56 protein-coding genes, 1 tRNA gene and 1 pseudogene (1 of these 58 cut by a window edge) are annotated in these 57,671 nt (G+C 36.7%); 39 read left to right on the top strand and 19 right to left on the bottom strand.

Annotated features, from left to right (window positions below):
* Window positions 1-615 carry the 5' portion of a 23S rRNA (guanosine(2251)-2'-O)-methyltransferase RlmB gene (gene rlmB, locus HDE68_RS24395; RefSeq protein WP_183884979.1) on the bottom strand. Its footprint begins 156 nt before the window's first position, so only the first 615 of its 771 coding nucleotides appear in the window; the start codon lies at window positions 613-615; its stop codon lies off the left edge, out of view.
* A 206-nt stretch (window positions 616-821) separates the two neighbouring features.
* On the opposite strand from rlmB, the gene dnaB reads away from it, so the two are divergent.
* Complete coding sequence (gene dnaB, locus HDE68_RS24390; protein WP_183884977.1) at window positions 822-2,396, top strand: replicative DNA helicase; 1,575 nt, start codon at window positions 822-824, stop codon at window positions 2,394-2,396.
* A 24-nt stretch (window positions 2,397-2,420) separates the two neighbouring features.
* Here dnaB and chrA read toward each other — a convergent pair whose 3' ends face one another.
* Entirely contained in the window at window positions 2,421-3,620 is a 1,200-nt protein-coding gene (chrA, locus tag HDE68_RS24385) for a chromate efflux transporter (protein ID WP_183884975.1), read from the bottom strand.
* Between the two features lie 8 nt (window positions 3,621-3,628).
* Complete coding sequence (locus HDE68_RS24380; RefSeq protein ID WP_183884973.1) at window positions 3,629-3,964, bottom strand: tetratricopeptide repeat protein; 336 nt, start codon at window positions 3,962-3,964, stop codon at window positions 3,629-3,631.
* Window positions 3,965-4,090: 126 nt separating this feature from the next.
* Here HDE68_RS24380 and HDE68_RS24375 point away from each other — a divergent pair, with 126 nt between their 5' ends.
* The 6 genes and pseudogenes from HDE68_RS24375 to HDE68_RS24350 all read left to right on the top strand — a co-directional run bounded on the left by HDE68_RS24375 (window position 4,091) and on the right by HDE68_RS24350 (window position 9,372).
* Window positions 4,091-4,828 carry an electron transfer flavoprotein subunit beta/FixA family protein gene (locus tag HDE68_RS24375; RefSeq protein ID WP_183884971.1) on the top strand — a complete coding sequence of 246 codons (738 nt, stop codon included), beginning with the start codon at window positions 4,091-4,093 and terminating at the stop codon, window positions 4,826-4,828.
* A gap of 44 nt (window positions 4,829-4,872) precedes the next feature.
* Window positions 4,873-5,844, top strand: a complete 972-nt coding sequence (locus tag HDE68_RS24370; protein ID WP_183884970.1) for an electron transfer flavoprotein subunit alpha/FixB family protein — start codon at window positions 4,873-4,875, stop codon at window positions 5,842-5,844.
* Window positions 5,845-5,891: 47 nt separating this feature from the next.
* On the top strand, window positions 5,892-6,509 hold the full coding sequence (locus HDE68_RS24365) for a bifunctional nuclease family protein (protein WP_183884969.1): 618 nt from the start codon (window positions 5,892-5,894) through the stop codon (window positions 6,507-6,509).
* 67 nt (window positions 6,510-6,576) lie between these two features.
* On the top strand, window positions 6,577-7,842 hold the full coding sequence (locus tag HDE68_RS24360) for a NupC/NupG family nucleoside CNT transporter (protein WP_183884968.1): 1,266 nt from the start codon (window positions 6,577-6,579) through the stop codon (window positions 7,840-7,842).
* A 177-nt stretch (window positions 7,843-8,019) separates the two neighbouring features.
* Window positions 8,020-8,235: pseudogene (locus tag HDE68_RS26740) on the top strand (DUF3667 domain-containing protein); the annotation flags it as partial.
* Window positions 8,236-8,427: 192 nt separating this feature from the next.
* On the top strand, window positions 8,428-9,372 hold the full coding sequence (locus HDE68_RS24350) for a ketopantoate reductase family protein (RefSeq protein WP_183884966.1): 945 nt from the start codon (window positions 8,428-8,430) through the stop codon (window positions 9,370-9,372).
* A gap of 253 nt (window positions 9,373-9,625) precedes the next feature.
* Here the strand turns inward: HDE68_RS24350 and HDE68_RS24345 are convergent, their stop codons facing one another.
* Entirely contained in the window at window positions 9,626-10,015 is a 390-nt protein-coding gene (locus HDE68_RS24345; protein ID WP_183884964.1) for a hypothetical protein, read from the bottom strand.
* 112 nt (window positions 10,016-10,127) lie between these two features.
* Between HDE68_RS24345 and HDE68_RS24340 the strand changes: the two genes are divergently transcribed.
* Both HDE68_RS24340 and HDE68_RS24335 read left to right on the top strand, forming a co-directional pair.
* A complete protein-coding gene (locus HDE68_RS24340; RefSeq protein WP_183884962.1) occupies window positions 10,128-10,721 on the top strand; it encodes a 2OG-Fe(II) oxygenase in 594 nt (197 codons plus the stop codon).
* Window positions 10,722-10,849: 128 nt separating this feature from the next.
* Window positions 10,850-12,025: a retropepsin-like aspartic protease gene (locus tag HDE68_RS24335; protein ID WP_183884960.1), complete on the top strand. Its 1,176-nt coding sequence runs from the start codon at window positions 10,850-10,852 to the stop codon at window positions 12,023-12,025.
* A gap of 140 nt (window positions 12,026-12,165) precedes the next feature.
* Here the strand turns inward: HDE68_RS24335 and HDE68_RS24330 are convergent, their stop codons facing one another.
* On the bottom strand, window positions 12,166-13,452 hold the full coding sequence (locus tag HDE68_RS24330) for a citrate synthase (protein WP_183884958.1): 1,287 nt from the start codon (window positions 13,450-13,452) through the stop codon (window positions 12,166-12,168).
* Window positions 13,453-13,570: 118 nt separating this feature from the next.
* Window positions 13,571-14,107, bottom strand: a complete 537-nt coding sequence (locus tag HDE68_RS24325; protein ID WP_183884956.1) for a DUF3347 domain-containing protein — start codon at window positions 14,105-14,107, stop codon at window positions 13,571-13,573.
* 342 nt (window positions 14,108-14,449) lie between these two features.
* Here HDE68_RS24325 and HDE68_RS24320 point away from each other — a divergent pair, with 342 nt between their 5' ends.
* Both HDE68_RS24320 and HDE68_RS24315 read left to right on the top strand, forming a co-directional pair.
* Window positions 14,450-14,845: a hypothetical protein gene (locus tag HDE68_RS24320; protein ID WP_183884954.1), complete on the top strand. Its 396-nt coding sequence runs from the start codon at window positions 14,450-14,452 to the stop codon at window positions 14,843-14,845.
* A gap of 351 nt (window positions 14,846-15,196) precedes the next feature.
* Window positions 15,197-15,658, top strand: coding sequence for a hypothetical protein (locus HDE68_RS24315; protein WP_183884952.1), 462 nt, complete (start codon window positions 15,197-15,199; stop codon window positions 15,656-15,658).
* 1 nt (window position 15,659) lies between these two features.
* Here the strand turns inward: HDE68_RS24315 and HDE68_RS24310 are convergent, their stop codons facing one another.
* Both HDE68_RS24310 and HDE68_RS24305 read right to left on the bottom strand, forming a co-directional pair.
* The gene (locus HDE68_RS24310; protein WP_183884950.1) at window positions 15,660-16,574 is read right to left on the bottom strand and encodes a BRO family protein; all 915 of its coding nucleotides are present in this window, start codon (window positions 16,572-16,574) and stop codon (window positions 15,660-15,662) included.
* On the bottom strand, window positions 16,571-17,572 hold the full coding sequence (locus HDE68_RS24305; protein WP_183884948.1) for an IS1595 family transposase: 1,002 nt from the start codon (window positions 17,570-17,572) through the stop codon (window positions 16,571-16,573). Before HDE68_RS24305 ends, HDE68_RS24310 begins: the two co-directional genes overlap by 4 nt.
* A gap of 270 nt (window positions 17,573-17,842) precedes the next feature.
* Between HDE68_RS24305 and HDE68_RS24300 the strand changes: the two genes are divergently transcribed.
* From HDE68_RS24300 to HDE68_RS24290, 3 genes are read left to right on the top strand one after another with little or no spacing between them, the layout of a single operon-like run.
* Window positions 17,843-20,200, top strand: a complete 2,358-nt coding sequence (locus HDE68_RS24300) for a TonB-dependent receptor (protein WP_183884946.1) — start codon at window positions 17,843-17,845, stop codon at window positions 20,198-20,200.
* A gap of 10 nt (window positions 20,201-20,210) precedes the next feature.
* A complete protein-coding gene (locus tag HDE68_RS24295; protein ID WP_183884944.1) occupies window positions 20,211-21,077 on the top strand; it encodes a DUF4249 domain-containing protein in 867 nt (288 codons plus the stop codon).
* Between the two features lie 60 nt (window positions 21,078-21,137).
* A complete protein-coding gene (locus HDE68_RS24290; protein ID WP_183884942.1) occupies window positions 21,138-21,707 on the top strand; it encodes an adenylate kinase in 570 nt (189 codons plus the stop codon).
* 1 nt (window position 21,708) lies between these two features.
* Here the strand turns inward: HDE68_RS24290 and HDE68_RS24285 are convergent, their stop codons facing one another.
* Window positions 21,709-22,350 (bottom strand): phosphatase PAP2 family protein, encoded by a 642-nt coding sequence (locus HDE68_RS24285; RefSeq protein ID WP_183884940.1) that lies wholly within the window; start codon window positions 22,348-22,350, stop codon window positions 21,709-21,711.
* 203 nt (window positions 22,351-22,553) lie between these two features.
* On the opposite strand from HDE68_RS24285, the gene HDE68_RS24280 reads away from it, so the two are divergent.
* From HDE68_RS24280 to HDE68_RS24270, 3 genes are all read left to right on the top strand, one after another.
* A complete protein-coding gene (locus HDE68_RS24280) occupies window positions 22,554-23,123 on the top strand; it encodes a Crp/Fnr family transcriptional regulator (protein WP_183884938.1) in 570 nt (189 codons plus the stop codon).
* A 104-nt stretch (window positions 23,124-23,227) separates the two neighbouring features.
* A complete protein-coding gene (locus HDE68_RS24275) occupies window positions 23,228-23,662 on the top strand; it encodes a MauE/DoxX family redox-associated membrane protein (protein WP_183884936.1) in 435 nt (144 codons plus the stop codon).
* Between the two features lie 80 nt (window positions 23,663-23,742).
* On the top strand, window positions 23,743-24,033 hold the full coding sequence (locus tag HDE68_RS24270) for a DUF6520 family protein (protein ID WP_183884934.1): 291 nt from the start codon (window positions 23,743-23,745) through the stop codon (window positions 24,031-24,033).
* A gap of 46 nt (window positions 24,034-24,079) precedes the next feature.
* Here HDE68_RS24270 and HDE68_RS24265 read toward each other — a convergent pair whose 3' ends face one another.
* The 3 genes from HDE68_RS24265 to HDE68_RS24255 are packed head-to-tail and all read right to left on the bottom strand — an operon-like array spanning window position 24,080 to window position 30,074.
* On the bottom strand, window positions 24,080-25,471 hold the full coding sequence (locus HDE68_RS24265; RefSeq protein WP_183884932.1) for a RagB/SusD family nutrient uptake outer membrane protein: 1,392 nt from the start codon (window positions 25,469-25,471) through the stop codon (window positions 24,080-24,082).
* Between the two features lie 10 nt (window positions 25,472-25,481).
* Window positions 25,482-28,664 carry a SusC/RagA family TonB-linked outer membrane protein gene (locus tag HDE68_RS24260; protein WP_183884930.1) on the bottom strand — a complete coding sequence of 1,061 codons (3,183 nt, stop codon included), beginning with the start codon at window positions 28,662-28,664 and terminating at the stop codon, window positions 25,482-25,484.
* Between the two features lie 24 nt (window positions 28,665-28,688).
* A complete protein-coding gene (locus tag HDE68_RS24255; RefSeq protein WP_183884928.1) occupies window positions 28,689-30,074 on the bottom strand; it encodes a TlpA family protein disulfide reductase in 1,386 nt (461 codons plus the stop codon).
* Between the two features lie 268 nt (window positions 30,075-30,342).
* On the opposite strand from HDE68_RS24255, the gene HDE68_RS24250 reads away from it, so the two are divergent.
* Together HDE68_RS24250 and HDE68_RS24245 are read left to right on the top strand one after the other, a co-directional pair.
* Window positions 30,343-30,501 (top strand): hypothetical protein, encoded by a 159-nt coding sequence (locus HDE68_RS24250; RefSeq protein ID WP_183884926.1) that lies wholly within the window; start codon window positions 30,343-30,345, stop codon window positions 30,499-30,501.
* A gap of 227 nt (window positions 30,502-30,728) precedes the next feature.
* Complete coding sequence (locus HDE68_RS24245) at window positions 30,729-31,322, top strand: hypothetical protein (protein ID WP_183884924.1); 594 nt, start codon at window positions 30,729-30,731, stop codon at window positions 31,320-31,322.
* 56 nt (window positions 31,323-31,378) lie between these two features.
* Here the strand turns inward: HDE68_RS24245 and HDE68_RS24240 are convergent, their stop codons facing one another.
* Window positions 31,379-32,521 (bottom strand): histidine decarboxylase, encoded by a 1,143-nt coding sequence (locus tag HDE68_RS24240; protein ID WP_183884922.1) that lies wholly within the window; start codon window positions 32,519-32,521, stop codon window positions 31,379-31,381.
* A 162-nt stretch (window positions 32,522-32,683) separates the two neighbouring features.
* Here HDE68_RS24240 and HDE68_RS24235 point away from each other — a divergent pair, with 162 nt between their 5' ends.
* The 5 genes from HDE68_RS24235 (at window position 32,684) to arsB (ending at window position 35,706) form a co-directional block, all read left to right on the top strand.
* Window positions 32,684-33,154, top strand: a complete 471-nt coding sequence (locus HDE68_RS24235; protein ID WP_183884920.1) for an Lrp/AsnC family transcriptional regulator — start codon at window positions 32,684-32,686, stop codon at window positions 33,152-33,154.
* Between the two features lie 76 nt (window positions 33,155-33,230).
* The gene (locus HDE68_RS24230; protein WP_183884918.1) at window positions 33,231-33,560 is read left to right on the top strand and encodes an ArsR/SmtB family transcription factor; all 330 of its coding nucleotides are present in this window, start codon (window positions 33,231-33,233) and stop codon (window positions 33,558-33,560) included.
* Window positions 33,561-33,598: 38 nt separating this feature from the next.
* Window positions 33,599-34,180 (top strand): DUF6428 family protein, encoded by a 582-nt coding sequence (locus HDE68_RS24225; RefSeq protein ID WP_183884916.1) that lies wholly within the window; start codon window positions 33,599-33,601, stop codon window positions 34,178-34,180.
* A gap of 10 nt (window positions 34,181-34,190) precedes the next feature.
* Window positions 34,191-34,610 carry an arsenate reductase ArsC gene (locus HDE68_RS24220; RefSeq protein ID WP_183884914.1) on the top strand — a complete coding sequence of 140 codons (420 nt, stop codon included), beginning with the start codon at window positions 34,191-34,193 and terminating at the stop codon, window positions 34,608-34,610.
* A 13-nt stretch (window positions 34,611-34,623) separates the two neighbouring features.
* Entirely contained in the window at window positions 34,624-35,706 is a 1,083-nt protein-coding gene (gene arsB, locus HDE68_RS24215) for an ACR3 family arsenite efflux transporter (protein WP_183884912.1), read from the top strand.
* A gap of 20 nt (window positions 35,707-35,726) precedes the next feature.
* Here arsB and HDE68_RS24210 read toward each other — a convergent pair whose 3' ends face one another.
* Window positions 35,727-36,149: an acyl-CoA thioesterase gene (locus HDE68_RS24210; RefSeq protein WP_183884910.1), complete on the bottom strand. Its 423-nt coding sequence runs from the start codon at window positions 36,147-36,149 to the stop codon at window positions 35,727-35,729.
* A 24-nt stretch (window positions 36,150-36,173) separates the two neighbouring features.
* Window positions 36,174-37,211 carry a cupin domain-containing protein gene (locus HDE68_RS24205; RefSeq protein ID WP_183884908.1) on the bottom strand — a complete coding sequence of 346 codons (1,038 nt, stop codon included), beginning with the start codon at window positions 37,209-37,211 and terminating at the stop codon, window positions 36,174-36,176.
* A 157-nt stretch (window positions 37,212-37,368) separates the two neighbouring features.
* On the opposite strand from HDE68_RS24205, the gene HDE68_RS24200 reads away from it, so the two are divergent.
* The 5 genes from HDE68_RS24200 to HDE68_RS24180 all read left to right on the top strand — a co-directional run bounded on the left by HDE68_RS24200 (window position 37,369) and on the right by HDE68_RS24180 (window position 43,431).
* Window positions 37,369-39,477, top strand: coding sequence for a carboxypeptidase-like regulatory domain-containing protein (locus HDE68_RS24200; RefSeq protein WP_183884906.1), 2,109 nt, complete (start codon window positions 37,369-37,371; stop codon window positions 39,475-39,477).
* Window positions 39,478-39,518: 41 nt separating this feature from the next.
* A complete protein-coding gene (locus tag HDE68_RS24195) occupies window positions 39,519-40,166 on the top strand; it encodes a tetratricopeptide repeat protein (protein WP_183884904.1) in 648 nt (215 codons plus the stop codon).
* Window position 40,167: 1 nt separating this feature from the next.
* Window positions 40,168-41,268 carry a sensor histidine kinase gene (locus HDE68_RS24190; protein WP_183884902.1) on the top strand — a complete coding sequence of 367 codons (1,101 nt, stop codon included), beginning with the start codon at window positions 40,168-40,170 and terminating at the stop codon, window positions 41,266-41,268.
* A complete protein-coding gene (locus tag HDE68_RS24185) occupies window positions 41,261-42,016 on the top strand; it encodes a LytR/AlgR family response regulator transcription factor (protein ID WP_183884900.1) in 756 nt (251 codons plus the stop codon). Before HDE68_RS24190 ends, HDE68_RS24185 begins: the two co-directional genes overlap by 8 nt.
* A gap of 77 nt (window positions 42,017-42,093) precedes the next feature.
* Entirely contained in the window at window positions 42,094-43,431 is a 1,338-nt protein-coding gene (locus HDE68_RS24180) for a DUF6138 family protein (protein ID WP_183884898.1), read from the top strand.
* Window positions 43,432-43,462: 31 nt separating this feature from the next.
* Here HDE68_RS24180 and HDE68_RS24175 read toward each other — a convergent pair whose 3' ends face one another.
* Complete coding sequence (locus HDE68_RS24175; protein ID WP_183884896.1) at window positions 43,463-45,514, bottom strand: ATP-binding protein; 2,052 nt, start codon at window positions 45,512-45,514, stop codon at window positions 43,463-43,465.
* 127 nt (window positions 45,515-45,641) lie between these two features.
* Between HDE68_RS24175 and HDE68_RS24170 the strand changes: the two genes are divergently transcribed.
* Both HDE68_RS24170 and HDE68_RS24165 read left to right on the top strand, forming a co-directional pair.
* Complete coding sequence (locus HDE68_RS24170) at window positions 45,642-46,829, top strand: NAD(P)/FAD-dependent oxidoreductase (RefSeq protein WP_183884894.1); 1,188 nt, start codon at window positions 45,642-45,644, stop codon at window positions 46,827-46,829.
* 186 nt (window positions 46,830-47,015) lie between these two features.
* Entirely contained in the window at window positions 47,016-48,479 is a 1,464-nt protein-coding gene (locus HDE68_RS24165) for an amino acid permease (RefSeq protein WP_183884892.1), read from the top strand.
* Window positions 48,480-48,522: 43 nt separating this feature from the next.
* Here the strand turns inward: HDE68_RS24165 and HDE68_RS24160 are convergent, their stop codons facing one another.
* Both HDE68_RS24160 and HDE68_RS24155 read right to left on the bottom strand, forming a co-directional pair.
* Window positions 48,523-49,956, bottom strand: coding sequence for a hypothetical protein (locus HDE68_RS24160; protein ID WP_183884890.1), 1,434 nt, complete (start codon window positions 49,954-49,956; stop codon window positions 48,523-48,525).
* A gap of 40 nt (window positions 49,957-49,996) precedes the next feature.
* Entirely contained in the window at window positions 49,997-50,854 is an 858-nt protein-coding gene (locus HDE68_RS24155; RefSeq protein ID WP_183884888.1) for an SH3 domain-containing protein, read from the bottom strand.
* Between HDE68_RS24155 and HDE68_RS24150 the strand changes: the two genes are divergently transcribed.
* The 8 genes from HDE68_RS24150 (at window position 50,853) to HDE68_RS24115 (ending at window position 56,454) form a co-directional block, all read left to right on the top strand.
* Entirely contained in the window at window positions 50,853-53,033 is a 2,181-nt protein-coding gene (locus tag HDE68_RS24150) for an OPT family oligopeptide transporter (protein ID WP_260171856.1), read from the top strand. The two genes, HDE68_RS24155 and HDE68_RS24150, sit on opposite strands and share 2 nt — an antisense overlap.
* Before the next feature lie 205 nt (window positions 53,034-53,238).
* A tRNA-Lys gene (locus tag HDE68_RS24145) sits at window positions 53,239-53,311 on the top strand.
* Between the two features lie 245 nt (window positions 53,312-53,556).
* Window positions 53,557-53,700, top strand: a complete 144-nt coding sequence (locus HDE68_RS24140) for an Arm DNA-binding domain-containing protein (protein WP_183884886.1) — start codon at window positions 53,557-53,559, stop codon at window positions 53,698-53,700.
* Window positions 53,701-53,718: 18 nt separating this feature from the next.
* The gene (locus HDE68_RS24135) at window positions 53,719-54,207 is read left to right on the top strand and encodes a phage integrase SAM-like domain-containing protein (protein WP_183884884.1); all 489 of its coding nucleotides are present in this window, start codon (window positions 53,719-53,721) and stop codon (window positions 54,205-54,207) included.
* Window positions 54,208-54,429: 222 nt separating this feature from the next.
* Window positions 54,430-54,663: a hypothetical protein gene (locus HDE68_RS24130; protein WP_183884882.1), complete on the top strand. Its 234-nt coding sequence runs from the start codon at window positions 54,430-54,432 to the stop codon at window positions 54,661-54,663.
* Between the two features lie 438 nt (window positions 54,664-55,101).
* Complete coding sequence (locus tag HDE68_RS24125; protein WP_183884880.1) at window positions 55,102-55,311, top strand: hypothetical protein; 210 nt, start codon at window positions 55,102-55,104, stop codon at window positions 55,309-55,311.
* Between the two features lie 47 nt (window positions 55,312-55,358).
* Window positions 55,359-55,649: a hypothetical protein gene (locus tag HDE68_RS24120; RefSeq protein ID WP_183884878.1), complete on the top strand. Its 291-nt coding sequence runs from the start codon at window positions 55,359-55,361 to the stop codon at window positions 55,647-55,649.
* Window positions 55,650-55,659: 10 nt separating this feature from the next.
* Window positions 55,660-56,454 carry a hypothetical protein gene (locus HDE68_RS24115; protein ID WP_183884876.1) on the top strand — a complete coding sequence of 265 codons (795 nt, stop codon included), beginning with the start codon at window positions 55,660-55,662 and terminating at the stop codon, window positions 56,452-56,454.
* A gap of 120 nt (window positions 56,455-56,574) precedes the next feature.
* Here HDE68_RS24115 and HDE68_RS24110 read toward each other — a convergent pair whose 3' ends face one another.
* Window positions 56,575-57,174 carry a helix-turn-helix domain-containing protein gene (locus tag HDE68_RS24110; protein ID WP_183884874.1) on the bottom strand — a complete coding sequence of 200 codons (600 nt, stop codon included), beginning with the start codon at window positions 57,172-57,174 and terminating at the stop codon, window positions 56,575-56,577.
* Window positions 57,175-57,671: the final 497 nt, after the last annotated feature.

Raw genomic sequence — 57,671 nt, 5'->3', positions numbered from 1 at the left:
GACAATAGCAGTAGGTGCAGTATAATCTGGTGCATAGATCAAATCATTGGTCTTTTCAGTACAGGCTACTATTTGTAAACCACATTCCTGAAGAAAGAGCGCTGTTTTATGTAAATTCTGCTGACGGCACACCGGAATAGTAAATAATGCCCCTGCAGATGTCTTAATTGCATCAGCATTGATCTGAGCAGAGTTTTTAGCAGGAACAACAATTGCATGCACACCAGTACAGGCAGCAGTCCTGGCGATTGCCCCCATATTTCTGACATCTGTTATTCCATCCAGAATAAGAATCAGAGGAACTTCTCCTTTTTCATAGATTAAAGGAATGATATCTTCAATCTTCTGAAAAGTAATTGCAGAAATTACAGCAACCACACCCTGGTGATTTTTCTGAGTCATTCTATTCAATTTTTCTACAGGGACGTTATGTACAGGAATATCAGTATCTCTGAGCAACCCTTTAAGTTCAGGAATGATTTCTCCGGTAAGGCCGCGCTGCATATATATGCTTTCTATATCTTTTCCGGCTTTAATTGCTTCAATTACAGCACGTATACCAAATACAAATTCATTATTTTCTTTAGGTCTTGGTGACCTTCTAAAGTTTTCCATTTATTTTATTTTACCTGCAAAAATAGTTGAAATAATGAGAATTGAGGAATCGTTTTTTTCAGACTGATACACAGGACCTTATCAACAAGACTTTGTTAGTAAATAACAAATTTTTTCTCTCAGACACAAAATTCTATAATCATGTACTGTTAGAATGTTCATAAAGAAATCTTTAGAGGAGTAAATTTTTCTCTATTTTTGGGGCTATGAATACGGATAACGGAACACAAGGTCAGGACAGGCAGAACTTTACCTCTTCCAGAAAAAACAGAGTCGGTGCCCCAGTCAGCAATATGGGCAAAATACCACCGCAAGCTATAGATTTAGAAGAAGCAGTGCTTGGTGCGCTGATGCTTGAAAAAGATGCGCTTTCGACCGTTATTGATATTCTGAAACCAGAAGTCTTTTATGCAGAGGCTCACAAAAAGATATTTGAAGCCATAGCTATTCTGTTTCAGAAATCTAAACCAGTAGATATTTTAACCGTCACCTCCGAACTCAGGACACTGGGCACACTTGAAATGGTGGGTGGTGCGTATTATATTACTAATCTGACTAACCGTGTTGCCTCGGCAGCAAATATTGAATATCATGCCCGTATAATTTCACAGAAATATATACAGCGCGAATTAATCAGAATATCATCTGATATTATTCAAAATGCCTACGAAGATACAACTGATATATTCGACCTGCTTGATCATGCAGAGAAAGGTCTTTTTGATATTGCCCAGAACAACCTGCGCAGAGATACCCAGAAAATGGATGAGATTATTAAGCAATCTCTTGCTACACTGGAAGAACTCAGAACAAAATCAGATGGATTAACAGGTGTTCCTTCAGGCTTTACAGCTTTAGACCGGATTACCGGCGGATGGCAGCCATCAGATTTAGTAATTATTGCAGCACGTCCGGCAATGGGAAAAACAGCCTTCGTACTTACCTGTGCAAGAAATGCTTCGGTTGAATTTAAGCGCCCTGTAGTTGTATTCTCTCTGGAGATGTCCTCAGTACAGTTAGTGAATCGTTTAATATCCGGAGAAACTGAGATCGAACAGGAGAAAATCCGTAAAGGGAACCTGGCAGAATGGGAATGGCAGCAGCTTCACAGCAAAATAGGCACACTGACAGAAGCGCCTCTTTTGATTGATGATACCCCTGCCCTGAATATCTTTGAGTTCAGAGCAAAATGCAGAAGATTAAAATCGCAATACGATATACAGATGATCATCATCGATTATTTACAATTGATGCATGGTAAAGGAGAAGGACAAAGTGGCGGTGGTAACCGTGAGCAGGAAATTGGTAGTATTTCCAGGGCACTGAAATCAGTAGCTAAAGAATTAAACGTTCCGGTCCTTGCACTTTCACAGTTAAGCCGTGCCGTGGAGACCAGACCAGGAGTAAATGGTAAACGTCCATTGCTATCCGATTTGAGGGAATCCGGATCTATTGAGCAGGATGCGGATATGGTACTTTTCCTTTACCGCCCGGAATACTATGGAATCACAGAAGATGAAAGCGGAAGATCACAGGCAGGTGTTGGTGAGGTTATTATCGCAAAACACAGAAATGGTGAAACGGGTATTGTACCGTTAAGATTTATCGGTAAGTATGTGAAGTTCACTGACCTTGAAGAGGACTTTATGCCACCTAACTCTTTCTCTATGGATAGTCCGGGTGCAGGTATGGCACCTTCAGCAGATTTTGACAGACCAGCAGGTAATGTAATCATTAAACCATCCCGTATGGATGATTTTGATGACGACGCCCCATTTTAGAATTAAACAATTTATATTACCGGGCTACATAAAGTAGCCCAGTAATATTCCTGCAAGAACGATCAGCGGAGGGCTGATTCTTGTAAAGTTCAGGATCAGAAAGGTAACAACGATCAGCGCTATCGACATCATATCAAAACCAACCGGTTTAACCAGCAATACAAATGCAGCGATAATAAATCCTACACTAACTGCATTAATTCCTGATAAAGAATGCTTTATTCTTGTAATTTTCTTTAAATCTTCCCAGAAAGGGACAATAAACAGCACTAAAATGAGGCCCGGAAGATTAATTCCCAATACACCGACTACTCCTCCCAGAACCTGTCCATAAGTTCCATACCCAAAGTTTTTCATGCTTAAGGCCCCAAGATAACTTGTAAAAGAAAATGTAGGTCCGGGTAAAGCCTGCTGCAGTGCAAAACCAGACAGAAATTCTGAAGAGCCCAGATAATGCTTCATTTGCACAAACTCAGTGAACATCAATGGAACAAGTACCTGTCCGCCACCAAAAATAAAGATCCCGTTACGGTAAAAATTTTCAAAAAGCCTGATTGGCAAACTAAATGGAGAAGTTCTGTTAATGATAGCCCCCAAAGCAGCTAAAAACAAAAGTACGCCGAAAAAATAAGCCAGCTTTTTAGGATTTATATTTGCAAAAAGCTTAACTCTGATTTCACTTTCTTCGCGCGGAGTTTCCAAAGCTGAAGAAATCATCCCTCCAACAAGGATTGCTAATGGAAAAACATAAGCATTTCTTAATACTAATGTCAAAATTACTGCTGAGATAGCTAAAAAAACAGCCGTTTGCGTGACCAGTACTTTTCTTGAAAGTGTATATGCTCCAAAAGCAACAATACCCAGCGCTATAGGCTGAATATATTTCAGGACCAGAACAAATTGCACTTTATGATCAAGCTGGGCAAAACTGAGTGCAGCAAAAGTCATGATTGCTGCCGAAGGAATAATCCAGATCAGAAAAGTAATCAATGCGAGTTTAAGCCCTCCTACCTTATGTGCTATCCCCACCAGTGTTTGTGTAGATGCCGGCCCTGGCAGAATTTGGGCCAATGCATTCAGTTCCAGTAAATCTTCTTCTGAGATATAATGGGTCTGCTTAACAAAATACTTTAACAGAAGTGATATATGTGCCTGAGCACCACCGAATGCCGTGAAAGTAAAAAGAAAAACATCTTTAATAAATAATAGTTGCCGTTTTTCCATTCTCCAGCCTAATCGTCTTCGTAATCCAGACCGGCCGCCATATTATAAGCACCCTGCAACTCAGAAAAAGCATGGCGATCGCCTTTTTCTGTGGCTCTTTTCATTCCCAGCTGATAGATCTCAACAGCCCGTTCAGTTTGTTCCTGTTTTTGATATAGTTTTCCTAAATGATAATAAGTCCCTACATAAGAAGGATGATCTTCTACTAATTTGTGATAATAATAAAAGGCCTGTTCAGTATCATTTAATGAGTTATACTCTGTTGCCAGCGCATATAAGATAAATGGATCATTGGGTTCTGTTGCCAAAAAAGATAATAACTTGGTTAATCGGGTACTTTGCATTTTAAATCCCTGCTTTTTTAATTAGATTTGCAAAAAGACATTTTTTTGAAACCATTATATTTTAAGAAGACAAAAACACAATACATTATATAAAGGCTTCATCAAATTAAAAAACAACTTATTCATATGAAAATATTAGTTTGTATCAGTAACGTGCCCGACACAACCACAAAAATAACTTTTACTAATGATAATACCCAATTCAATACTGCGGGAGTCACCTATATAGTGAACCCATATGATGAAATTGCATTATCAAGAGCAATTGAACTTTGTGCTGGCGGAAAAGGAACAGTAACGGTGGTTAATGTTGGAGAAAGCAGTACAGAGCCTACAATCAGAAAGGCACTGGCAATTGGAGCAGATGATGCTGTCAGAATTGACGCAGCTCCTCGTGATGCTTATTTTACAGCATTTCAAATAGCTGAATACGCTAAGACTGGTGAATTTGATATGATCCTTACCGGACGTGAATCAATTGATTACAACGGTGCGCAGGTAGCTGCAATGGTAGGTGAGTTTTTAGAGATCCCATCTATCTCAATTATTAAAAAATTAGACTACGATGGTACTATTGCAACTCTTGAAAGAGAAATTGAAGGTGGTAAAGAAGTAGTTACCGTTACAGGAAAATTTGTAGCCAGCTGTGCTGAAGGTGTTGCTGTACCAACAATTCCTACTATGAGAGGTATTATGTCAGCAAGATCTAAACCTCTTGTTGCTGTAGCTGCCCAGCCAATTGAAGAAGTAATTAAAGTAGTCCAGTTTGAAACTCCTCCAGCCCGTGGAACCGTTAAGTTGATCCCGGCCGAAGAAGCTGCAAGCCTGATCAGTCTGCTGCATACCGAAGCGAAAGTAATCTAAGGTCTGTTTTAAAAAATTAATTATAAAAATCTAAGCGAAAAAATATGTCAGTTTTAGTATATGTAGAACAAGTCGACGGTAAGTTTAAGAAATCCGTATTTGAAGCGGTTTCTTATGCAAAAGCCATTGCAGATAAAACAGGGACTAACCTTACCGCAGTATCTATTGGTAATGTTGCAGATAGTGAATTACAGGAACTAGGAAAATATGGTGCTGCCAAAGTATTAAATGTTGCCAGCGCAGAATTAAAGAATTTTGTAAACCAGGCATATGCTGCTGTAATCGCAGAAGCTGCAGCAAAAGAAGGTGCTGATGTAATAGTACTTTCAAACTCTTTCAGTGGAAAAGGTCTTGCACCACGTGTGGCGGTTAAATTAAAAGCAGGTTTAGTTGATGGTGCTGTAGAACTTCCACAATTGGATGGCGGTAAATTTTTGGTTAAAAAAGGAGCGTTTTCAGGAAAAGCATTTGCCATTACTGAACTGACTTCTGCAACCAAAGTAATTGCGTTGAACCCTAATGCTTTTGGCGTAAAAGAATCAGCAGTTACAGCTACTATCGAATCATTTTCTCCTGCCGTTCAGTCTGCTGACCTGGCGGCTATTGTAAAAGAAATCGTTAGAGCTACAGATAAAGTTTCCTTACCAGATGCTGAATTAGTTGTTTCAGCAGGAAGAGGCCTTAAAGGTCCTGAAAACTGGGGAATGATAGAAGAACTGGCTAATTTATTAGGCGCAGCAACAGCTTGCTCTAAGCCAGTTTCGGATGCAGACTGGAGACCACATTCAGAACACGTTGGTCAGACAGGTATTGCAATCAGCCCTAACTTATATATTGCAATAGGTATATCAGGAGCTATTCAGCACTTAGCTGGAGTAAGTTCTTCTAAAGTAATTGTAGTCATCAATAAAGATCCGGAAGCTCCATTCTTTAAAGTTGCTGATTACGGAATCGTTGGAGATGCCTTTGAGGTTGTTCCTAAATTAATTGAAGCTCTAAAAGCACACCAGGCTTAATATTAATATTTGGCGGAGATGAAAGTTTCCGCCAGATATTCATAAATATGAAAAAAGTAAAACTAGATATTGTTGGCTTATCCTATAGCCAAACCCAATCCGGAGCCTACGCACTGGTACTTGGAGAAGTAAACGGCAGAAGACGTTTGCCTATCATCATAGGTGCATTCGAAGCTCAGGCTATTGCAATAGAGATTGAAAAAATGACCCCAAGCAGGCCATTGACTCATGATCTGTTCAAAACATTTGCGCAGACCTATAAAATTGAAATTAAAGAAATTCTAATCTACAACCTCGTAGACGGTGTTTTCTTCGCAAAACTGATCTGTACAGACGGTGAAAGAACTGAAGAAATCGACGCAAGAACATCAGACGCAATTGCACTGGCCGTTCGTTTCAACTCCTCAATTTACACTTACGAATTTATTTTATCCTCTGCGGGTATTGTTATCGAAGGTAACGATTTTGTTTTTCTCGAAAACATGGACAACCTGAATAAGGAACATGGCCAGGACGATATTGACACTTCAATTCCCGGAACTGGTTTTGGAAGCCTTAGTATTGAGGAACTTAATCAGAAACTGCAGGAAGCTATTGCAGAAGAGGCCTATGAGAAAGCGGCCCGTATCAGAGATGAACTAAACAAAAGAAATTCATCACAATAGTTATTATTTGCAAGTTTATACACATCTTTATTTTTTCTACCCAATTTTTTTTATTTGAATATTTTTTATGGAGCGTTTTCACGGAGTAATTGGCGTCATTTTTATACTGGGCCTTGCTTATCTTTGTTCTAACAACAAGAAGAAGATTAATTTCAGACTAGTAGCAAGTGGGCTTACGCTCCAGATAGTTATAGCCGTTCTCGTTTTAAGAGTTGCCCCCGTACAACACTTCTTTGAGTTCCTTGGGAAAGGAATGCAAAAAATTGAGCAATTTGCTAAAATAGGCGTTAATTTTGTCTATGGTGGTGTTGCAGTAATTGGTTTTGATGGTCAAACACATGCCTATGCCGCCCCTGAAAGTTTTATTTTTGCTTTTAATGTAACCGCAACAATCATCCTGGTATGTGTACTTGTGGCTGTATTTTATCATTTTGGTATTATGCAGCGGATTGTTTCTGTCATTGCAAAAGGCATGAACTTTATTATGCGTGTGAGTGGTGCTGAAGCGTTAAGTAACGTTGCCAGCGCATTTGTCGGCCAGGTTGAGGCGCAGGTAATGATCAAACCTTATCTTAAAGGGATGACCAAAAGTGAACTGCTTGCTTCCATGAGTGGAAGTTTAGCTTGTATCGCTGGTGGTATCCTGATCGTTTATGCCAATATGGGTGCGCAGGCAGGTATGAACCTTGCACCAAAATTGATTATGGCCAGTTTGATGGCAGCTCCCGGGGCATTGATCATTTCCAAGATAGTTTTTCCTGAAACAGAAGTTTCACAAACTATGGGTAAAGTAAAACTTGAAGTGAAAAGTGAATATACGAACCTGATTGATGCCATTTCACATGGTGCAGGAGAAGGTTTTAAGATCGCTATGAATGTAATTGCCATGTTAATCGGGTTTATAGCCTTAATCGCTTTAGTTGATTATACACTGGTTCATATTGGTCATCTTTTTAATCCGGACTTTAATTTATCCCTAGACTGGATTTTTGGCAGGTTGTTTTATCCATTTGCATGGTCAATGGGTATTCCTGACGTTGATGTAAGTAATGCAGCTACCCTTCTTGGTCAGAAACTGACCGTGAATGAGTTTTTAGCTTTTAAAAACCTGACCACTAAAGCAGTTCCGATTGTGACTGAAAAAGGTGTATTAGTTATTAGTATTGCTATTTGTGGTTTTGCTAACTTCAGCAGTGTCGGAATGCAAATTGGCGGTATTGGCGAGCTGGCACCAGAACGTCGCGCAGATCTTGCTAAACTAGGCTTAAAAGCATTAATGTGCGGAACATTAGCTTCTTATCTTTCGGCTTCTATCGCAGGTATATTAATGTAAAATATTCTAATATATGTCTGGAACTTATCGTCACGAAAAAAAATTGCCTGAATTGTAGTTACACTGTTGAAAAAATTATTGTACGCAATGCGGGCAACCTAACCTGGAATTAAAAGAGCCCTTCTGGGGCTTTATTTCACATAGTATAGGCATTATTTTCATTTCGATTCTAAGTTCTTTCACACGCTTATCCCCTTGTTAACTAAACCGGGGCAACTTACACTGGACTATCTCGCTGGTAAAAGAGCGAGATATATCCATCCTTTCAGTCTCTATATTTTTGTCTCCATAGTTTATTTTCTGATTGCTCCCCATGCACTTGATTATAGGCATCATCAAAAAAACACAGCTGCTGAAAAAGTAGTTACACTAAAAGACAGCACATTGTGTTAGTATGACAATTACAGTGTTTTTTTTGTATTATATCACGTTTGCCTTGTCTGAATGGGCCATCAGTGGAGTTATTAAATATTTCATAGCTTAAACCCGGTTTCAAATTTATTGTTTAGGATTTTCACCTGATAACCTGTAATTTGCCAACCTTGCGAATTATAATATTATATCAGTTAAAATTTCAACAGAAAAATGAAAACAACAGAATTTGCTATAATCGGATTGGGCGGCGTTGGTGGTTATTTCGGGTTTAAACTTGCCCGGAAATACGCTGCAGACAGTCCAGTTAATATTACTTTTATTGCCCGTGAAAAGACTTACGAAATTGTCAAAGAAAAAGGCCTCACACTACTTTCTGCAGAAAACGGGGATCCCGTTGCCAAACCTCATCAAATTTTTAAAGAAGTAGCCGGGCTGGGCCATATTGATGTATTTGTAATCTGCGTCAAAGAATATGATCTTGAAAATATCTGCAATCAATTAAAAGATAAAATCAAAAGTGACACCGTTATCCTGCCATTAATGAATGGCGTGGATATTTATGAAAGAATACGCAAAATAATCCCTAATGGAATCGTCTTGCCTTCATGTGTTTACGTAGCTTCTCATATTAAAGAAAAAGGTGTTGTTGAGCATAAAGGAAATCCTGGAAAAATAATCGTTGGAAAAGATCCGGAAAACAAACAATTTGACCCGCAGACCATAGTTTCGCTGTTTAAGGATGCATTAATTGATATCGAATATAAGGACGATTCTTTTCCTGCTATCTGGTCCAAATACTTCTTTATAGCGAGTTTTGGATTGGTTTCAGCGAGATATAACAAGTCTATAGGGCAGGTAAATGAAGAACCCGGATTACATGAAAGAGCTTTAAAAATCATGCAGGAAATACAGGCCATCGCTCTTAAAAAAGAGATTAGCCTTCCTGAAAATATCATTGAATTAACCTTTCAAAAAGCAGCATCTTTTCCTTTTCAAACGCCAACATCATTACAACTGGATGTTCAGGCACGAAAAGAGAACACAGAACTGGAGTTATTTGCCGGGGCAATAGTAGCTTACGGAAATGCTTTAAATATCAATGTTCCGGAAACCACCGCTATTTATGATGAAATCAGGGAAGGTATTCTTATTTAACTTTTACTTTTGAAATAATTAAGGCCAAATAAAGTAAGTGAACATCCTATCAGCCCTGACAATACTGGAGATGAAAAACCTTTGGTTAATAAAAGCCAGGCATCACCAAGAATAAGAATGATCAATAAGACTGATATTATTTTTACGCCGTACTTTTTAAAGAAATCTGCCATAATTGTTTTTGATTTTGTAATATATATATTTCCTCACCTGAAATTACAAGGAAAGGGTTTCCTAAGGAGATCTTTTCCTTTTAAGCCAGCATCTCCTGTAGCATATCAAATAAAGTCAGGTTCTTAGCACAACCAAAATAGTTATAGTCCAGAATCAGATAGATGGTACGCTTTTTTAAATTATTATTAGTCACAATACGCAAAGGCTGACATAATAAACCCAGATTTTTGACAAAATTACGCTGATAGCTTTCATCAAACCCGACATAAGCTTCTTGTATATCCGCTAATGAGATAATCAGTTCTTCGTCCCCCTGGATATTTATTCCCTCGTTTGTTAAAAATAAAGTTCCCGTATGGTTATGTACCGGAGGGACACCTCCAAACTGCGCGGCAATATTGTTAATTCCCGTTTTTGATTCCAGTTCATAATCATAACTCCATAATACCCTTGCTTCTAATAAATTCATTTGTCGAAATTGAGATGTTTTTTAGAAATGCAAAACTAGCATTTTATTGATTAATAAAACCTACCTTCACCAACATGCCGGCGATTTGCCGTATATTTTCCCTCCCCCCTCCTTGCAAAACATATTTAATACGCTAATCGACAGTTTTATAGACAATAAAGTTGGTATAACAGAAAACTTTTTAAGCGTAGCTTTAGCCGCCCAGCTCAAAGAAAACCTCTATAAACTATACGATGATAAATTACTACTCTCCGCAGGTACGGGGAATGAGACTCTTGTCTCTCATAATAAATCTGTAAGAAGTGATATGATCTACTGGCTGGACAGAGCACATAACAATATCCATGAAAATAGCTTCTTTGATCTGATGGATAGCTTTATAAGTTATCTGAATAGTACTTGTTATACTGGTATAACCGGTTATGAATTTCATTATACCTTGTATGAAGAAGGAAGCTTTTACAAAAAGCACCTGGATCAGTTCAAAAATAATGATAGCAGACAGTATTCAATGATCATTTATCTGAATGCAGACTGGCAGGAAACCGATGGCGGGGAACTTTGTATCCATCATGCTGATCATTTGCAAAACATATCGCCCGATAATGGAAAAAGTGTCTTCTTTAAAAGCAGTGAGCTGGTACATGAGGTTTTGGTTACCAACAAGCCCAGATTAAGTATTACTGGCTGGCTAAAGATCAATTAAATTCAAAATCAATAATTATTCAGCCTGTCTTTTTGTGTAGCATGATCCTTAAAAAATGTTAAAATCCATAGATACTGTTGGTTAAACACGTATAAAACGTTTAAATTCGGGCTATCTAATCTTTTTTAATGAAATTCATTTTTAATCTCTGCCTGCTATTCGCCATTTGTTCCGGGGCAAACGCTCAGGATTTCACTTATAATCAGGGAGGAACAGCCGCTAAAAACTATTATCAGGAGATCCCCTATCAAACTATTAACGGTAAAATGTTCATTCAGGCAGAGCTGAATGGTAAAAAACATAAGTTCTTATTTGATACCGGGGCACCAGTAGCTATCAGTCCGGAACTCGCAACAGAATTGAAAGCTCATTTCCTTGATGAAGATACGCTTTCGGATGTTAATGGGGTTACCGATACCATGGGGGTTGTACAAATACCAAAAATTAAAATAGGCAGCATCCAATTTAATCATATTCCTGCAATTACCTTTTTTCCGGATTTCTACAAATGCTGGAATATAAAGGGAGTAATTGGAAGTAATATTCTTCGCAATTCTATCGTCAGTATTGACGAGTTAAGGCATGTCATCATCCTGACTGACCAATTAGAGAAATTGAAATTAAATGATAGCTATAGTTCAGAGCTTGTCACCAATACAAGTTATCAGAGTAATCCGATTATCAAAGTACTATTAAAAGATAATATTACTTTAAATCTGGGATTTGATACCGGTGATAATGAGTTTTTAAGAATCTCTGAGGATATAATTAGTCAGCTGCCCGATTCCGGTATTTACCAGGTTCTGGCAAAAGGTTATGGAGCGAATACTATTGGTGGTTTAGGATTACAACAAAGCGCAGAAAAATATCTGTTAAGGTTTTCAGAAATGAAAATTGGCAACAGTCTGTTCAGCAATGTCATTGTTGAAACTAACAAAAGCGGAACTTCAGCTATAGGCTCAAAAATACTTAAGTACGGTATTGTTACGCTCGACTTCATTCATAGTAGATTTTATTTTAACAGTACAAAAAAGAATAATGAAGTTAAAGAAAGACAATGGCCATTTGTACCCACTGTAATCAATGACAGACTTGCTATAGGTGTGGTCTGGGACAAATATAAAAATGAAGTTAAACCTGGAGAACAGATTATAGCTATAGACGGCACAGACTACTCTAAAGTAACCTTATGTGACATGCTGAATCGTCCACATATACTTGCCGGTAAAGAAAGTGCGGATATTACCGTAAAAGATGAACAGGGTAATTTACAAAAGATACAGATCAGCAAGGTCGATTATTAAATGCATTCCCTGTTTACCTCAGGAATGTCTTCGCAAATCTTCATTTCAGGCATAAAAAAACCCTCTTTAGAAATCTAAAGAGGGTTTTGAATATAACCGGACTAAAACTTAAGGTATTTTTTAATCCGGAAATATAAATATTATCGTTTTTCTATTTCAACAAAAGCTCTGTTGGTATGTCCAACATAGATTTGACGCGGACGGCCAATTGGCTCTTTATTTTCGTGCATTTCTTTCCACTGCGCAATCCATCCTGGTAAACGGCCAAGTGCAAATAATACTGTAAACATATCAGTAGGGAAACCTAAAGCTCTGTAGATAATACCTGAGTAGAAATCAACGTTAGGGTATAATTTACGCTCTACAAAATAAGAATCACTTAAAGCAGCTTCTTCCAGTTTTTTAGCGATCTCAAGAACAGGGTCATTGATACCTAATTTCTCAAGGATATCATCACATGCTTTTTTGATAATTTTAGCACGTGGATCAAAGTTCTTATATACTCTGTGTCCAAATCCCATCATACGGAAAGGATCATTCTTATCTTTTGCTTTATTGATCCATTTTTCAGTGTCACCACCGTCTTCTTTGATCAGTTCCAGCATCTCAATAACAGCCTGGTTAGCACCACCATGAAGCGGGCCCCATAAAGCATCAATACCTGCAGAAACTGATGCATATAAATTACAATCAGAAGAACCTACCATTCTTACTGTAGATGCAGAGCAGTTTTGCTCATGGTCAGCATGTAAGATTAATAAAGTATTCATCGCTTTCACTACTACCGGGTCAATTTCAACCTCTTCTGTACGCTGACCAAAAGTCATGTTCAGATAGTTACTTACATAATCATATTTATTTTTAGGATAGATCAGTGGGTGACCTAATGATTTTTTATAAATAAATGATACAATTGTAGGGAATTTAGCCAGCAATTTGATCATCGTCTGATCCATTGTTTCAGCCGAAGAATTAGCTTTTAGTGACTCAGGATAAAATGTTGACAATGAGCAAACCAATGAGGCTAACTGAGCCATTGGATGCGATTTTGAAGGATAACCATCAAGGAACTTTTTCATATCCTCATGGATCAGCGTATGCTTAGTGATCTGAGACTGAAAATCTTCAAGAGCCTTAGTAGTTGGTAAATCGCCATAGATCAAAAGAAAGGCAACCTCCAGAAAAGTAGATTTCTCTGCCAATTCTTCGATTGAATATCCTCTGTATTTTAAGATTCCTTTTTCACCATCTAAAAAGGTAATTGCACTTTTCGTAGATCCAGTGTTTTTGTAGCCTAAATCCAGCGTAATGTGACCCGTTAAATCCCTTAATTTTGAAATATCAATTGATTTTTCACCCTCGGTTCCAGTTACAATGGGAAATTCGTATACTTTACCATCGATCTTAATTTCTGCAATATCTGACATATATCTTCTAATTTATAAATAACAAATTTAACTATTCTAATTAAATAGCTTACAAACAATGATAACAAAGCTGTTAAATAATTGTTAACCGCAGGTCATCATTAAGTAAGAATTAAGCTTATTTTTTTGCGTTAATCACTTCCAGTACCGCACCGCAAGTGAGCATTTCTTTCCCATAGTAAGGATTACTGATTTTCTTTTCTGAGGACAACCAATCTCCCCCATCACCATTATTAGCCATTGGGCAGTGCTGTACATAAATCACTCCCTGCTTAATATCAGCATGTTTAAAGAGTGCAATCACATCAGAGCTTAATGCAGTAAATTCTTTACGCTGCACTTTAAGGTCTTCGGTACCTGCAATTTTTTCAGCTATCAATGCTGTGTTTTCGCAACCCTCAAAAGCTTTAAGTGAAACAGCCAGATCTGAGGCAGTCTGGTGAGCCGCTGCCGCATTTCCGGCAACGAGTGAGTTTTTTAGACTGATATAGCTTTTATAAATGTTCTCCGTTTTAGGATCGGCAAGCTTAACATCATTCACCTCAGCTGCCTGACCAGCAGCCGCTGTGGTATCCGTTACAGCAGTTTCTTTTTTTACAGAGCCTGTACAGGCCATGAGAGTTGACAAAACTGCTATTCCAATGTATTTCTTCATCAATTTCGTTTTTTGCTCAAAATACTATTTTAATTTTAAATACTTAAAAAACCACAAGATAAATGAACTGCTTTTTTAAAATATTGCAATTAGTTGAGATGCGGATAGGTATTGAAATCAAAAAACAATTTAAGTTATGATCTTAGTTTCCCCCTGCAGCACAGGAGCATAAATCTAAGCAAGTGAAAACATATCTTCATTTTATATCAGAATGGCTTTAATAATTAAAAAAGGTATTTATAGACAAACGTAACCTTACGTTTGTTGTGGATTGTCAGTTTTTTATATTTATAGTTCACTAATCTAAAGTTTATGACAATAGAATCTTTAAAAATATTCAACATGGTCACTAATAAATTGGAGCAGGCTCCAAATAAAGGAAATGTTTCTAATTGGAAAATTAATGTTGATGGAAATATATCTAAAAATCCTTTGCCAAATGGAAATTATCTACAAACCATTAATGTTAAGATAATAAGATCTAAGGATGATTTGCAATTGACTATGGATATTAGCACAGAGTATCATATCAATATAAATGGAAAAATTACAGATACATTGAATGATGAGAATTTTATTCAATATTCAGAATTAATGCTTGTTTCTATTAGCCATGCTCAAGCTATTTTTTGGAAAAGCTGCCAAGATATTGAAATAAACGTAGGATTTTTTCCACCACAACGCGCTGAAAAGTATTTTCATGACCTAAAAAACGGTTATTACGCTCTTTGGAATTAGTCCAGACTGATTTTTCATCATCTTTATAGGTATAAGTATGATGTTTAATAGCTTTTTTTTTCATAATGAATTAAGTTTATTGGTTTTATAAAAAGTGTTACTTTTGCAAAGAGTGCAAATGGATGCATTCTTTAAGTTTTTGCAAATAACCTCTGAGAGAGGATTGATATAATACTGTACTGGCTTTTATTGCTGCTCGAATTACGACCTTAAGCACCACGCAATATAAACGACTAAGTACGTCCGTCATGGGCGTGGCTGTGTCTTTATGCGTGGAGGGCGTCGTAACCCTGAGTAGCTTAAGGAATAACACATTACACGCCCTAATTTTTTACTCTAATTACGACAATAATGAAAAAACTAACATTTATCCTATTATTGGGACTTCTCTCAATAAAAACACATGCACAGGAATTTTCTGGAATATCGAACATCCTCCGTAAAACATCTGATGAAATAATTTCTATGGAAAATGACGGTGTAAATGATCCGATCCTAAATACTCAGCTAAGGGATGTGGGTTTAGAAGATGGAGGATTTAATCTTCATTATACACATTTCATTGATCATGGTAAATATGAATCCAGCGATATTTATGGGTTTGATGCTAAGAAAAAATGTATTTATATGACCACCATTCTGGACATATCAAAAAAACATGAACAAATTGGATATCTATTGAAAAATGGGTTTTATAAAAAACAGCCTTTTAAGTTCTATCATAAAACTTTGAACCTAATGGTTTTAGTTAACTTTGATGATAAATTTGTATCATTCACATATCAGAGAAAACCAATAGGCGGGGCTTTTTAAACTATTTTTTAGGCTTTTTTAAAACAAATTTAATAGCAGAATCTAGTTTTTTATTCCCGCTTGTTATTTCTTTTGATTCAGAGGCTACTATTCTTTTTGTAGTCTCTGGGTTATTTAAATGCTTTAGGTTATCTGTTGAAACTATTTTTATATTAGTTTTGGCCTCAATATTTTTAATAGTTTCACTTGCTATTTTACCAGCTTCTAGTACGGCATTTTTATTGCCTTTTAATCCTTTTGCATTAGTTTTCTCGGATATTTCTCTAGCTGTTGCCTCTCCTAACATAGTAATCACTAACTCCATTGGATTCATGTTGTCGCGCAAACTGTCATTCTTGGTAATATTCTTATGATAACGATACTGAGTTGTATCCATCCCAAAAGTGGCTGATGTAAGTTCATTAGTTAATATTCCATATTCTGAACCATCAACACCCGAATTTTGCCATTGCTTAGTGAGTTCATTTCTAGTTCCGATACCACTTACTCTAGTTTCAACCCATTCTTTAGTATGCCCTTTAGCAGTATAATAACCTTTAGCTCTATCAATAGCTTTTTGAGGCTGTTCTATTTCTTCAATTCGTTCTTTACCTAACTTCGCAAGCCAACGTTTGAAAGGTTCGGCTTTTTTTGAGGCTACAGATTGTATAATTCTAAATATAGCTTCATTATCAGCACATTCATATTTATAAGTCTTCCCATCATTAGCAGTAAATTTCAGTTGTCTACAAATTGTAGATAACTCGATGCTATCATTATTAAGCGTCCTCTTTTTTAATGCGCTCCAATATTTTGAAGGTTGCGTGCTATCAGTTAAAAAAGCTATAACGTCTTGTACAACGAAATACCATTTATCCTCGTCTTCGTTCCACTTTGCGCGGATGTTAGTGTCTTCAAATAGTTTTATTTCACTCATGCTATTAAGTCCTTATATTTTAACCTACATTTCATATTACTGATGACCATGTTTATCTGGTCTTGAACGCCTAAATTACGATAGTTGTATCGAAAAGTAAATTCATTAAAGTATTTTTCCAAATGTTTTCTGCTTGTTTTATGGTAAATACCTATGATTGAGCGCTTACAGTGACTCCAAAAACCTTCAATAGAATTTGAGCTATATCCAGCTTCGTTTTGATATTGTCCTTTACCATGGTCAACTACCTGGTGATCATACATTGCATTTAAGCCTCTGTAAGCGTACCATTCATCAGATACTAATATCGATCCTTCTTTAACGTATTGTTTGATTATAGGCTGTAAAGATTCGGCTTTAGTGTCTTTTATAACCTTACATATTACCCTAGATTCTTTGGTAATTACCTTTTCAATAACTGTTTTAGTAGGATCATTTTTATGCGGGCGTTCTATCATTTGATATTCCTGTTCTTGGAGCATTCCCATGACTGGTGTTTTATCCTTAAAACTACGGCCTTGCGATTGCTTAACTTTCTTATCAGCATGACGATTTTTGTTCTTTCCACCCACAAAGGTTTCATCCAAAGATATTTTTCCTTCTAACTCTACTTCTTCTTCATTTCCCAATGCTGTCCTTATACGCTGTAATACAAACCATGCTGTTTTCTGACAGGTATCAATATCTTTAGCAAGCTGTACAGAGCTGACACCTTTTTTATGAAGTACCAAGTAAATAGCCATGATCCACTTTATAGTTGACAACTTACTAGCTTCCATAAATGTATTAGTTTTAGCGGTGTATATTCGCTTACAGCAAGTGCATTTATATCTTATGCCATCTCTGAATACATATGCTTTATCACCTTCACAATCATCATAAGGACATTCTACAATACCTTCCCATCTTTGATAGGCTAGATACTGATGGCATGATTGTTCTGTTGGAAATACCTTTATCAAATCTAATAGGGATCTGAATTTTACATCTCTAGGCATCGGAATAATATTTTGAGTGTATTGTAAATATACTGAGAAAACAAGAATTTATAAAAGGTTAGCTTTGTCTATAAATGCCTTAAAAAATTGTTATCAAATGGTAAAACGCGTACCAGCTTCATAATGCTACAGTAATTAAACATTTTTTTCAATCTATAGGGGTTTTCCGGTTATCCGCGTCTTAAACCCGATATGATTACACCCACTTTTAAAAATTTACGTCCCCCTTCCCTTGTATTATTTTTTCTGCTGATCAACATTAAATACAGCTTGATCATAGCACAAACAAGTTCAAAAACCATTTCGGTACAAAAGAGTAATTTCAAAACCTTAAACGGAAGAGTAACTGATCAGATTACCGGCGAAACACTAATCGGTGTAAGCATTCATATTAAAAGTATAAAGACAGGCACAACGACCAATAACTACGGCTATTTCAGTATTACTATTCCTGCTGACACTGCAACTTTCCATATCGCCTATATGGGTTATCAAAGTATAGACACTTTAATCAATTTGTCCCTGAAAAGTACCGTATCCTTTCAATTAAAACCGCTTCAAAACGAATTGAATACAGTTGTGATCAAAGGGACAAATATTCAACCTATTCAAAACAGCCCGCAGATGGGAAAAATCAATCTTCCTATCAGTCAGATTCAGGCACTCCCTAAGTTTTTTGGAGAACCTGATTTATTTAAAGCCTTACAGACACTACCTGGTGTACAACAAGGCAGCGAAGGTACAAGTGCTATGCTGGTCAGGGGCGGTTCTCCGGATCAGAATCTTATTTTACTGGATGGGGCACCTCTTTATAACCCATCCCATTTACTGGGAATATTTTCAGCATTTAATACTTATGCAATTAAAAATGTTGACCTCTATAAAGGAGCATTTCCGGCCCGCTATGGAGGCCGTTTATCATCAGTCGTAGATATTGCGATGAATGACGGTAATATGAATAAGGTGCAGGGACAGTTTACGTTTGGTTTGCTTGCTTCGCAACTAACGATTGAAGGTCCCATAAAAAAAAATAAAACTTCTTTTATCATTTCAGGACGCAGAACTTATCATGATTTATATATAGAGCCCATATTAAAGAGTACTAATCCTGATTTTGAAAAATTTCAACTCTATTTTTATGACCTGAATGCCAAAATCCATCATAAATTCTCTGATCAGGATCATTTGTATTTAAGTTTTTATAATGGTCAGGATAAACTTAGAACCAAAGTAAAACAAGGAAGTATAAATGACGGCCCCACTGCGCTTGGCGATTTTGGTTTGGGATGGAGTAATACGACTGGTGCTGCTCGTTGGAACCATATTTTCTCCAGTAAATTATTTGCAAATACGACACTGACTACTTCTCAGTATAAATTCAATACGACGATGACTTCGTCGATTTTTGGTTCAAAAATAAATGTGAATTCAGACGATATTCTGAACATTAACTCAGGAATTACTGACTATACAGCAAAAATTGACTTCGACTATCTACCACTTCCAGAGCACAGTATAAAAATGGGAGGCTCTTACACCTTGCATACTTTCACTCCCGGAACAAGTCTTTCTAAACAAACATTTAATGGTGAGATTTTGAAAGATGAAAATAAAGGTTCCAAAATCAAAGGAAAAGAGGTGGATTTATATGCCGAAGATGACTGGACAATCACCGACAAATTAAAAGCAAATATAGGTCTTCATGCAAGCGGATTTAATGTACAAGGTAAGCTTTACACCTCTTTACAACCCAGAATCAGTGCACGCTACCTCTTGCCAGGAGACTGGGCATTGAAAGCATCTTATGCTAAAATGACACAATATATGCACCTGTTAGCCAGCAATTCAATTTCCTTACCCACAGACCTATGGGTTCCTGCAACCAACAAAGTACTCCCGCAGCAATCCAGTCAGTTTGCATTAGGTATTTCCCGTAATATTTTCAGGGACCAGTTTGAATTTTCAGCCGAAGGTTATTATAAAACAATGAATAACATCATTGAATACAAAGACGGTGCCGACTATGTAGTGACCAGCCAGGATAACGATTGGGAGAACAAAATCACCACGGGCAAAGGAAAAGCTTATGGCCTTGAATTATTCCTTCAGAAGAAAACCGGTCGTTTAACGGGCTGGGCAAGTTATGCACTTGCCTGGACAAACCGCAAACTACCGGAAATAAATAATGGACAGACCTTCCCTTACAAATACGACCGGAGAAATACGCTTAACCTTGTTGGTGTTTATAAATTAAAACCAGGCATTGAGCTTTCTGCAACTTTTGTTTACCAAAGTGCATCCCCATTCACAATGGCTACTACACAATTTGAAGGTATCAGCCCTGAGCAGGATAAACAGCATGATCGTACTGATAAAAAACTTGATTATATAGAATCCAGAAATAATATTCGCATACAACCTACACATAGATTAGATGTTGGTATCAGCTTTATCAAACTTAAAGAAAGTGGCAAAGTACGTACCTGGAATATCAGTATTTATAACGTCTATAACAGACAGAACCTATTCTATTTCAACATTAAAGATTATAAAGGGAATACAGTAAACCTAACCGGGAATAGTCTGCTGCCAATTATGCCCAGTGTGTCTTACAGTCTTAAATTTTAATATCAAAACCATGAAAACACTTAGTTTTTTACCCGTTTTAACTATTTTCTTATTCACTTCTTGTGAGAAAAAATTGAGTATTGATCTACCCGCAGACGCTGACAGACCTGTTCTCAATGTGCTGATGAACGAAAACAATCCTTTGAAAGTACGCTTCTCCTTATCTGGCAGATTAGCAGCAGGACAATCATTTAAAGAAATTGATCATGCTGAAACAAAACTATACGAAAATGATGTTTTTAAAGAATCACTAACAACAACAACTATAGACGGCAAAATCTATTATATAAGTAAAGCTATAGCGCTGAAAGATAAAAAATATAAAGTAACAGCAGCTCTTCCAGGTTTTAAACTGGTTGAAGGCAGCGATATCATTCCTGATATATCCACTATTGAAATTAACAATCAATCTGTGATCGAATCTAATAGCGATAGTTACAAACTCAAATTCAATTTTCTGCTGAAAAATAACAGTAAAGACAAACAATATTACCGCTTCAGAATTCTGTATGAAGAAAATGCACCAGGAAATAAGGTGTCGAAAACACCATTCTATATCCGCCCGGTAAATACGACCGATATTTTTGGAAGCGGTAATTCGGAAAAAAAGGCATGGTTTGCAGAAAGAGCCCAATCAGCAGGTGAAACTATATTCTATTCCTTTACAGCTGATCAAAATTATGGTTCAAAAAAAATGTACATAGAGGTTTCTTTACTTACAGAAACCAGTTATAAATATTTGAAGAGTGTATCAAAAGCAGATGACACTGAAAATAGCCCTTTTTCGGAAAAAGTAATTATCCATAGCAATGTACAAAACGGATTAGGGATTGTTGGAGGTTTATCTTATAAAGAATTTCCAATACCAACTAAATAATATTAGCCCTCTGCATAGATCAGGGATTCTTTTCTATTTTTGTGGCAAGGAAAAAAGAAAATGAAAATTATCATTTTTGGCGCATCAGGTTCTGGTACGACAACTTTAGCACATCATTTTTCAATCATATCAGGTTTCCATCATCTGGACTCGGATGATTATTACTGGCTTAAGAGCGAAAGACATTTCGAATTCAAGCGTGATCCTCAGGAGCGCAATACTTTGTTTATTAAGAATTTTGAGCTGCATGATAACGTAGTCGTATCCGGTCCTGTTTTTAACTGGAATGAGCGATTTTTCAATTTCTTCGATCTAGTTGTTTTTTTATGGATTCCGCCTGCTATCAGAATAAAACGATTGATTGAAAGAGAGAAAGAGCGATATGGGGACCTGCTGGAAACAGATGAATACCAAAAGAAGAAGTATAAGGATTTTATAAAATGGTCATCCGGTTATGATCAGCCAGGTTTTCCTGGCAGGAGTTTTGAACTGCATACCCGCTGGATGAATAAATTACAAACACCTATAATTCGTATTGAAGGTGATACTACAATTAAATACAGGATAGAATTGATAGTTAAAAAGATTAATGCATTATCTTATATCAGAAAAAAAACTTTGAATTCATAGGTTACGCTTTTTTTAAATAAAGAACACTAATAAAATACAAACAGATTAACCCTAATATAAAGCCACCTAATACATCGGTAAACCAATGGGCTCCTAAATATATCCTTGAAAACGGTATCGTTAAAATAAGAAATGAAGAAAATGTTGCTATAGTTAATCTTACAGCAGTGTTTATCTGTTTAAGCCTCCACATCAAAGTCAATAAAAACCCAAAGAATATAACATAAAAGAGTGTATGTCCACTTGGAAAACTTTGTTGTCTTGCAACTTCCACAATTCTGACCAGGTCTGAGGTAGGTCTTGGCCTGTTCACAATAATTTTTATTACAGAACTGATTATACCAGAGGTGAACGTTAGCAGAACAAACATTGCCTCTGTTCGAAATTTAAACAGGTAAAAAATGGCTGCAACAAAAAGCCCAATAAAGAACGGTACAGGAAAAGCACCAAACCAGCTTATAAATGTCATTATCTTATCCAATTCCGGACTCTGAGCAGACTGAACGATTGCTGAAATTTTCAGATCAATAGCTGATGGCGGGAAAAAGGTAACAATGAAAGTTAAAAATATAAATCCCAAAGACAGAATGATTAATAGCCAGATGAGAACTCTTTTTTTACTTGATGTGAGGGTATTTTCCAATTTATATATGATTTAAAAGGAAACTAAAGTACAAATTCTTATCCCAAATTGATTATCCAATAAAAGCATCGCAACATTTTGAGATTAAATGAAAATATATAATATTTTATCAAATTAATTTAAGTTAGTAATCTATAAGAAATATTATCACTATATTGTTAGTGCAACGCGTCTCTATATTTACCAGGACCGTACATCAACCTATGGAAAAAGAAAGATTATTTAACCTTTTCAATCAGTACTATCCCCTATCTGATGCGCTTAAAGAGTATATGAGCAGGGTATTGAAAAAAGAAAATGCCGTTAAAGGCCAGCACTTAATCAGAGCAGGACAAATACCTGCTGAGTGCTGGTTTATTATCAAAGGTTCAGCAAGGGCTTATATCGATACACCAGACCGGAAAACAACTATCTGGTATTGGCATCCGGATGAAATGATGTACGTTCATTCCGGTTTTTGCAGTAAAACTGTAACTAGTGAAAATATTGAGTTACTGGAAGATTCTACCTTATTTAGTTTATCCTATAATGCAATCCCTAAACTGATCAGGTTGTTCCCTGCATTTTATAAAATTGAGTTTGCATTAAAAGAACTACATCAGCAAGAATTGCTTGAACAAAATATAGATTTAAAAAAATTAAATGCAGAAGAACGTTTTGTTAAACTTTTCGGACGTTTTCCTGCTTTAATGAATACAAGTTTCCAGAAAGACATTGCTTCATATCTGGGGATGTCACCAGATACATTAAGCCGTTTACGTGGTAAAAAGTAAATTTTTAAACTAACAACCTGACCTGAATCAGCAAAATTGACCACGTTCATTTTCTGATTTAAGTCGGGTCATTTATCAGGTATCTTTAATCAAAGAAAGATATCATGAAAAAGCCACTAATTGTAGAGATAATCTGTGGAGGCCTGTCTTTACTTTTTGCCTATACAGCATTTAGTAAACTGGCTGATTTTGAAGATTTCAAAAAGCAGTTAAAAATGCAGGTATTTCCTCAAGCTATTGTGGAAGCATTGTTATATCTCATCCCTGGGATAGAACTATCAGTAGTTATTTTAATGATGATAAAGGGTTCCCGTTTAATTGGGTTAGGGTTGTCTGTATTACTTATGGCCTTGTTTACAGGGTACATCGCTTTAGTCTTATCAAACTATTATGATCATATCCCTTGCTCTTGCGGTGGTGTCCTGAAAAACCTGGGATGGCAGACACATTTATGGTTTAATACGTTTTTCCTGATTCTTTCTATGGTTGGTTTAATGTTTCAATATCAAATTCTAAGGGGAGGTAAGATGAAGAAATGAAATCAAAGAATGGGTATGCATGGAATAGTTTCAGCATACCTGGTGAAAAGAAAGAATTATAAACATTAAAAAAAGAAATTATGAAAAATTTAAAGTTCAATTTACCTGCGATAGCTATGCTGTTAGGGTTAAGCATCGTTTTTACTCAAAGTGCTTTTAAAATAGATAAGAAACTGTTGAATGTGTATGGATACAATTATACAACAGGGCAATGGATTCCAGAGAATCCAAACTATACATGTAAATATAAACCTGATCTGGTTTGTAAATTTGGGTTTAAAAGTATACCACAGCCCGGTGAGACTCCATTCAATACATCAGCTCTGAAAATGGCTGATAAAGGAAACTATGTTCCAATCATAGCTAAATAACAATTTCATCTAATTAGTGCTGGTATATGAATACCAGCACTAATTTCTATCTTGGGTTTTGAATTAAACCATTCGCCACCTCTGTGTCTGGAATTGGAAGCACGTATCGTAAATCATTCGGTTTCAATACATATAATTTACCATTCACATTTCTTCGTAATTCTGTTGCATAAATTGGATCTTTGTTTAACCGTTTTAAATCATCCCATCTTAATCCTCTGGCAAGTAATTCCTTTTTACGCTCATCTAATATAAGATGCAGTGCCTCTGCACTATCTGAAGCTATTTTTGCAACATAAGTATTAGTTCTCCATCTTGTTATAAGTAATTTATTTAATAAGGCCATTGCTTCTTCAATTCTGTTTTGCCTTGCCAGGCATTCGGCACCAATTAAATACATTTCATCTACAGCTAGTCCTGCAAAAAGTTTATTATCATTTTTTCCAGTATAAGTTCCTCTAAAAGTCACACTTTCGATTCCGGATTGTTTTCTGAAAAACAATAGTTTCCTTAAATCATTTACTTCATACCTTTCATACAAAATCGGATCGATAATAATATCAGCATTAAAAGTTGGAAAGTCATAACTAATTATTCCAGAGAAAAAAAGTATTTCCAAATTTCCGGTTGGAAAAGCAGATGGAAAAGGACGGCCTGTACCTTCAGAGCTTATCGTGTTGTAATCAATTAAATTACTTTGAAGTCTAAGACAAGAGTCTGCATATTTACCAGCATTCGTGTAATCTTCCATACTTAAAAATACTCTTGCTAATAATGCAAAAGCAGCTTTTTTATCCGGACGTGTCTTAATCTCTTCATTTAGCAACAATAATTTATTTGCTGAGGTTATATCATTAATTATCTGATTGTATGATTCCTGAAGATTCGCTCTTACCGAAGATACATTAACAGCTGATTTTAACCGAAGTGGTATACCCGGAAGCTGATCAGCAGAGCGTTTATCATATTGTGCTGCAAATAGTTTAACCAGGTTATAAAAGGCAAAACCACGATAAAAAAAAGCTATCCCTTTAAGTCTGCTCCACTCCTTTTTATCTTTTGCAGATGGATTGATTTTCTCAAGTGTTTCCAATGCTATATTAGCATAAAAAACCTGCTGATAGGGAATAGACCAATCACCCACATTGATCACCCCGGGATAAATATCCTTTTCCCATAAATAACTATTACGTTCATAAGCCTCCAGGGTTGACAACGTAGTTTGATCTGTAATATATTCATCAGCACTCATCACATCAAGACCAGTAGAAATGTTAAAAACCTGGCTGCTATTATCAAGCAGTTGCTTTACATCCTGCAAAGTTTCAGGTACGAGCAAAGCTTTATCAGGCTTTTCATCCAGAAAACCTTTTTTACAAGCCATCAAATTGACTATAAACAATATCAAAAAGAGGCTTTTATATAGTTTGTTTTTCATATTTGTACAGTTAAAAATCAATTTTCAAACCCAGAGCAATAGTTCGCGGCGATGGCATATATTGATAATCAGGATCAATATTCTTGTGATTAGCCGTCCAGATCAGGCCGATATTATTTGCATAGACAAAGATCTGGGCATGAGTAAATGGTAGGCTTTTGATGCTCTCTTTTGAAAAGTCATAACTGATTCTTACGTCTTGCAAACGGAAATGATCTCCTTTTTCAACCAATACCTCAGCATAAGTATAAAAGTTACTCTGATTAAAATTTCCGATTGCCGGTAATGAAGGAATCTGTGTAAATTTTTCATCCCCAGGCTTTTGCCAGCGCTTACTAAAATCACCATGTCCCCCCATTCCCTGAAGAATATTACTATAATTAACAGAATTACGCCTAAAATAGTAACCTAACCTAAAGCTCACATTAGCAGAAACAGAGAAGTTTTTATACGAAACTGTATTCCTGATTGCTCCATAATAAGCTGGTCTTGCAGGACCATTATAAATGATATTTTCCAGTTTGGCATTTTGAACGATCTTATCATAATCATTACTGACATTTCCATCAAGATATCCTTGTGCATCTCCGGTATTACCATTTAAACCAGCCCATTTATAGCTGTAGATAGCATATAAGGGTTGACCAACTAATGGATAACTGCCACTAACGCCACCCATCAGATAATTATTTACCCCTTCTTTAATTTCATATTTACTTACCAGTTCCTTATTGTAATTAAAAATAACATTTGTATCCCACCGGATTGCCCTGTCAATATTCCTGTTATTGATTGTTACTTCCACACCATTGGATCTTATGCTTGCCGTATTACTTCTAAAAACGGTTATACCAGTTGAGCTTGGGAAAGGCGCATTACCTATCAGATCCAAACCATATTTACGATACAAATCAATAGTCCCGGAGAAGGAGTTTCCTTTACCACCAAAATCTAATCCCATATTAATAATCTTTACTCTTTCCCATCTGAGTTCCGGATTAGGAGGGTTTATAATATTGGCATAAGGCAAACCAGTATAAGTGCCACTACCACTTTCAAACTTAGCAGTTGTATAACCAGAAACACTTTTATCAATGTTTCCATTATATCCATAGCTAAATCTCAATTTCAGATAAGGAAGCCAGCTCAGCTTATAAAACTTTTCCCGGTCAATATTCCATGCTAATCCCGCAGAATATAAGGGCACGCTTTTCTGATTGGTTTTTACCCCAAAAAGATTACTTTGGTCTATTCTGCTACTGGCAGTTAGTGCGTATTTTTCCCTCCAGGTATACGCGGCATTGACATAAAAGGACAAAAAGCGATCAGTTAAATCATTGCCGGTTTCATTGTTAGGGATCTGGGAGAAATTATATTCGTCATAAGACTGGGGAAATAGCGTGACATAATCTACTGGTTTACTTATTGTATGTGTATGATCATAGCCATATAAACGATATGAATTATTTTTGCTGTTCATATCGTTAATTTCATACCCACCTAATACAGTTAACTGATGTTCACCACCCCAGTCTTTATTAAAATTTAACTGTGTCCTTAAATTTTGATGATTCGTTTCTGAATAGCTTTTATCCAGAATATCACCCATAGGAACATTCCTGATCAAACTTCCATCCGGGTTAATAGCCGTAAAACTATTAATCAAATTACGGGTATAATAACTCTCAGCTAACTGCAGCGCATTATACTGGCTATTAATTACTGCGTATTGATATAAAATCTCTGCTTTTAAAGTAGGTAACAATTTGTAATTTACACCAAAATTAAACCTGTAATTATTAGTTTTATTTTCTCTTCGGATCAGGTTGATCTCATCCAATGGATTAAAGTTCCAGTTCAACAATCCCTTTTGTAATGATGAAGCTAAAAACGACTCTCTGTAATTACTGGTTATATGGAGCGGATTACCTTGTCCATCGGCTAATTTTGCATAAGGATAGAGTGAAGAATTATTGAACCTGAGATCGGCTTCGCCATTATTGTTATTCTCAGTTTTGCTATTGGTGAAATAAATCCCTGTTGTTACTTCCATCCTATCTTTCAATACCTTAAACGTATGATTTGCATTTAAGGTGATCCTTTTATACCCATTACCTATCAGACTATTTTTATTTTCATCATATCCTGCTGATAAATTAAAACGCTGATTATCTTCACCACCCGTAATATTAAGCGCATATTGCTGATTAAAACTGTTCCGGAATAAGTAATGGCTAACATCTCTCCTTAGGTCCTCATTTTTCAAAGCATTAATTTGCCTGTCAACTTCTTTCCCCTCTATTTTTCCATCTCTTTTTGCAATCAGTAATTCGACTACAGGTGATAGTGGTGCATTTGTAAATGAATTTTCCGAATTTTTATAAAATCCCTGATCAAACAGTTTCTGCTCCATTTCTATATATTCTGCAGAAGACATTTTAGATTCATAGAAAAGATCAGGTCTTTTCCCAGTTACGACATTTGCATTAAAAGATATTTTGAGTCGTTGCTTATACATCCCTTGTTTTGTATTGATTACAATAACGCCATTTCCAGCTCTCGCTCCCCATATAGAAGCTGCTGCTGCATCTTTTAAAATAGTTATATTGTCTACATCATTTGGGTTAATATCATTGATATCACCATCATAAGGAAAGTTATCTATAACAATTAATGGTTTAGTATTTGCAAAAAGCGTGCTCTGACCGCGAATACTAAAGCTTCCCTCCTTTTGTGCAGTAGGTGTGTTTTTATTAAAGATCAAACCAGGAACCACGTCTGCTAATCTGCTGACGACATCCGTACCTGCACTTCTTTCAAATAATTTGTTATTGATCACTGAAAAAGATCCTGTAGTTCGTTCTTTCGCTATCTTCTGATAACCAGTACTCACAATAACGTTTTTCAGCTGATTCTCTTCTCTTTCCAAACTCACTACCAGATTATCAGCATATGGGAACTGTATAGCGATTTTTTTTGACCGATATCCTACATAACTAAAATAGAAATCATGTGTCCCAACTGGAATAGGAATACTAAATTCACCCTTATCATCAGTAACAAAAACCTGGTTATCCTGATCTATCTTTATGATCGTACCTACCAAAACTGAATGGTCTTCTCCAGATAACACTTTACCTTTTAAAGGCTGCTGAGCCATACCTGCGAAAGCAAATATTTGTAAACTCAGCAAAATGCAGATATACCTTACCACTGTTTAATTAACTAGCTTTTTACCTTCTTTCTTATCTGATCCAGGCTTACCTTTAGTATCACTGATCACCAGCATTTCGATCTTTCTCTCTACTTCTTTAAACTCTAGTCCGTATTCTCTGAGTGCTGCATTAACATCATCCATATTTCCTAAACTACTTTTAATCAACAGGTCAACCTTATCTTTGTATTGGGTTTCATCTATGATCGGCATTGGATAACTTTGCTGATAGAAAGATTGCATTTGATCAACAAAAGCACTTATCGGAACATTAACAAGCTTCATTCCTGCCGGGTTGAAGTCTATAGCTGGTTTAGCTAAAGGATCTTTTGTTTTAATTTTATCAACCCGATTAGTCCGGGTCAATGCCATACATTTTACCTTTAGTAATTCTACTTTTGCTGTATACTGAGGAAAAATCCGCTTTAAATCTTCTTTCATCAACTGAAAGAGTTGATCAGACATATAATTGGGAACAAATAATTCATAACTGAATACGTTCCCTTTTTTCATCCATTCCAATGCAGGTGCACCTTCCATACCACAAATCAGTTTGTCAAGTTCTCTGACCTCAAACCTGACTCTGTTGTTATTGGAGAATTTCATAGTTCCGTCCCCATAGGCATCTTTATAAAACCACGGAATACTACTATTGAATATCACTAGCTGCTTCCCTTTTTCACTAGTAATAACACCAGAAGATCCACCTCCTCCAAGATTTTCACTAAAGCCAGCAAATATGGAATGATAGATCAGATTCTGCCCATCACCACCATTGTTGTTAATTAAAAGAGGTTTTTCACGGTCATAGGGTGCTTTACTCACCATATCAACTTTTACAGCAAGTTTCTTCATAGTTTTACCACTTAAGCTTGCTGTAATATTAGCTTCATTTATTTCTTCATCACTGGTTATCGCCTGGACTATCCCGTCTGGTCCTATCCATACATAATGGGGCAACTGCTGATGAGGAAACAAAAGATTAAGATCATGATCTTCAATAACTGATGGGATCGTAAATCCAGCTTTCTGCTTTTCGGTAAAGCGTGTCAGGAAAGGTATTATCTCTTTCTCAGCCTGATAAGTAACAGATAGAAACTGTAGCTTTCCATCAAATTTACGTTGCATCAAATCCATTTTTGGTAACATAGCTATACATGGAGAACACCAGGTTGCCCAGAAGTCCAGGATCAGCAGCTTTCCTTCGAAATCTGAAATTTTAGCTGTTTTTGCTTTATAGTTGTGTATATTTTTGAGCATCACATCAGGAATCTTCTGTCCTATTTGCAGCCCGTTTCCCTTTGGGTCAGCAACTTTATTTTGTTGTGCGTAGCTATTAAAAATCAGGCATAGCATAGCCATTACGATATTTATCGTTATTTTTTTCATTATGATTTCGTTAATTAAGGTTTATAGTTGGTTGATAACCCTATCCCCGGTTCAGGATAGAGAAACTTAACAGTTCAATTCAATGGCTATTAAGCCATTTATAAACCATCAATCAGGAGGTTCAATAATTTTGACATTTTTTACATTCATTTGAAGGATTTATTTAAAGTTTACCAGAATTTTAAGAAAGCAAGCCCATCAGGCTTATTTGAATAAATAAACGAGTCAATATTAAACCCATAATAACCATATGGATTTACTGTAACAGATGTTTAAATTAATTATGCGTATCCATGACACTCATTTATATTTGAATAATACAAAAGAGTCTTTCATCCGGATTAACCCGATTAGGGGCTCAACAGCAGATGCATTAATTACCAGGCCAGCAAAAACACAGCCTGAAATGCAATTTAGTGGAATATAATAGGTGTATGATCTATCATCTCTCCTGGTATTTTAAACCAGGTATATAAATGAGACCCTTGACACCAATACCTCAAAAATAAAGTATTTCAAAATATTTATCATTATGTCTTTCTATATCATTAGAATTTCTACTTAAGTAAAATCATATAGTAAATATACGACTATAAAATTAGGATACAAATTATTTGAATAATTTTTAGGACTATTTATTTATTCCATTTGAGAATGGATGATAAAAACACATCTGATTACAACAGCGCAATCAGGGCACGTTTGCTCAGAATCATGCAAATAGCCGGTTTAGAAAGAACTGGCCTGGCTGAGTTCACTAAAATTTCAGACAGCCACCTGTATGCGCTGCTTAATGGAACCAGAAATATTACAGGAGAAACCGCCGATAAAATTGGCGCGGGGTTTAAACTACAAGGCGCCCAAATTCTGAATCTCAACTTTGAGATCCCCGCACAGCTCAGAAAATCTGCTGCACTGCTTGAATTTTACGAACTCTATGCAGATAATCCAGAATATTTTATTGAAACTAAAGCCGCAATGAAAAATTCTTATTATTTAGATCGTATGATAAACACCACACTATTTGAGAAACCAGTATACGTCTGGCAGGTAAAAGAAGCTTGCAAAGAAGACAATCAGCATATAAGCAGTAAACAGATTTCTCAAAAACTGACTTACCTGGCGGATCAGAAAAAACTCATAGTTACCAGACAAAAAATGAAGAAAAAGAATGGTGAAGAAGGTAAAAGAGAAGTTCTTGTTTATCGCAGGCCGGGTAACGATGAAACTAAACCTGCAGCCTCATAAAAATTAAAAAACAAGGGCAAAGCATGCAATACTTTGCCCCATGAATCAACTATTTATTAACCTATAACCGGTGCTTTCGCGACCAGGTCTTCTTTTAAATCTGCCACAAAGTGATCGATTTGTTCCTTACTTACACCAGGCATACAAATTACATGGCTATTGCCGTCTTCGGTAGCAATCTGCCATTTTTGTCTCAGTGCAATTGAAGGTGCAGGAAATACAACTGTTAGCGCAGATGGATTAGTCCATGCCTTAACACCAATAGCATTCATACTTTTAACCGTGTAGGCTGCTATTTCCAAACATTCAAGCGCACGCTGTTTCAGTCCTTCTTTACCTAATTTCTTAATTGCATACCACATAAAAACAGGGCTGTGACCATTACGGCTTCCCGTGATCGTTGTATCTACAGTACCGATATAGGGAATAGCCTTTCCTATTCTGTCTTTATAATTCTTTTTGACCAGCACCAATCCGCAAGGAATAGGTGAACCAATAAATTTATGCCCGCTGATAGCCATACTATCAGTACCATTATCAAAATCAAATCCTGGTTTAAGATCAAGCAAAGCACTGTATGTGCCTGCTAAAGCGGCATCACAGTGGATATAATGATTTTTAATAGCCTGTCTTCTCAAAATCTGCTGGATCTGCTGTAAATCATCCTTAGCTTCCATCATCGTAGTACCGATATTTGCAAGAATAATTACAGGCTGATCGCGGTGCATCTGCACCATTGCATTCAGATCCTCATAATCCATTTCACCATTTTGCTGCGTTCTGATAACAATACTACGCAGATTAAGTAATTGAATATTCTTTTGCACACTATAATGTGTCGCTTCCGAGTAGTAAACAATACCATTAGGATATAATTCTCTTGCAACATATAAACCATATAAGTTACCTTCAGAACCACCATTAGTTACGTAGCCCCACCAGTTCTTTGCCGGTGCATTGAATAATTCAGCAAAGAATTCCAACACTTCCAATTCCAGAGAACGGGAGTTCAGATCATAAGTAGACTCTACCCATGGATCCCCTACATTATTCAATGGCAATTTAAGCAGCGGATATAACTCAGAATAATCGAAATCCTGTGCAATAGGATATCCAATAAAATATTTTGAGCGTTCCTCAGCCATTTTCATATAAGTACTCAGGCGATCGTTATCCTGGGTGTTCAATTGTGTTTTCATTTGGTGGTCTATATATATGGTATTTAATTCTTCAAAATTAGATACATACCATAATATTTTCTTTGATTAAATCAAATTCGGGAAAAACAACTGTTTAAGAACAATTATACAGTAAAAAACCTCATATTTGCCTCTTACTGAATCCAATTTCAGTAAAATACAATGACTGACAAATTAGATAAGCTTGATACCCGCATATTAAATATTCTCCAAAAAGATTCTTCGTTAAGTACAAAAGACATCGCTCAACAAATTGGACTGAGTGTTTCTCCCACTCATGAACGTATTAAAAGGCTCAAAACTGAAGGATATATCGAAAAGTACGTAGCCTTGGTTAACCGGGAAAAACTGGGTAAACACTTACTCGTACTCTGTACTGTGACCTTAAAAGAGCAGTCTATAGAAACGTTAAAAAATTTTGAAGAGGCCGTTATCCGTTTTAAAGAAGTACTGGAAGTATTATGTATCGCTGGTGGACAGGATTACTTACTAAAGATCGTAGTAGATGATGTTGATGACTACCATACTTTTGTGGTTACCCACCTTTCCTCTTTGTCTAATATCTCTACGTTAAGCAGCAGTTTCGTTTTAAAGGAGATCAAACGGGAAACTGCATTCTATTTTAATCCCTAAAGATCAGGCAATAACAAATTATTATACAAAGTTATTTGGATAATAACAAGACTTATCGTAATATTGCAATATAATTATGGGACTTACAAAAACAGAGATATTCACAGACGAGCAAAATCAATTGTCGCAATTGTTAAAAGCAATGGCACATCCGGCTCGTATTGCAATCCTGCAGAGGATATTGAAATCAAATACTTGCATTTGTGGTGACTTAGTTGAAGAACTGGGTTTAGCACAGGCGACAATTTCTCAGCATTTGAAAGAGCTTAAAAATGCAGGCATCATACAAGGGACAATTGAAGGTGTTAGCGTATGCTATTGCATCAATCCAATAGTATGGAAACAATTAGAATTACAACTAGGAGCTTTTCTTGGATCTTATAAAGGCGAAGCAAACTGTTGCTAACCTTTTTTTACCCGAATCAATCGTTAAATTGCAATATTATGAACACAACAGAATTAACTAACTGGCAAGACTTTAAAACAACATTACAGCAAAATCCTGAGCTGATCTTACAATTTCAGTATGCAGCAGATAAAAAGGTAGATGCATCTTATCACATCACTGAAATCAAACAGGCACCTATTGTATCTGTTGATTGTGGTGGCGTAATGAATTCATGGACAGAAATTATTATACAATTATGGGAACCTGAAATTCAGGAAAGTGAAAGAGCGATGCAGGTCAGTAAAGCACTATCCATTGTTAATCTGGTTGAGAAATCTTTACCTCTTAACCCTTTGGGCGTAGTCAAAATAGAATTTGGCAATTCAGCTTATGATACCAGACAAATGTATCCGGGTAATATTACCATAGAAGGTGAAAACCTGATTGTTCATCTCAACCCCGATTTCACACAATGTAAAGCCATTGGAAGAGGTGGAAGCTGTGGTACAACCGCTTCGGGAGAAGAATGCTGTACACCCGAAACTAAAAACGAATCAGTAGCTGAAAAACCAAAATTTCAATTATTCAACCTGGCTGATGAGGGTCAGTCCTGCACACCTGATTCTGGATGCTGCTAAAAAAAACAATATGAAAAAAATATTAGTATTATGTACGGGCAACAGCTGCGGCAGTCAATTAGCTGAAGGATTTTTAAGATATTTTGCTGGTGATCAGGCAGAAATCTATAGTGCCGGGATTGAAACTCATGGTGTAAATCCAAAAGCAATTCAAATAATGAATGAAATTGGAATAGACATTTCCTCACACACATCAAATCATATCAATGAATATACCAGCATTGATTTTGATTACTTAATCACAGTTTGTGACCATGCAAAAGAGAGTTGTCCTTATTTTCCTACCCAGGCTATAAAATTCCATTATAATTTTCCTGATCCAGCAAAAGCTACAGGAACTGACGAAGAAATCATGAACGAATTCAGAAAAGTACGCGAGCTGATCAAAGACTACTCTTTAACATTTGTCACAGAAAACCTTCATCCATAGAAATTGCAATACCATGAGTGCTAACCATTGTACCCCCGTCAGTGACAGAAAGAAACTGAGTTTCTTAGACCGCTATTTAACTTTATGGATCTTTCTTGCAATGGCTGCAGGGATTGGAACCGGGTATTTTATTCCCTCATCCTCTGGTTTTATCAACTCGTTTTCCAGCGGTACAACAAATGTTCCTTTAGCCATTGGCCTCATTCTGATGATGTATCCCCCACTAGCGAAAGTTAAATATGAGAAAATGGGGGAAGTATTTAAAGACACCAGAGTCTTAAGCATCTCCCTCATTTTAAACTGGGTAATTGGCCCCTTTTTAATGTTCTTTTTAGCTATCACTTTTTTAAGAGACTACCCAGAGTATATGATTGGGCTGATCTTAATTGGTCTGGCGCGGTGTATTGCTATGGTCGTAGTCTGGAATGAACTTGCAGATGGGAACAGAGAATATGCTGCAGGTCTGATTGCTTTAAACAGCATCTTTCAAGTTTTATTATATAGCGTTTTTGCCTATATATTTATTACAGTATTACCTCCATATTTTGGGCTTAAAGGTTTAGAGGTAAATATAACTATCGCAAAAATTGCAGAAAGCGTCGCCATTTATCTCGGAATTCCATTTGCATCAGGCATAATCAGCAGATATACACTAATTTGGCTTAAAGGTGAAGAATGGTTTCAGAAAAAGTTCATTCCTTTAATCTCACCCATTACGCTGATCGCCTTATTATTTACTATCGTAATTATGTTTAGTCTTAAGGGGAGTTTAATTGTGCAGATCCCATTTGACGTTATACGCATTGCGATACCATTAGTGATCTATTTCTCCCTAATGTTTACGCTTAGTTTTTTTGCCGGTAAATATTTTGGTGCTGATTACTCCAGAAGCACTGCCATAGCCTTTACCGCTACAGGTAATAATTTTGAGTTAGCTATTGCCGTTGCCATTGGTGTTTTCGGTATCAACTCAGGTCAGGCCTTTACCGGAGTAATTGGTCCTTTAGTAGAAGTACCAGCACTTATTGCACTGGTTAACCTTGCTTTTTGGTTCAGAAAGAAATACTATAGTCAGGCTATAATTAAAACTCCCTGAACCAAATAAAAGGTCAATTACTAAACTTCTTCCTCTAATACAGGAGCATCAGCAATTTTTTCAGTGATAGATTCCGGTAGATATGGTCTTCCACCAGATGCCGGAATACATGTCCCTGTAAAAGTTGCTTTTGTCATGACTTTACCATTCAGCATAATTGCCTGTTTGAAATGTAAGCGTGGCAAACCAGCCTTATCCTTATACAGGACACAGGTCACAGAAAAATTGTCACCCTTTTTAAGAGACCTTAAAAAACTGATTTTATAACCTGACAGAACCATGAATATCCCTTTTTCTGCCTCTTCTTTAAAATCAAATCCCAGGACTTCTCTTATATAGTCATGTCTGCAGTATTCCATGTAAAACGGATAATATAAACCGTCCATTATTTCCTGAACATCTATATGTTCATCTTTTACCGTGTAGTTTTTAGTATATTCCATTGATGTGTGTTGTCTATTTTATTTTTAAGAATTTGCTTTGATGAAGATTGTTTCTGATGGGAATTTCCTGGCAAGTTCTTCACTAATTCCAAAATTTCCCCTGATTAAAGCTGCAGGATTTGAGGCCAGCCACTCACTTAAATCAATAGCCTGATAATGTCCGCTATTAAATCCGATCAATACCCGGCAAACAGTTGTACCTGTATTTTTAATATAATGTCCGGCTCCCATAGGTACATAACCTACATCTCCGGTTTCAAACTGCTCAGTAACAGCAGTGCCTTCAGCCAGGAAAACACTCATTTCTGCCGTTCCGGAAATATAATACTGCCATTCATCAGCATTAGGATGCCAGTGCATTTCTCTCAAAGCCCCCGGCTGCAATTCAATAATTGATCCTGAAATGGTCGTACTGATTGGAAATTCAACAGAAGTGACCAGCTTTTGTGTTCCGCCTCCTGGTATCCTTCTGGGCTGTTGTGCTTCCAGCGGATATCTGTGTTTACTCAATAATTCAGAATAGGGACGCAATGCAGAAGTAAAGGATGAATCGTCAGGAACTTCCCCCAACGAGAAATACACCTCCTTTTTAGGTAACAGATCCACTTCAGCCAAAGAAATCCCCAGATTTTGTGCTACGATATCTTTAGGCATACTGGCAATAAAGTCGGTTACACTGAACGTATGGTCTTCAGAAAAATCACCATTATCAAAAATCAGGATAAAATGGCACTCTCCCGGACCAATTCCCTGAATAGAGTGTCCATAACCTTTAGGAAAATACCAGGTATCGCCGGGACCAAATGTATCGGTATATAATGTTCCATCCGGATGTATAATTGTAGTACGGCAATTTCCTGTCAATACATAGGCCCATTCAGCAGCATTAGCATGCCAGTGTAATTCACGCATACCGCCAGGTTCCAGACGCATAGAAACACCTGCTATGCCTTTTGAAACTGGAAAATCATGCACTGAAGCACCGCGGGTAATCCCTCCCGGCCCTAATCTGGGTTCTTTTTTTTCCAGCTGATATTTAAAACTTAATGTCTCTTTTTCCATAGGGGTCCGTATTTAGGTAATCATATAATAGCGTCGGAATTTAGTGATTTTTAGCAAAAGAACACCACTCATCCTATACATACTACCACTCGTCGGCTTTACCATTGTATCCGCCCGATTACAGGCCATATTCGTCCTATAATTAAAGACAAACGCTATGCAACCTATTAAATTAACACTCTTCTTCCTTTTCTTTTTCATGTTTGCGAAAGCACAAACCAAAATATCAGGTGTGCTTAAAACTATCAAAGGTACACCTGTTGCCAATGCCAATATTAGTTTAAAAAATAGTTATGACGGCACTTCTACAGATAGCACCGGAAGATTCGCCTTTATAACTAACGAAACAGGTGCAGGACTATTACAATATTCTGCACTTAATTTTGAGAAAGATTCTGTGCAGATTAATATGGGAAGTGGAAACATAACGATCAACCTGACGATTAAAGAAGCACTAAATCAACTTCAAACTGTAAGTATCAGCGCAGGTTCCTTTATCGCCGGTGACGGAAAAAAGGGAGCGATATTAAGTTCACTGGATATTGCCACCATTGCGGGCTCCCGTGCAGACATATTCGCCGCAATGCAAACTTTACCAGGTGCACAGACTTCTTTTTCCGAAAGCGGGCTTTTTGTAAGGGGTGGTACAGCTGCTGAAACAAAGACCTATTTTGATGGAATGCTTGTTAAGAGCCCTTTTAATGCCACTGTTCCCGATCAGGCATCCAGAGGCCGTTTATCACCATTTTTATTTAAGGGGACCTCTTTTTCTGCTGGTGGATATTCTGCACAATACGGCCAGGCCCTATCCTCAGCATTGGTTTTAGAAAGTACCGACCTGCCAGAAAAAACCACAACAGGCATATCAATATTATCAGTTGGCGCAGGTGTTGATCAAAATATAAGATTCAAAAACAGCTCAATCACTGCTGGCGGTTATTACTATAACCTTTCGCCTGCCTATAGTCTTATCAAACAGCAGCACGATTATACAAAACCACCTGAAATGCTTGGCGGTAATTTCCAGTATAAATTAAAAACCTCCGAAACAGGAATGTTTAAAGTCTATGCCTCTTACAGCCGTACACAATTAGCCTTATACAGTGCTAATATTGACACACCCGCTGTCCCAAAATATTTCAGTAACCATAACCTTAATATCTATATCAATTCTACTTACAAAGAATACTTTGGCAACAGATGGAAACTGGAAACAGGATTTGCTTATAACAAAGACCGCGACGCAGGTTTGATGACAGTTAACGATTACAGCCGTACAGATCATCTGACCGAAGGTAAAGCTACACTGACTAAATCATTCGGACAATTATCAAACTTCAAATTTGGTGCAGAGACATTCAATACCGGCAGACTGGAAAGCCTGAACGGCCTGTCAAGAAAGTATAATGACCAGATAAGTTCTGGATTTGCTGAAACTGATTTGTTCTTAACCAACAAGATTGTTGTACGCTTAGGCATGAGGGCTGAATACTCCTCTTACCTGCAAAAATACAACCTGGCTCCAAGAACATCTCTTGGCTTAAAAACAAGTGTACATTCACAACTTTCTTTCGCTTATGGGCGCTTTTATCAGAACCCTGAAGATGAATACCTTATTATCAAACCCTTAGGATTTGAGCATGCCGATCACTATATCCTTAAGTACGAGATCAACACAACAGACCGTAATTTTAGAATTGAAGGGTACTATAAAGACTATAACCGCCTGACTAAAATAAGTAACGGTGATCCAACTAATACTGGCAGCGGTTATGCACAAGGCTTCGAGCTATTCTGGAGAGATAAAAAGAGCATCAAAAATGCAGATTACTGGTTATCCTACTCCTTCTTAGATACCAAAAGAGATTTCAGAGACTTTCCAATGATGGCCACCCCTACTTTCGCCGCTAAACATACAGTTTCTGTAGTCTACAAACACTTCATTGAATCGCTGCATACTCAATTTGGCGGAACCTATTCATTCGCTTCCGGCAGACCATACGTTAATCCAAATAACCCGGTTTACCTGGCCGATAAAACTCAAACCTATAACAGCCTGAGCTTAAACGTCAGCTACCTGACTCATGTCCTGAAGCAGTTCTCAGTGCTTTACCTGAACATAAACAATGTACCCGGATTTAACCAGGTCTATGGTTATCAATATAGCGCAAACGGGTTAAACAGACAACCGATCGTGCCGGCAGCAAAAAGAGATTTCCTGATAGGAATAATGATCACTATCGGCGATGACACCTTTGTACGCTAAAAATATAAATCTGAATATCATATATATAAAAACAAATCAACATGAAAAATTTAACAAAATCAATTACATTAATCCTTGTTTTAATTAGCTTAAACAGCTTTGCTCAAAATGTTAACCCGAAATTCTCGCAGGCCATAAAAACAGGTCTCGATATGGTTGCGGCAGCTAAAGGAGGCGAAGACTATTTAAAAGCAGAAAACTATTTTGAACGTATAGCAGCAGTAGAGACCAAAGAATGGATACCTTCTTATTACTCAGCTTACTGTAACCTCTACGCCGGGTATAATACTGCCAGTAAAGAGCTGAAAGATCAGTACTGGGACAAAGCACTGCAGGAAATTGATAAAGCTAATGCCCTGTCAGCAAATAACAGTGAAATCTATGCCCTTAAAGGTGCCCTTGAATTTATGAAAATGAGCGTAGACCCAAGATCAAGAATGTATTTTATGGGTAATTCTGCTGAATCCCTGGAAAAGGCAATAGCACTGAATCCTGAAAACCCACGTATTTACTTAATCAAAGGACAGGATACCTTTTACACACCTGAGGCTTTTGGTGGCGGAAAAGAAAAAGCTAAACCAATTTTAGAATCTGCAGTAGCAAAATTTGCTATATTTAAGCCCGTAAATACTATAGAACCTAACTGGGGAGCAGAATCTGCAAAAGCATTATTAGCACAATGTAAATAATATGAATAAGTTAGATAATTGCGAAACAGACCAGTACCAGGAAAAAGGCCTGAATAATTTCAGCAAAATCAGCTGGTTGAGATTAAATCTTTTCAACCTTGCTGCAGGGCCTTGCATAGGTTTAACGCTTTGTCTTTTAATGAGTGCATTCAAAGGTCAATGGATTGGAACAAAAGGCCTTATATACCAGATGTTATTCAGTACAGTGATTGCCTTTTGTATAGTCAATACCATTTTCATTTCTCAAAAGGTATTAAAGCTAACCAAAGGAAGCGGATGGTTGTTTCTGATCGTATATTATCTATCCAGTATCATAGGCATGTTAATCGCCATAGAAATGATATACCTGATCAAAGCATTGCTTTTTAATCAGGAATATCATTTCTTACACCTTGAAGATGCCCGTTTCAGTCTTGTTGTTGTTGTCATTGTTTGTACAGTTATTCATGTCTATACTTCGCAAAAAAGAATAATGAATGCGAAGTTAAGAGAGAAAAACATCAATATGCTGCAGTTAAGCCAGATGAAAACACAGGCTGAACTGGCTACGCTGCAATCAAAAATCAACCCTCATTTTCTGTATAACTCGTTAAATGCAATTGCCAGTTTAATCCACGAAGACCCTGACAAAGCAGAACGCATGACTATTCAGCTTTCAAAATTATTCAGGTATAGTATCAATCAAAATCAGGAGAGCCTGGTTACAGTACAAGAAGAGATGGAAATTGTGAGTACTTACCTGGATATAGAAAGAGTAAGATTTGGTGACCGGATTGATTTTGTAATTGCAGTTGACAATGAATTATCTGCCGATAAAATCCCCAGGTTTCTCATTCAGCCATTGGTAGAAAATGCATTAAAACATGGTTTAAAAAATGTAGCAGATCATGGCCTGTTACGCATCGAAATACAAAAAGCGGCTAAGATTACAATCTCTATTATAGATAATGGAATTCCATTTCCAGATGAACTGGAAACCGGCTATGGTTTGCAAAGTACTTATGAGAAACTACAATTACTTTACAACGATGACTACGAAGTTCAAATTCTTAACCAACCTATTAAACAAATAAAAATCATCATTCCTTTTACACATGGATAAGCAGTGGAATACCATCATTATAGACGACGAAGAGCTGGCAAGAAAACGCCTCAAACGGTTGCTTGCCGTCTATGATTGCATCAATATTATTGGAGAAGCTGCCAATGGTGCTGAAGGGTTAGCGCAAATAGAAAAACTTAATCCCGATTTAGTATTTCTTGATATAGAAATGCCAGTCTTAAATGGCTTTGAAATGTTAAGTCATCTGTCAAAGCCACCAAAAGTAATTTTCACAACTGCTTATGATCAATATGCGGTCAAAGCTTTTGAAGAAGAATCAATCGATTACCTGCTAAAACCAATAGAAGACCAGAGACTTGCAAAAGCTATTAAAAGATTACAAACGCAGCGTCAGGAACCAGATTATGCAATACCACTGGATTTATTGATGCGCCAGCTTAAAATAAAAAAAGAAATCAAAACACTGACGGTTAAAATAGGTGATAGAATTCTTTTAATCAAAATTCAGGATCTGGTCTATATTGATGCAGAAGAAAAATATGTATTCCTGAATACTACAGACGGAAAAAGAAGCCTGACAGATTTCACTATAACGTCCCTTGCCGAAAAACTACCCGATCAGTTTGTAAGAATCAATAGAAGTACAATTATTAATTCAGATTTAATCAAGGAAATAAAAAGAGGTTTTAACGGCGCATTCTTTTTTATCATGAATGATCCTGAAAATACCAAACTCAATTCGAGCAGAAGTTTCGGACCTGCATTAAAAGATATATTTGATATTTAAGAAAATATATCTTTTAATTAAACAGATTTTCTGATTTCATTTTTATCTTAGCCAGGATTATAAATTCCGGGTTAATTATGACTGAAGACTACATTGTAGAGATTAAAGGTAATGAAGCGTTGCTTGATAAATTTATTGATTCTATTCTGCAGGACACCTGTAAAGCTGATAAAGAGTATCCTCACCCCTATATCCTTCCAAGTGGAGAAAAATTTCTGAATAATAGTGTTGTCGAGTATTTTATCAATAAAAAACCCTTTATAGCAGAGAAAGCCATTCAATTTTGCGAAAAACTAAGAAAGCTTGATGAATCAGGTATTGCCGGATATAATTACACTTTAGAACTTTGGATTGAAGAGCATGTAGAGAAAGTATATTTTAATAAAGAAACAACCTGGGAAGATACATTAACGCTGAAACCTGAAATCGATATTTCAGCCGTAAATCAGGAATACTTAACTTTTATGTGTTACGTAGCCATAACCCTGATTAAATACGGAGCCAGTTTTGAAGTTGTTGTTGCGAATGAATACTTTGATATGGTTAAAAAATTAGGTTCAAATGAAGTAGATGAATTAAAAAAACACGGCTCTAAGAAATTACCTAAAACACTGACCGAATATAAAGATCAAAACATAAGCTGCATTGCCAACGATGTCTTCGCAACCATCAAAATCAAAGTAAAAGAAGAAAATGAAGAAAGTTACCGGGCAATCCTTGAATTCATTTGTAAGCTTCTGGAAAGTGACTTCCCTAAAAGTTACAGCATTGAATTTTCAAGTAAAATAAAGAATACCTTACCAATTAAAGGACTGCCAAAGCCAGGTGTTCACTATCTGTTTGCTAATGCAGTTCAATATCCGGCCCTTCATGCCTTAATGGTAGAATATAGCAACCTTGCTTTAAAAAAATGGGAATGGTATAACAATATGCAGGATGAAAATTGTGCGGTACCTTCTACTTTTGCAGTCTTTGCTTTAGGTTTAGAAGATCCTGTATATTTTGATCTGGTTATAAAATACATGCAAACAGTTGATGAAGAACATCAATCTATACAGGAGAAATTTACACCAGCCTTTGTAGAGAAATCCGGAATCAATAAACAATCCTTCCCTGTCTTTATCAGCTGTATCCTGTCCATGCAGGAACATAAATCATTCAAAATCTTTGCGGAGCAGTTCAGCACTATTGAAAACCTGGAACTCCTGCTGGCTTGCAAAAGGAATTTCATCAACTATATCAGTGAAGAAACAAAATCAGAATGGAGCGAAGAAGATTTAAAAGAAATGCCTGATTATATCTGGAAATATGTTTTATATAGTATCTGGGGCCCTGAAGAAAAATATCCGGCACTTATAAAAAAATCAAAAGCAGATCTAAAACCTTTATATCAGGAAATACTGGTTATCAATTAAAAATTTCAATCTGATATTTATCCTCAAACGCTTAAAGGGGCAAAATAAACCAGAAAGTGCTGCCTACTCCAACCTCACTATCTGCACCGATTTTGCCCTCATGTTTTGAAATTATTTCAGAGCTGATATAAAGCCCCAAACCTAATCCGGGTTTTTTAGAATCTTCTGCTCTGTAATAGCGATCAAATAAATAAGGTATTTTTTCTGCAGAAATACCGGGCCCCTTATCCGTCACAGAAACTTTAACTGTTTCTGCTATCTTTTCAAGATGAATTAGAATTTCTTTGGACTCAGGAGCATATTTAATGGCATTTGTCAGCATATTTACTAAAACCTGGTCAATACGTTCCTGATCGGCATTGACCAATAAACCCTTTTCACCTGTAATCACAGTGCGATGATGGTCATCGCCAAAGATATGCTGGCAGCAGCTTTCTACGAGATTAAACAGATTAAAGGATTTCTTTTTAAGAAGAATCCCACCTTCAGCGAGCTGATCCGGATCTAACAAATTATCTATCAAACCACTAACCTTATCAACACTTCTACCCGCCAAACCAATTAAACTTTGCATCTTTTCAGAAGAATTATGTTTCATCCGGTCTAACAGCTGCATTGAAGCTTTAAGGGAGGCTACCGGTGTCTTTAACTCGTGACTTGCAATACTGATAAAATCATCCTTTTGCTGCTGCAATATTTTCAGGTCATTGATATCCGTAGCAGTACCAATCCAAAGCAGCACATGTTCATCATCATCTTTAATTGGCTGCATTCTAATCAAATACCATTTATAATCTCCATTTTCATCTTTTAAACGAGCCTCATAATATCCGCTGTTTTCACTCTCCAGAATACCTTTAAATCTTTCTGAATGGTTTTTAAGATCCTCTGGATGTATCATATCCTGCAAACCTATAGCCTGATTCCCCTCCATATCAATTCCAGTATACCTAAACCACTGTTCATTATAAAAATTGATCTCACCTTCAACTGTATTCGTCCAGGCTATTTGAGGGATAGCATTTAAAAGCAAACGAAAACGCTGTTCATTTTCTTCCACTTCAAGTCTGACCAGTACCATATCAGTAACTTCATAGACAAACAAAAGTATTCCATCTATCTGTCCCTGGGAATCAAACCGAGCCTGATATATAAAATTAAAATAACGCTCTTCTGCATTTCCGGTCTCCTCATTCGCAAGCGGGATCAACATTTCACTTCCCTGGAAGGTCTCGCCTGTAGCATAAACTTCCTGCAATATATCCCACATCAATTGCCCCTTGATTTCAGGTAAAGCAGCAACAAACGTTTTCCCAATCAGGCTGCGTCCAGGAAATAACTCCTGGAATGACGGATTAACTAATTCAAACACAAATTCAGGACCATCCAGCACGCAGATACCAGCTGGAGCCTGCATTAAAAAACTCTTAAGTCTGTCTTTCTGATTCTCAATTTCCGTTTTTCTATGAGGGCTGCCTTCACTATGATGGCTGACTTTTTCTTCCAGTTCCTGACTTAACCTGTTCAACTCCTCCTGTGTCTGAACTAACTCATCACTAATTGTATCTAATTCTTCAGCAGCATTCTCCAGTTGTTCATTACCTGCTTCAATCTGCTCATTTGTAGCAGCAAGTTCTTCACCAAGCTGTGTTTTAGTAACAGGCAAAATTTCTATATGATTGTCATTCGCTATACTGTGCCATATCGAAAGCAGGTAATCCACTTCATTAGCTAAATTCAAAACTGGTATAATCTCTACACGCCAGCCATTCTGATCAGAATTATCTGCTACAGCATCGCCCAATGTAAACTTAAAATAAGGAAGTAGAATCACCTCTTTGTTTAATCTTGATAACTTAAGGGTATCAATAAATAAAGCCAGGTCTTTTGCATCAGATAAAGCAGAAAATACTTCACTGATTTTACCTCCTGTCATATCCCTGTCAAGGGTATTGCTTATTATTTTATGCTGCTTATTATGCGCAATTATGATAAGTTCTGAATCATCCGCATTAACCACAAGCATTGGAAGTGTGGCATAATTAAATACAGATTGAAAAAGTTGTTCACTTGAAGGGGTCATCAAAAAAGGTAGTATTAAATAACACTGCAAAGATAAGGTTAAATTCTATTCATTTTTAACTGACGATTTTGCATGACGCTTTCATTATTTGTATTCAATAAAAATTTGTAGTTTCAAAAAAGAAATTATGGACAAATTCGACATTATAGTTATTGGTAAAGGCTTAGTTGGATCAGCAGCCGCTAAATACCTGTCATTTAAAAATAAAAAAATTGCAATTATTGGTCCGCAAGAACCTCTTGACTACAATAAATCCATTGTTTTTGCCAGTCATTATGATCAGGCACGTGTTCAGCGCCTGATCGGAAAAGATAGCGTATGGACAAGGCTCAACCTCGAATCTGTTAATCAATACCAAACAATACAAGAGCAAAGCGGTATACATTTCCATGATCCTACAGGTTGTTTATATGTAAACCCAACGGGTGAAGATAGTTATCTTTACCAGGCTGCATCACTGGCCAGTGATTTTAAACTGACCTTTAAACCCTATCCAACAGGTTCAGCGATCGTTAATGATTTCAGTGCTTATCATTTTCCTGAAAGTTCAAAAGGCTTACTGGAACAATCTCCCGCCGGACTGATTAACCCGCGCCTTTTACTAAAAGCACAATTAGCTGTATTTGACCAGCATCAGGGAATAAACATTAACGATACCATTCTAGACATTACACACCATAATCATGGATATACTGTTACCTCCCACGATGGTAATATTTATCATGCCTCTGAAATTTTGCTGGCAGCAGGATCATTTGTTAATTTTTTCAATCTATCTGCTCAAAAATTAGATTTAAAGTTAAAAAATGAAATTATCTTATTAGCAAGATTAAACCCTGAACAAACCAAAGAACTCGCAAAACTTCCTTCCTTGTTATATGAAATTGATAACGGCACAACGGAAGGCATTTATCTGATTAAGCCAGTTCAATACCCTGATGGCAACTACTATATAAAAATGGGCTGTAATATGCCCGAGGATATCTATTTTGACAATATTGAACAAGTTCAGCAATGGTTTAGAAATGGCAATAGCGATCAGTTTATCAATAGATTAAAACAAGAACTTTTAAAGATATTACCAAATATCGAACCTTTAGCATACCTGACCAAACGCTGCATCATCAATCGCTCTATTCATGGAAGACCATATATTGGTGAAACACATCAGCCAGGATTATATGTTGCAAGCGGTTGTAACGGATATTCAGCGATGTGCTCTGATGCAATCGGCAGAGTCGCTTCCCATTTGCTACTCAACAAAAAACTTCCTGAAAACTATGCAGTAAAAGATTTTGAAATCTTTTACCAATAACTCCGGCGACAGCTAACAGCCACCTCTGCTCCCGTCCCCGCCCCCTATGGTTACAATAACAAATCAAAGAGTATTTCATAGAAACAATAAAGACTACTATTTTGGTAGTTTAAATATAATATGTATACCTTTGCATGCCCTTAACCCTTTTAAAACATACAAGCGCTAATTCCTCAAAAATTCAATATGTTATTCAAGAAACCAATAAAACTACTGATAGAAGAACAAAAAAACAATGGTGAAAATGGCCTTACCCGTACATTAGGACCTTATAACTTAATTGCACTGGGTATTGGTGCAATCGTTGGGGCTGGTATATTTTCATTAACAGGTATTGTCGCTTCTGAAAATGCTGGTCCTGCTGTAATTCTTTCATTTATTCTTGCGGGCGTTGCCTGTGCCTTTTGTGCCCTTTGTTATGCAGAATATGCTTCTATGATACCTGTAGCTGGTTCAGCTTATACTTATACCTATGCTACTCTGGGCGAATTTATGGCCTGGATTATTGGATGGGACTTAGTTCTTGAATATGCACTCGCCTCTGCAACAGTTGCCGTAAGCTGGTCCAGTTATGCAACCAAATTACTAGCTCAATTACATATTAATCTGCCTGCAGAATTGACAGGGTCGCCTTTTGACGTTATCAAACTGGCCGATGGAACTGTTTTAAAAGGAGGGATTATTAATCTTCCAGCCACATTTATTGTAGTAATCCTCTCTCTTGTATTAGTCAAAGGAACCAAAGAATCAGCAACCATTAATAATTTACTGGTTATTTTAAAAATAGGTGTCATTCTACTCTTTATCGCCCTTGGCTGGTCCTTTATCAATACAGCCAATTACAGTCCTTTTATACCCGAAAACACGGGAGAATTCGGACATTTCGGCTGGTCAGGTATTATCAGAGGTGCAGCAGTTGTATTTTTTGGATTTATCGGTTTCGATGCTGTTTCCACAGCTGCTCAGGAGGCCAAAAACCCTCAAAAGGATATGCCCATTGGTATTATCGGCTCTCTATTAGTTGCAACCGTACTTTATGTAGCGTTCTCTTACGTGATGACTGGTTTAGCACCATATACTGCATTTAAAGGTGATGCAAGTCCTGCGGCTACTGCATTTGCTGTCACAGGATATCATTTTCTGAATAGTGCGCTCATTATCGCAATTCTTGCAGGATATACCTCTGTCATACTGGTTATGCTATTAGGACAATCCCGTGTTTTCTACAGTATGTCAAAAGATGGACTATTACCTGAGTTTTTCAGCAATATTCATCCCCGCTTTAAGACGCCATGGAAAAGTAATTTATTCTTCCTTGTTTTTGTAGGGCTCCTTGCGGGTTTAGTTCCGATTTCAGATCTGGGCCATATGGTCAGTATAGGAACCTTATTTGCTTTTTCTCTGGTTGCATTGGGAGTGATTATCTTAAGACGGACAAATCCTGAAATCCCTAGATCATTCAGAGTCCCATTTGTGCCTTTGGTCCCAATTCTGGGAATCGCAGTATGTGTTTGTCTGATGGTAGGCTTGCCCATTGAAAGCTGGGAACGTCTTTTCATCTGGATGGCTATTGGAGTAGTTTTTTACTTCCTTTACGGCAAAAAGAATAGTAAACTGAGAAAATTACACAAAGAAAATCCTGACAAATAACTTTAAAATCAGGTTAAACAGGTGCTAAGCACCTGTTTAACCCTCAAAAATATTGATAACTGAAATTGACTACTTGTGTCTTAATCTTTTTCGAATCACTTAAAACTGTTTTTCCATCATCCGAGAGAATTTGTGTTTTAACAGAGAGACTTACTGGCCTGCCATCCTTCATTTTAAAGATATAGCGACGCCTGATCCCATCTATTATTTTGTCCAAAATTAAATTCCCTTTAGGATCTGCAAACTGTTCTTCAATCAATTCGGTGAGTTTAGAATCATAGTAAGTTTTATATTTCAGCGTAATTGGCAACCCCCATTTTGTTGAACTCACAGCGGTAAGTAATTGCTCAGATTCTTCATTTACAGATGGACTATTCAGCATATCCAGAATATCCCCATTAGGATTGTTGGCTTGCAGTACAAGTTCTGCACTACCATTTTTTTGCTTGCTTAGTTCATTTTCACTTAAAATCAATTCCTTTCTGAATGGAACTGGTTCATAAAGTAAATAAGACTTTGTCTTAAAATAGAAATCCCCGGCCATTGTATAGCGGTCCATCTTATGATTCCATTTATTGACGACGAAAACAGTATCTCCCGAATAGCTAAACTCCTGAAATTGAGCAGCATTATCTTTAAATAGATATGGTGCATCATCTTTGTATTCAATAAAAACAGTCCCCAGGGCATTCAGCATTTTAACAACCTGCCCCTTATCGTTGAAATCTAAGATAAGATTTCTATAGTTATGACTATCACTCATTAACTTCATCTCTTTAACACCCTTAAGATCAAACAGCTGCAAAGGAAGATCATGCTCTTTAAAATTCAAATCCACAGCAAGATACATAGCTAGTTTTGCCGCTTCGGGCGATGGCTTAAAAGTGCTTTTATAACGTGCAATTGCGATAGAGTCCTGTTCATTTTTAATCATATAGCCAGAACGGGATTTGACTTTTCTTTGTTGAGCAACAAGTTCTGTTAACTGATACATTTTATCACTTTTTACAACCTTATCCCCCGCTTTACCTCCCCAGTATATAAATCCCTTATAATCATCAGGTAATGTCAGCATATTGATAACCTCAGCAGCATGATTGATTACTTTGATATAAGTATGCCTGAAAAGATATTTGTAATTAAATTTCTCTTTGGGGAAGTGCAGATGAAGTTCATCCCACTCTCTTTGCGCATAAGATAACGCAGATAATTCGAACTTATAATCAATAGAGCCGTCCAAATCACTTTCTTTCAATTGCTGCACATGACGAAACTCATCATCGCTTAAAATTGCCGGTATATTATAGAATATGAATATTGGTTTACCGGGTTTTAGTATTAACGTATCGCAGCTTCTGCATGCCCATTTATTGATAGGATTACTACTTTGTTTTTTGATCTGTGCTTTTATACCACAGGTAATAAACAGCATAATCAGCGTCAAAGCAAGTCCAGAAAGAGTTGAATACTTCTTCATAGACAACAAAATAATAATTTTATTGCAATCTCAGTGAATACTAACATCCGCCATAACCAAAAGAAATAATTACACCCTCTTTTGTTTCTTTAAGTGTAACCATTGATGAACCGCCTTCCTGATTATAAAAAAATTCAAGGTCTGTGTTCTGTTCTTGCTTATCGCCATTATTGTACCACCAGGTAAACTGGTCGTACAAACTATTTGTGATCGCTCTTTTTTTAATAGTTTCAACATTATCGGCCATGAAATTATTAAACGAGGTTAATTTTAGTAATAACAATATGGCTTCATGTTTTTTTAGCCCTTTCAAATAGTACGTATATTTTTCACCGCCTGGCCCATCTTTTTCAAAATAGCTGATGGATACCAGCAGGTAGTTACCATTCTTGTAACGGTAAGTCTTCTCGTAATTAATTTCATCCGCACTTGCTTTTGGTAATTCTTTTTTATGTACTGATACAGGACGGCCAAATAATGCTGACATATAATCAGCACTCAGATCTCCAAACTCATTACTCTTGACTTTATGCACTTGTAAATCGGCCAGGTGGGACAAGAAAAGTTCAGGAACATATCCTGTCTTACCCTGAAAATTCACCTTTACCCAATTTCCTTTCATCGTATAAAAAGTTCCGCCATAACCATATACATCTCCTCTTTCAGGAATTCCTTTACTGCCATAATAACTCAGCACGACATTGAAAGCAGGCAGGCCTTTAATCTCATTAACCTTTTGCACGGTCTCTCCCTTAGGAATACTGATCAGAACTTTACTGCTTGCAGAGGGGCTTGCATATAAAGAAAGGGCGTTTCCTTTCCAGTTATAGAATGATTTTATCTGTGCCTTTGCAGCATAAGCTATAAACAGAAAAAATAGGATTAACAAATTTCTCATGAGTAACAAAGTTAGCATAAAAACAGCTTATCATGCTAAAAAGAACGGTTTATTCACCTTTCGTCTTGTTAGCTGGGCAAAAAAAGATATCTTTAAAGCATATTTTTTTATAATGATTAAAGAAGATTTTAAGCCTTTCATACCTGCAGAAAGTAATGTAGCAGAATTTACAATTAAGTCCATTTTACTGGGATGTATAGCCGGGATCATATTTGGTGCCGCCACTGTTTATCTCGCATTAAAAGCAGGATTAACCGTCTCAGCATCAATACCTATTGCCGTACTGGCTATTACGCTGGGCAAAAAGTTTTTTAAAACAACCATCCTGGAGAATAATATTATTCAGACTACCGGATCGGCTGGTGAATCAATTGCTGCCGGAGTCGTATTTACACTTCCGGGCTTTTTATTCCTAAGTACTGATATTGGTGGACAAAGCTCAGGAGAAGCATTTTTCAACTACATGACCATTCTTATCCTGGCAATTCTTGGAGGGGTTTTAGGAACCATGATGATGATTCCTCTGCGCAGATCATTGATTGTTAAAGAACATGACACCCTTCCTTATCCCGAAGGCACAGCCTGTGCATCAGTCCTAAAAGCTGGTGAAAGAGGTGGATCATTTGCCAGAACAGCCTTTTGGGGCTTAGGTTTCGCGATGATTTATGCCTTAATGCAGAAAGTGTTCCACGTAATTTCAGAAGCTCCGACCTGGGTAACTACAAAGGCTAACAAATTTCTGCCTTCTGCACAGGTTAGCGGAGAGATCACACCTGAATATATGGGGGTTGGTTATATTATCGGTCCAAAAATTGCCGGGGTATTAGTTGCGGGTGGTGTACTGGCCTGGCTAGGGCTTATCCCCTTATTAGCGACACTGATTGATCCTTCACTGGCCGCTCATCAGCTAGTGAAACTAGGATTACTTGCTGATATCACCAAAGCTGGCGGTTCTGTAGGCTGGGACCCAATCACAAAAACTTTCTCAGATTATCCACTGGCAATTTATCAGGCTTACGTGAAACAAATCGGAGCTGGAGCCGTTGCAGCCGGAGGGTTTATTACTTTATTAAAAACTATACCAACGATTATATCTTCATTTAAAGACAGCCTTGGCTCTATAAAAGAAGGCAAAACAGTAGCAGATACCAAAAGAACAGACCGTGATCTTTCCCTTAAAGTTGTTGGTGTTGGTAGTTTGGCACTGATTATACTGGTTGCTGTTTTACCACAAATTCCAAGCAATGGGATTTTGAGTAATTTACTGATTGGAGTACTTGTAGTCATGTTTGGTGCATTCTTTGTTACAGTATCAAGCCGTATTGTAGGTCTGATTGGATCAAGTAACAATCCCATTTCAGGAATGACCATTGCAACAATTATGGGAACCTGTCTTGTTTTCATTGCTGTGGGCTGGACAGGAAAAGTGTATGAACCTATGGCATTGGTTGTGGGTGGTATGATTTGTATTGCAGCAGCTAATGCAGGTGCAACTTCCCAGGATCTAAAAACAGGTTATATTATTGGAGCAACACCAAGATATCAGCAAATTGCTTTATTCATAGGTGTTATTGTTTCCTCTATCGTAATTGGTCTTACGGTTCGTATTTTGGATACGCCTACTCCCGAAATGCTTGCTCAGGGAATTAAACATGCGATTGGTACTGAACTATATTCTGCACCACAAGCTACTTTAATGGCTACTTTAATCAAGGGTATGCTTTCTTTTAACCTGGACTGGCAATATGTATTAGTCGGTGTATTTATTGCTATTACCATAGAGTTATGTGGTATCAATGCATTATCATTTGCTGTAGGTGCTTATTTACCTTTATCTACTACCCTTCCAATTTTTGTTGGTGGTGCGATTAAAGGAATTGTGGACTGGAAAGAAAGGAAAAAAGTAAAAACCCCAGAGGAAGAAGAATTAGGTCCTGGAAACCTCTTTGCAACAGGATTGGTTGCGGGTGGTGCACTGGCAGGAGTTGTCGTCGCTATTCTGATGGTTATTCCTTCTGTAAGAAGTAATTTGAGTAAAGTTGATGTTCAGCCTTTATTTACCCGCTGGTTTGGAGCTGGTGGTTATGAATTGCTAGGTGTTTTAATCTTCCTTTTCATGGGATTTGTTTTATATAACATCTCAAAAAAGAAAAATGAAGCAGAAGACATCATAAAATAGATGAGGTTAAAGGAGGTTTTTCATTGTTAAAACCTCCTTTATCACCTTAATTTAACAGTTTTTTAACCTTAAATGCAATTAATCAGGCTTAGAATCAGGCTACTATAGGATAAGCACAATATTTATTTGCACTATACGTATGCTAGCCCTATATTTGCATCACTTTAAACGGAAACGCTTAGAGTATTGTTCTGAAAAGAATAATGATTCCGTAGCTCAGCTGGTAGAGCATTACACTTTTAATGTAGTGGTCCTGGGTTCGAATCCCAGCGGGATCACAAAGAATAGTATAAAAACTACGTAAAAGCTTGCAAATCACATGATTGCAAGCTTTTTTGTTTACTGGAAAACCCAAAAACACACATTAAATCACATATAAAATTGAGTGATTCGGTGAGTAATTTCAGGGAGTACAAAACTCACCGAATTGAATACAATCTTCTGATTTACAGAAAGTTCAATCATTGAACGACTTGATTCGCTTAGACTGCAAGGCTAACTTTGTTAACCTTAAATCTTTATTATGAAAACGAGTTTCAGTCTGCTTTTCTACCTGAAAAAGCCAAAGAATTACATTAAAGGTGCTGTTCCTGTTTATTTAAGAATCACCGTTGACGGAAAACGCGCAGAACTTGCGACCAGCAGGGATTGCGAACCTGAATTGTAGAACACCAAGGCGGGACACATGACAGGCACTAAGGAAGATACCAAAACCTTTAATACTTATCTGGACAAGATGAAAGCCAGGGTTACTAACTCCCACACCCTACTTTGCGGGCAAGATGCAGAAATTACCTCCGAGGCGATTAAAAGCAAGTACATGGGTAAAGCAGAAAAAATGCATACTATATGCAAGGCTATCAAAATCCACAACAAAAACATGGAGGAATTGGTCGAAAAGGAAGATTATGCAAATGTTACGCCAAAAAGATTTGAGATACTGGAAAGACATGTCAAAGATTACCTGTCTTATAAATACCAGAAAAGTGACCTTAACATCAGGCATATAGACCATGAGTTTATAGATGGCTTTGATTTCTATCTTCATACCTCCAAGGACAATGGAGCGAATACGGCAAGTAAGCACCTTAAAAATCTCGGGAAAATTGTTCTCATCTGCATGAAAAATAAATGGATCAGTAGCGATCCTTTCTTTGGCTACAAGTTAAAATAAAAACTCGTCCAACGGGAATACCTTACAAAAGATGAACTACAAAGGATTGCTGATAAAAGTTTTACTACTGCTAGATTATCACAGGTACGGGATTTTTTCCTGTTCAGTTGTTATACGGGACTATCTTATGCGGACGTACAAAAGCTAAAATTATCAGATATTCGTGTAGGGAATGACGGTGAAAGGTGGTTATTCAGTTATAGAAAAAAGACAGGTACAAGAGTGGCCGTTCCTCTGTTACCACTTGCCGGAGATATTCTGGACAGGTATAAAGATCATCCATTATGTATTAATCATAACAAAGCTTTACCCGTTTCCACAAATCAGAAAATGAACGAGTACCTGGCAGAAATTGATGTCCTTTCAGACGTTGTCAAAACACTAGGCAACCGGATTGCAAAGCGCACCTTTGCCACAACTGTAACTGCTTTCAGAGTTTCTTTTCACCTCTGGTAAATCAGATCCTTCAATTTCATAGATCACATTTCGTAAATCATCTGGTGCTATCATCTTAATAATCTGGTAGATAAATTTACGGACAATAGGATATAGAATTGGAGACATTAGTCCCAATGTTCTATTCACCGAATTTCAAATAAACGTGATAGATTTTAATTTTAAAATTTCAGACCAACATAGTATGTCATTTAAAAGCAATGTTAACCCATTTCTTAATATCTCGAAACCTATATTTTCATTATAAAACAATTTAGTAATACGCACTTTCAAGAATGAGACAAATGACTTCGCTCAGGAAAGCTCAATTTTATATATTTGATATACAATTACTTAGTTCGTTTTCAAAAAAAAACACAAGAATGAAACTCTTGAATTAAATAAGGATAAGGAATTGACAAGCATGAATAAATAATGCATAACCCAATTTAAATTATCATGAAAAAGAAACAAATAAATTCGGAAAAGGCTAAAACACATTTAATTTTATTTGGGTCTATTACTGATCCCGGAGGTGGAGGCGGTGGCGGAGATCCTGGTGGTGGCGGTGGTGGAAATCCAGGCGGTGGCGGTGGCACCCAAAATTGCATTGACGAAATGGAAGCTGCACTTGCAGGTCAAGTAGTTAATATTTCTGTATCGATATAGATTCAGCTAACAGGTATATAACATATACGTGGACAGCTTATAGAGGCTTGTTCAATTCTTATCAATTTAACAGCGTAGATGCAGGTTATCAGCAATTGGTAAGTGGGGTTTGGCAATTTACATCTATCGCGCATCAAAACGTATATTTAACAGGATCAACTGGTGGTTTTACAGTAGCTTATACTGATATATTACCTCCAAATGGCGTTGTTGTTGGTCCACATTTAGCAACGATGACATTAAATTTTAAAATAAGGGGAACTACTTATTGTTTTGGTTTACCTATTGAAGGAGATATTACTCTTAACGGAATTGCAAGCAAATCATTCACCGTATAATTGATTAAAAATGAAGTTCTTTCTTAAAATAGCCTTAATAGTCCCTTTTGTCTTTGTTTATATAGGTTTTAATAGCTTTACATTGAATGATGATTTAAAAGACTTTAAGGCTATTCACATTACAAGTACCTGGGAAGTCCCACAAAAAACTGGGGAACATATGACATTTACACGCTCTCCTGATCTTATTTATTCAAATAATTACACAATATCAAGAGAGCCTTACGAGGTTACTAATACTTATGTAAAAATAAACAATTCAGGACAAGAAGTTCCTGATCCAATGAGGCCAGCAACACTTGAAATTCGTTATCGATATTGCATTTCTAAAAAGGGTCAAAAAAATGGCATTTGTTATAATTCGATCTCTGATTCGACAGGTAAAATCTATCCATTAGATTCATTAATCAAAGACTTTTTGCATTTCCCATCTCTTTTTTACTATGGAAGGGGTAAAGGAAAAGATTCTATTAAAGTCATAAAAGATTATAAAAATGGTTATCTGACTGAAATAATTACAAACAGAAAGATGTCAGAGAGAGATCCTGATTCCTCCTATTTTTACTTTAGAAAAAAACCTCTTGATTATTCCTTTCTGATCAAAGATAAGCGGTCAGATAATATGTATCTCTATAAAGCCCTCATAATTTTCAATCATATTCCAAAGGCTGATCTTATCAATAATGTTAGCGAAAAAAAAACAAAATTTAAGCATTCGTTCGAACTTAAAGAAGTCGATGTACCAGATAAAGAAAACCTGAAAATTCTTATTGAAAAATTCAAAAGATCATCCGAAGGTAAATGATACTATGACTGCTTTTAAAACTCCTGCAAAATAATATTTATTAGAATAGAATAATTACTAGTTGCAAAGGAAACATTTATGCTGGGATTTTATATAGTAAATAAAATCCCAGCATAAATTTCATCTTAGAAATCTAAAGGCAGGTTGGTAGAATACTTTTTTTCTATAGTAACATCTAATACAATTGATTAGGATCATCACTCCATTTATCACATAAAATACAGGTATAATCATAATTATTTCCACTCTCCCATTACTATGTTCACTAAGATTTGGAAGTGGGATTGACACGTTTAACATCACACTAATTAAAACAAGTGCATATAACAAGAATACTACTAAACACCACGTAATTTGAAAATTTACAAGACGTTTTCCGGTTTCGTTAATATTTCTAATCTTGTCTTTCTTTAACATCCAGATAGCAAGCGGAACGATAATTCCTAACAAAGGAAATACAATAAAACACAATGCTGATATATTTAGAAACACTAAAAATTCCTTGTCATCCTGTTCAGCCCAGTCTATCAATTCATCTGGGGCAACGTTTAGCGCATTTGCTATTCTTTTCAATGTATCACCCCTTGGTTCAGTTTCACCAGCTTCGATTCTCTGGACGGTTCTTAGGTTAATATTAGCAGTCTCAGCCAATTGCTCCTGACTAAAACCTTTACGGCTACGCAAATCCTTAATTTTTTGAGCCATTTCTGTATTTTTCATAACTGTAACTATTTGGTAATATAAAGATATGCTAAGGCCCCATTTTTCTTTACGACTTGTTTACGGCATAATTACGGCATAGCTGTCTGATCCTATTTAGAAGGACAAAATCAACTAAATCACTTCCTTAAAATACAATTTTAACTTTAATCTTTTGGCTCCTTTATTAGGCTTGGTTATTTATTGATAAACCGATAAGTATCTCTTAACTGATCTACAAAATACCGGAAATAGGCTTCATAATGTACTTTGAGAAACAACATCCTGAAATGTGTACCGGAGAAAAATTCTAAAACCACGCAATCCCTTGTGGAATTTAACAGGTAAGATGTTTGTTAATCGCATGCTGACCTCACAAAAAAAGAGGTAATCTGGATAAAACACACCAAAATGACCCCTCTTCACCATTCTAAAATGCTCCCCTCTGCCAGAGCAAAGTGTTCCCCTGAAAAGAGCCTTAAAGTGCTGCATTGAATGTTTCTCCGGACGCGGTTTTT

Origin of the sequence: Pedobacter cryoconitis (assembly GCF_014200605.1) — a bacterium.
Classification (GTDB): domain Bacteria; phylum Bacteroidota; class Bacteroidia; order Sphingobacteriales; family Sphingobacteriaceae; genus Pedobacter; species Pedobacter cryoconitis_B.
Note: the sequence above shows the minus strand (reverse complement) of the source record. Positions and strands in the feature narration are given on the sequence as shown.

Excerpts from the sequence above, each read along its gene's own strand:
- dnaB (WP_183884977.1), top strand. The coding sequence starts at position 822 with ATGAATACGGATAACGGAACACAAGGTCAGGACAGGCAGAACTTTACC.
- chrA (WP_183884975.1), bottom strand. The coding sequence starts at position 3,620 with ATGGAAAAACGGCAACTATTATTTATTAAAGATGTTTTTCTTTTTACT.
- HDE68_RS24380 (WP_183884973.1), bottom strand. The coding sequence starts at position 3,964 with ATGCAAAGTACCCGATTAACCAAGTTATTATCTTTTTTGGCAACAGAA.
- HDE68_RS24375 (WP_183884971.1), top strand. The coding sequence starts at position 4,091 with ATGAAAATATTAGTTTGTATCAGTAACGTGCCCGACACAACCACAAAA.
- HDE68_RS24370 (WP_183884970.1), top strand. The coding sequence starts at position 4,873 with ATGTCAGTTTTAGTATATGTAGAACAAGTCGACGGTAAGTTTAAGAAA.
- HDE68_RS24365 (WP_183884969.1), top strand. The coding sequence starts at position 5,892 with ATGAAAAAAGTAAAACTAGATATTGTTGGCTTATCCTATAGCCAAACC.
- HDE68_RS24360 (WP_183884968.1), top strand. The coding sequence starts at position 6,577 with ATGGAGCGTTTTCACGGAGTAATTGGCGTCATTTTTATACTGGGCCTT.
- HDE68_RS24350 (WP_183884966.1), top strand. The coding sequence starts at position 8,428 with ATGAAAACAACAGAATTTGCTATAATCGGATTGGGCGGCGTTGGTGGT.
- HDE68_RS24345 (WP_183884964.1), bottom strand. The coding sequence starts at position 10,015 with ATGAATTTATTAGAAGCAAGGGTATTATGGAGTTATGATTATGAACTG.
- HDE68_RS24335 (WP_183884960.1), top strand. The coding sequence starts at position 10,850 with ATGAAATTCATTTTTAATCTCTGCCTGCTATTCGCCATTTGTTCCGGG.
- HDE68_RS24330 (WP_183884958.1), bottom strand. The coding sequence starts at position 13,452 with ATGTCAGATATTGCAGAAATTAAGATCGATGGTAAAGTATACGAATTT.
- HDE68_RS24325 (WP_183884956.1), bottom strand. The coding sequence starts at position 14,107 with ATGAAGAAATACATTGGAATAGCAGTTTTGTCAACTCTCATGGCCTGT.
- HDE68_RS24320 (WP_183884954.1), top strand. The coding sequence starts at position 14,450 with ATGGTCACTAATAAATTGGAGCAGGCTCCAAATAAAGGAAATGTTTCT.
- HDE68_RS24315 (WP_183884952.1), top strand. The coding sequence starts at position 15,197 with ATGAAAAAACTAACATTTATCCTATTATTGGGACTTCTCTCAATAAAA.
- HDE68_RS24310 (WP_183884950.1), bottom strand. The coding sequence starts at position 16,574 with ATGAGTGAAATAAAACTATTTGAAGACACTAACATCCGCGCAAAGTGG.
- HDE68_RS24305 (WP_183884948.1), bottom strand. The coding sequence starts at position 17,572 with ATGCCTAGAGATGTAAAATTCAGATCCCTATTAGATTTGATAAAGGTA.
- HDE68_RS24295 (WP_183884944.1), top strand. The coding sequence starts at position 20,211 with ATGAAAACACTTAGTTTTTTACCCGTTTTAACTATTTTCTTATTCACT.
- HDE68_RS24290 (WP_183884942.1), top strand. The coding sequence starts at position 21,138 with ATGAAAATTATCATTTTTGGCGCATCAGGTTCTGGTACGACAACTTTA.
- HDE68_RS24280 (WP_183884938.1), top strand. The coding sequence starts at position 22,554 with ATGGAAAAAGAAAGATTATTTAACCTTTTCAATCAGTACTATCCCCTA.
- HDE68_RS24275 (WP_183884936.1), top strand. The coding sequence starts at position 23,228 with ATGAAAAAGCCACTAATTGTAGAGATAATCTGTGGAGGCCTGTCTTTA.
- HDE68_RS24270 (WP_183884934.1), top strand. The coding sequence starts at position 23,743 with ATGAAAAATTTAAAGTTCAATTTACCTGCGATAGCTATGCTGTTAGGG.
- HDE68_RS24265 (WP_183884932.1), bottom strand. The coding sequence starts at position 25,471 with ATGAAAAACAAACTATATAAAAGCCTCTTTTTGATATTGTTTATAGTC.
- HDE68_RS24255 (WP_183884928.1), bottom strand. The coding sequence starts at position 30,074 with ATGAAAAAAATAACGATAAATATCGTAATGGCTATGCTATGCCTGATT.
- HDE68_RS24250 (WP_183884926.1), top strand. The coding sequence starts at position 30,343 with ATGTTTAAATTAATTATGCGTATCCATGACACTCATTTATATTTGAAT.
- HDE68_RS24245 (WP_183884924.1), top strand. The coding sequence starts at position 30,729 with ATGGATGATAAAAACACATCTGATTACAACAGCGCAATCAGGGCACGT.
- HDE68_RS24240 (WP_183884922.1), bottom strand. The coding sequence starts at position 32,521 with ATGAAAACACAATTGAACACCCAGGATAACGATCGCCTGAGTACTTAT.
- HDE68_RS24235 (WP_183884920.1), top strand. The coding sequence starts at position 32,684 with ATGACTGACAAATTAGATAAGCTTGATACCCGCATATTAAATATTCTC.
- HDE68_RS24230 (WP_183884918.1), top strand. The coding sequence starts at position 33,231 with ATGGGACTTACAAAAACAGAGATATTCACAGACGAGCAAAATCAATTG.
- HDE68_RS24225 (WP_183884916.1), top strand. The coding sequence starts at position 33,599 with ATGAACACAACAGAATTAACTAACTGGCAAGACTTTAAAACAACATTA.
- HDE68_RS24220 (WP_183884914.1), top strand. The coding sequence starts at position 34,191 with ATGAAAAAAATATTAGTATTATGTACGGGCAACAGCTGCGGCAGTCAA.
- arsB (WP_183884912.1), top strand. The coding sequence starts at position 34,624 with ATGAGTGCTAACCATTGTACCCCCGTCAGTGACAGAAAGAAACTGAGT.
- HDE68_RS24210 (WP_183884910.1), bottom strand. The coding sequence starts at position 36,149 with ATGGAATATACTAAAAACTACACGGTAAAAGATGAACATATAGATGTT.
- HDE68_RS24205 (WP_183884908.1), bottom strand. The coding sequence starts at position 37,211 with ATGGAAAAAGAGACATTAAGTTTTAAATATCAGCTGGAAAAAAAAGAA.
- HDE68_RS24200 (WP_183884906.1), top strand. The coding sequence starts at position 37,369 with ATGCAACCTATTAAATTAACACTCTTCTTCCTTTTCTTTTTCATGTTT.
- HDE68_RS24195 (WP_183884904.1), top strand. The coding sequence starts at position 39,519 with ATGAAAAATTTAACAAAATCAATTACATTAATCCTTGTTTTAATTAGC.
- HDE68_RS24190 (WP_183884902.1), top strand. The coding sequence starts at position 40,168 with ATGAATAAGTTAGATAATTGCGAAACAGACCAGTACCAGGAAAAAGGC.
- HDE68_RS24185 (WP_183884900.1), top strand. The coding sequence starts at position 41,261 with ATGGATAAGCAGTGGAATACCATCATTATAGACGACGAAGAGCTGGCA.
- HDE68_RS24180 (WP_183884898.1), top strand. The coding sequence starts at position 42,094 with ATGACTGAAGACTACATTGTAGAGATTAAAGGTAATGAAGCGTTGCTT.
- HDE68_RS24175 (WP_183884896.1), bottom strand. The coding sequence starts at position 45,514 with ATGACCCCTTCAAGTGAACAACTTTTTCAATCTGTATTTAATTATGCC.
- HDE68_RS24170 (WP_183884894.1), top strand. The coding sequence starts at position 45,642 with ATGGACAAATTCGACATTATAGTTATTGGTAAAGGCTTAGTTGGATCA.
- HDE68_RS24165 (WP_183884892.1), top strand. The coding sequence starts at position 47,016 with ATGTTATTCAAGAAACCAATAAAACTACTGATAGAAGAACAAAAAAAC.
- HDE68_RS24160 (WP_183884890.1), bottom strand. The coding sequence starts at position 49,956 with ATGAAGAAGTATTCAACTCTTTCTGGACTTGCTTTGACGCTGATTATG.
- HDE68_RS24150 (WP_260171856.1), top strand. The coding sequence starts at position 50,853 with ATGAGTAACAAAGTTAGCATAAAAACAGCTTATCATGCTAAAAAGAAC.
- HDE68_RS24155 (WP_183884888.1), bottom strand. The coding sequence starts at position 50,854 with ATGAGAAATTTGTTAATCCTATTTTTTCTGTTTATAGCTTATGCTGCA.
- HDE68_RS24140 (WP_183884886.1), top strand. The coding sequence starts at position 53,557 with ATGAAAACGAGTTTCAGTCTGCTTTTCTACCTGAAAAAGCCAAAGAAT.
- HDE68_RS24135 (WP_183884884.1), top strand. The coding sequence starts at position 53,719 with ATGACAGGCACTAAGGAAGATACCAAAACCTTTAATACTTATCTGGAC.
- HDE68_RS24125 (WP_183884880.1), top strand. The coding sequence starts at position 55,102 with ATGAAAAAGAAACAAATAAATTCGGAAAAGGCTAAAACACATTTAATT.
- HDE68_RS24115 (WP_183884876.1), top strand. The coding sequence starts at position 55,660 with ATGAAGTTCTTTCTTAAAATAGCCTTAATAGTCCCTTTTGTCTTTGTT.
- HDE68_RS24110 (WP_183884874.1), bottom strand. The coding sequence starts at position 57,174 with ATGAAAAATACAGAAATGGCTCAAAAAATTAAGGATTTGCGTAGCCGT.